At 69.9% G+C, this 56,231-nt stretch carries 61 protein-coding genes (2 of these 61 only partly in view); 2 read left to right on the forward strand and 59 right to left on the reverse strand.

The features are described from left to right. Window positions 1-869, reverse strand: the 5' portion of a protein-coding gene (locus QN206_04110) for a DnaB-like helicase C-terminal domain-containing protein (GenBank protein MDR7613987.1). It extends 670 nt beyond the left edge of the window; only the first 869 of its 1,539 coding nucleotides appear in the window; the start codon lies at window positions 867-869; its stop codon lies beyond the left edge, outside the window. A 193-nt stretch (window positions 870-1,062) separates the two neighbouring features. On the opposite strand from QN206_04110, the gene gspE reads away from it, so the two are divergent. Beyond that, entirely contained in the window at window positions 1,063-3,366 is a 2,304-nt protein-coding gene (gene gspE / locus QN206_04115; GenBank protein ID MDR7613988.1) for a type II secretion system ATPase GspE, read from the forward strand. Between the two features lie 4 nt (window positions 3,367-3,370). Here gspE and QN206_04120 read toward each other — a convergent pair whose 3' ends face one another. The 52 genes from QN206_04120 to tgt all read right to left on the reverse strand — a co-directional run bounded on the left by QN206_04120 (window position 3,371) and on the right by tgt (window position 48,698). After that, entirely contained in the window at window positions 3,371-3,727 is a 357-nt protein-coding gene (locus QN206_04120; GenBank protein MDR7613989.1) for a roadblock/LC7 domain-containing protein, read from the reverse strand. A 10-nt stretch (window positions 3,728-3,737) separates the two neighbouring features. After that, a complete protein-coding gene (locus QN206_04125; protein ID MDR7613990.1) occupies window positions 3,738-4,487 on the reverse strand; it encodes a sigma-70 family RNA polymerase sigma factor in 750 nt (249 codons plus the stop codon). Next, window positions 4,484-5,308 (reverse strand): hypothetical protein, encoded by an 825-nt coding sequence (locus QN206_04130; GenBank protein MDR7613991.1) that lies wholly within the window; start codon window positions 5,306-5,308, stop codon window positions 4,484-4,486. The genes QN206_04125 and QN206_04130 overlap by 4 nt, the downstream gene beginning before the upstream one ends. 3 nt (window positions 5,309-5,311) lie before the next feature. Beyond that, window positions 5,312-6,091, reverse strand: coding sequence for a hypothetical protein (locus QN206_04135; GenBank protein MDR7613992.1), 780 nt, complete (start codon window positions 6,089-6,091; stop codon window positions 5,312-5,314). A gap of 7 nt (window positions 6,092-6,098) precedes the next feature. Continuing rightward, the gene (locus QN206_04140) at window positions 6,099-6,842 is read right to left on the reverse strand and encodes a hypothetical protein (protein MDR7613993.1); all 744 of its coding nucleotides are present in this window, start codon (window positions 6,840-6,842) and stop codon (window positions 6,099-6,101) included. Between the two features lie 17 nt (window positions 6,843-6,859). After that, on the reverse strand, window positions 6,860-7,843 hold the full coding sequence (locus QN206_04145) for a TAXI family TRAP transporter solute-binding subunit (GenBank protein MDR7613994.1): 984 nt from the start codon (window positions 7,841-7,843) through the stop codon (window positions 6,860-6,862). A 70-nt stretch (window positions 7,844-7,913) separates the two neighbouring features. Beyond that, window positions 7,914-9,041, reverse strand: a complete 1,128-nt coding sequence (locus QN206_04150; protein MDR7613995.1) for an ABC transporter substrate-binding protein — start codon at window positions 9,039-9,041, stop codon at window positions 7,914-7,916. Next, on the reverse strand, window positions 9,041-9,898 hold the full coding sequence (locus QN206_04155) for a lytic transglycosylase domain-containing protein (GenBank protein ID MDR7613996.1): 858 nt from the start codon (window positions 9,896-9,898) through the stop codon (window positions 9,041-9,043). Before QN206_04155 ends, QN206_04150 begins: the two co-directional genes overlap by 1 nt. A gap of 29 nt (window positions 9,899-9,927) precedes the next feature. After that, a complete protein-coding gene (locus QN206_04160) occupies window positions 9,928-10,299 on the reverse strand; it encodes a hypothetical protein (protein MDR7613997.1) in 372 nt (123 codons plus the stop codon). Then, complete coding sequence (locus QN206_04165; GenBank protein MDR7613998.1) at window positions 10,290-10,853, reverse strand: YqeG family HAD IIIA-type phosphatase; 564 nt, start codon at window positions 10,851-10,853, stop codon at window positions 10,290-10,292. The genes QN206_04160 and QN206_04165 overlap by 10 nt, the downstream gene beginning before the upstream one ends. Continuing rightward, entirely contained in the window at window positions 10,850-11,842 is a 993-nt protein-coding gene (mltG, locus tag QN206_04170) for an endolytic transglycosylase MltG (protein MDR7613999.1), read from the reverse strand. Before mltG ends, QN206_04165 begins: the two co-directional genes overlap by 4 nt. Beyond that, complete coding sequence (locus QN206_04175) at window positions 11,839-12,198, reverse strand: DUF1292 domain-containing protein (protein ID MDR7614000.1); 360 nt, start codon at window positions 12,196-12,198, stop codon at window positions 11,839-11,841. The genes mltG and QN206_04175 overlap by 4 nt, the downstream gene beginning before the upstream one ends. 13 nt (window positions 12,199-12,211) lie before the next feature. Beyond that, the gene (gene ruvX, locus QN206_04180) at window positions 12,212-12,640 is read right to left on the reverse strand and encodes a Holliday junction resolvase RuvX (GenBank protein MDR7614001.1); all 429 of its coding nucleotides are present in this window, start codon (window positions 12,638-12,640) and stop codon (window positions 12,212-12,214) included. Continuing rightward, window positions 12,637-15,333 (reverse strand): alanine--tRNA ligase, encoded by a 2,697-nt coding sequence (gene alaS, locus QN206_04185; protein ID MDR7614002.1) that lies wholly within the window; start codon window positions 15,331-15,333, stop codon window positions 12,637-12,639. The genes ruvX and alaS overlap by 4 nt, the downstream gene beginning before the upstream one ends. Before the next feature lie 22 nt (window positions 15,334-15,355). Further along, window positions 15,356-17,026, reverse strand: a complete 1,671-nt coding sequence (locus QN206_04190) for an Rne/Rng family ribonuclease (protein ID MDR7614003.1) — start codon at window positions 17,024-17,026, stop codon at window positions 15,356-15,358. Beyond that, window positions 17,023-18,102, reverse strand: a complete 1,080-nt coding sequence (gene rodA, locus QN206_04195; GenBank protein ID MDR7614004.1) for a rod shape-determining protein RodA — start codon at window positions 18,100-18,102, stop codon at window positions 17,023-17,025. Before rodA ends, QN206_04190 begins: the two co-directional genes overlap by 4 nt. Before the next feature lie 41 nt (window positions 18,103-18,143). Next, on the reverse strand, window positions 18,144-19,916 hold the full coding sequence (gene mrdA / locus QN206_04200; protein MDR7614005.1) for a penicillin-binding protein 2: 1,773 nt from the start codon (window positions 19,914-19,916) through the stop codon (window positions 18,144-18,146). Continuing rightward, a complete protein-coding gene (mreD, locus tag QN206_04205) occupies window positions 19,900-20,403 on the reverse strand; it encodes a rod shape-determining protein MreD (GenBank protein MDR7614006.1) in 504 nt (167 codons plus the stop codon). Before mreD ends, mrdA begins: the two co-directional genes overlap by 17 nt. 1 nt (window position 20,404) lies before the next feature. Beyond that, window positions 20,405-21,229 (reverse strand): rod shape-determining protein MreC, encoded by an 825-nt coding sequence (gene mreC / locus QN206_04210; GenBank protein MDR7614007.1) that lies wholly within the window; start codon window positions 21,227-21,229, stop codon window positions 20,405-20,407. Window positions 21,230-21,269: 40 nt separating this feature from the next. After that, complete coding sequence (locus QN206_04215) at window positions 21,270-22,310, reverse strand: rod shape-determining protein (GenBank protein MDR7614008.1); 1,041 nt, start codon at window positions 22,308-22,310, stop codon at window positions 21,270-21,272. Window positions 22,311-22,398: 88 nt separating this feature from the next. Continuing rightward, complete coding sequence (gene radC / locus QN206_04220) at window positions 22,399-23,079, reverse strand: DNA repair protein RadC (GenBank protein MDR7614009.1); 681 nt, start codon at window positions 23,077-23,079, stop codon at window positions 22,399-22,401. Window positions 23,080-23,123: 44 nt separating this feature from the next. Then, the gene (locus QN206_04225; protein MDR7614010.1) at window positions 23,124-23,384 is read right to left on the reverse strand and encodes a DUF4321 domain-containing protein; all 261 of its coding nucleotides are present in this window, start codon (window positions 23,382-23,384) and stop codon (window positions 23,124-23,126) included. 9 nt (window positions 23,385-23,393) lie between these two features. Next, window positions 23,394-23,561, reverse strand: coding sequence for a twin-arginine translocase TatA/TatE family subunit (gene tatA / locus QN206_04230; GenBank protein MDR7614011.1), 168 nt, complete (start codon window positions 23,559-23,561; stop codon window positions 23,394-23,396). Window positions 23,562-23,777: 216 nt separating this feature from the next. Next, window positions 23,778-24,179, reverse strand: a complete 402-nt coding sequence (locus QN206_04235) for a phage holin family protein (protein MDR7614012.1) — start codon at window positions 24,177-24,179, stop codon at window positions 23,778-23,780. A gap of 1 nt (window position 24,180) precedes the next feature. After that, window positions 24,181-24,762, reverse strand: coding sequence for a response regulator (locus tag QN206_04240; protein MDR7614013.1), 582 nt, complete (start codon window positions 24,760-24,762; stop codon window positions 24,181-24,183). Continuing rightward, window positions 24,759-25,916: a sensor histidine kinase gene (locus tag QN206_04245; protein MDR7614014.1), complete on the reverse strand. Its 1,158-nt coding sequence runs from the start codon at window positions 25,914-25,916 to the stop codon at window positions 24,759-24,761. The genes QN206_04240 and QN206_04245 overlap by 4 nt, the downstream gene beginning before the upstream one ends. A gap of 38 nt (window positions 25,917-25,954) precedes the next feature. After that, window positions 25,955-26,923 carry a polyprenyl synthetase family protein gene (locus QN206_04250; protein ID MDR7614015.1) on the reverse strand — a complete coding sequence of 323 codons (969 nt, stop codon included), beginning with the start codon at window positions 26,921-26,923 and terminating at the stop codon, window positions 25,955-25,957. After that, a complete protein-coding gene (locus QN206_04255) occupies window positions 26,920-27,492 on the reverse strand; it encodes a cytochrome c (GenBank protein MDR7614016.1) in 573 nt (190 codons plus the stop codon). Before QN206_04255 ends, QN206_04250 begins: the two co-directional genes overlap by 4 nt. 8 nt (window positions 27,493-27,500) lie before the next feature. Then, a complete protein-coding gene (locus QN206_04260) occupies window positions 27,501-27,968 on the reverse strand; it encodes a cbb3-type cytochrome c oxidase subunit II (GenBank protein ID MDR7614017.1) in 468 nt (155 codons plus the stop codon). 10 nt (window positions 27,969-27,978) lie between these two features. Next, complete coding sequence (locus QN206_04265) at window positions 27,979-29,370, reverse strand: cbb3-type cytochrome c oxidase subunit I (GenBank protein MDR7614018.1); 1,392 nt, start codon at window positions 29,368-29,370, stop codon at window positions 27,979-27,981. A gap of 116 nt (window positions 29,371-29,486) precedes the next feature. Beyond that, entirely contained in the window at window positions 29,487-29,927 is a 441-nt protein-coding gene (locus QN206_04270; GenBank protein MDR7614019.1) for a hydrogenase iron-sulfur subunit, read from the reverse strand. Between the two features lie 13 nt (window positions 29,928-29,940). Then, entirely contained in the window at window positions 29,941-31,110 is a 1,170-nt protein-coding gene (locus tag QN206_04275) for a cytochrome b N-terminal domain-containing protein (GenBank protein MDR7614020.1), read from the reverse strand. Between the two features lie 4 nt (window positions 31,111-31,114). Beyond that, complete coding sequence (locus QN206_04280) at window positions 31,115-31,546, reverse strand: hypothetical protein (GenBank protein ID MDR7614021.1); 432 nt, start codon at window positions 31,544-31,546, stop codon at window positions 31,115-31,117. Between the two features lie 2 nt (window positions 31,547-31,548). Next, window positions 31,549-32,709 (reverse strand): cytochrome b N-terminal domain-containing protein, encoded by a 1,161-nt coding sequence (locus QN206_04285; GenBank protein MDR7614022.1) that lies wholly within the window; start codon window positions 32,707-32,709, stop codon window positions 31,549-31,551. Between the two features lie 2 nt (window positions 32,710-32,711). Then, window positions 32,712-33,383 carry a Rieske 2Fe-2S domain-containing protein gene (locus tag QN206_04290; protein ID MDR7614023.1) on the reverse strand — a complete coding sequence of 224 codons (672 nt, stop codon included), beginning with the start codon at window positions 33,381-33,383 and terminating at the stop codon, window positions 32,712-32,714. A gap of 13 nt (window positions 33,384-33,396) precedes the next feature. After that, on the reverse strand, window positions 33,397-34,263 hold the full coding sequence (locus QN206_04295; protein ID MDR7614024.1) for a c-type cytochrome: 867 nt from the start codon (window positions 34,261-34,263) through the stop codon (window positions 33,397-33,399). Window positions 34,264-34,375: 112 nt separating this feature from the next. Next, entirely contained in the window at window positions 34,376-34,762 is a 387-nt protein-coding gene (locus QN206_04300) for a cytochrome c maturation protein CcmE (protein ID MDR7614025.1), read from the reverse strand. Further along, on the reverse strand, window positions 34,759-34,929 hold the full coding sequence (locus tag QN206_04305; protein MDR7614026.1) for a CcmD family protein: 171 nt from the start codon (window positions 34,927-34,929) through the stop codon (window positions 34,759-34,761). Before QN206_04305 ends, QN206_04300 begins: the two co-directional genes overlap by 4 nt. 1 nt (window position 34,930) lies before the next feature. Beyond that, window positions 34,931-35,602, reverse strand: a complete 672-nt coding sequence (gene ccsA / locus QN206_04310; GenBank protein ID MDR7614027.1) for a cytochrome c biogenesis protein CcsA — start codon at window positions 35,600-35,602, stop codon at window positions 34,931-34,933. Next, window positions 35,599-36,975 carry a heme ABC exporter ATP-binding protein CcmA gene (gene ccmA, locus QN206_04315; protein MDR7614028.1) on the reverse strand — a complete coding sequence of 459 codons (1,377 nt, stop codon included), beginning with the start codon at window positions 36,973-36,975 and terminating at the stop codon, window positions 35,599-35,601. The genes ccsA and ccmA overlap by 4 nt, the downstream gene beginning before the upstream one ends. Before the next feature lie 5 nt (window positions 36,976-36,980). Next, a complete protein-coding gene (locus QN206_04320; protein MDR7614029.1) occupies window positions 36,981-38,555 on the reverse strand; it encodes a hypothetical protein in 1,575 nt (524 codons plus the stop codon). After that, a complete protein-coding gene (gene bshB1, locus QN206_04325) occupies window positions 38,552-39,235 on the reverse strand; it encodes a bacillithiol biosynthesis deacetylase BshB1 (protein MDR7614030.1) in 684 nt (227 codons plus the stop codon). Before bshB1 ends, QN206_04320 begins: the two co-directional genes overlap by 4 nt. Beyond that, window positions 39,232-39,975, reverse strand: coding sequence for a glycosyltransferase family 2 protein (locus QN206_04330; GenBank protein ID MDR7614031.1), 744 nt, complete (start codon window positions 39,973-39,975; stop codon window positions 39,232-39,234). The genes bshB1 and QN206_04330 overlap by 4 nt, the downstream gene beginning before the upstream one ends. Next, complete coding sequence (hemL, locus tag QN206_04335) at window positions 39,972-41,258, reverse strand: glutamate-1-semialdehyde 2,1-aminomutase (GenBank protein MDR7614032.1); 1,287 nt, start codon at window positions 41,256-41,258, stop codon at window positions 39,972-39,974. The genes QN206_04330 and hemL overlap by 4 nt, the downstream gene beginning before the upstream one ends. Continuing rightward, window positions 41,255-42,238 (reverse strand): porphobilinogen synthase, encoded by a 984-nt coding sequence (gene hemB / locus QN206_04340; GenBank protein MDR7614033.1) that lies wholly within the window; start codon window positions 42,236-42,238, stop codon window positions 41,255-41,257. The genes hemL and hemB overlap by 4 nt, the downstream gene beginning before the upstream one ends. A gap of 1 nt (window position 42,239) precedes the next feature. Beyond that, a complete protein-coding gene (locus QN206_04345) occupies window positions 42,240-43,010 on the reverse strand; it encodes a uroporphyrinogen-III synthase (GenBank protein ID MDR7614034.1) in 771 nt (256 codons plus the stop codon). Beyond that, window positions 42,980-43,885, reverse strand: coding sequence for a hydroxymethylbilane synthase (gene hemC, locus QN206_04350; protein ID MDR7614035.1), 906 nt, complete (start codon window positions 43,883-43,885; stop codon window positions 42,980-42,982). The genes QN206_04345 and hemC overlap by 31 nt, the downstream gene beginning before the upstream one ends. Next, on the reverse strand, window positions 43,882-45,153 hold the full coding sequence (locus tag QN206_04355; protein MDR7614036.1) for a glutamyl-tRNA reductase: 1,272 nt from the start codon (window positions 45,151-45,153) through the stop codon (window positions 43,882-43,884). The genes hemC and QN206_04355 overlap by 4 nt, the downstream gene beginning before the upstream one ends. A gap of 47 nt (window positions 45,154-45,200) precedes the next feature. Beyond that, window positions 45,201-45,917, reverse strand: coding sequence for an HD domain-containing protein (locus tag QN206_04360; GenBank protein ID MDR7614037.1), 717 nt, complete (start codon window positions 45,915-45,917; stop codon window positions 45,201-45,203). Then, the gene (locus QN206_04365) at window positions 45,910-47,181 is read right to left on the reverse strand and encodes a Glu/Leu/Phe/Val dehydrogenase (GenBank protein MDR7614038.1); all 1,272 of its coding nucleotides are present in this window, start codon (window positions 47,179-47,181) and stop codon (window positions 45,910-45,912) included. Before QN206_04365 ends, QN206_04360 begins: the two co-directional genes overlap by 8 nt. Before the next feature lie 3 nt (window positions 47,182-47,184). After that, window positions 47,185-47,523, reverse strand: coding sequence for a preprotein translocase subunit YajC (gene yajC, locus QN206_04370; protein MDR7614039.1), 339 nt, complete (start codon window positions 47,521-47,523; stop codon window positions 47,185-47,187). A 47-nt stretch (window positions 47,524-47,570) separates the two neighbouring features. Beyond that, window positions 47,571-48,698 carry a tRNA guanosine(34) transglycosylase Tgt gene (gene tgt, locus QN206_04375; protein MDR7614040.1) on the reverse strand — a complete coding sequence of 376 codons (1,128 nt, stop codon included), beginning with the start codon at window positions 48,696-48,698 and terminating at the stop codon, window positions 47,571-47,573. 60 nt (window positions 48,699-48,758) lie between these two features. On the opposite strand from tgt, the gene QN206_04380 reads away from it, so the two are divergent. Beyond that, complete coding sequence (locus tag QN206_04380) at window positions 48,759-49,331, forward strand: hypothetical protein (protein MDR7614041.1); 573 nt, start codon at window positions 48,759-48,761, stop codon at window positions 49,329-49,331. Here QN206_04380 and queA read toward each other — a convergent pair whose 3' ends face one another. The 6 genes from queA to QN206_04410 form a co-directional block, all read right to left on the reverse strand. Beyond that, window positions 49,332-50,354, reverse strand: a complete 1,023-nt coding sequence (gene queA, locus QN206_04385) for a tRNA preQ1(34) S-adenosylmethionine ribosyltransferase-isomerase QueA (protein ID MDR7614042.1) — start codon at window positions 50,352-50,354, stop codon at window positions 49,332-49,334. Between the two features lie 4 nt (window positions 50,355-50,358). After that, complete coding sequence (locus QN206_04390; GenBank protein ID MDR7614043.1) at window positions 50,359-51,471, reverse strand: SpoIID/LytB domain-containing protein; 1,113 nt, start codon at window positions 51,469-51,471, stop codon at window positions 50,359-50,361. A gap of 47 nt (window positions 51,472-51,518) precedes the next feature. Beyond that, window positions 51,519-51,737, reverse strand: coding sequence for a DUF2905 family protein (locus QN206_04395; GenBank protein MDR7614044.1), 219 nt, complete (start codon window positions 51,735-51,737; stop codon window positions 51,519-51,521). A 22-nt stretch (window positions 51,738-51,759) separates the two neighbouring features. Further along, a complete protein-coding gene (locus QN206_04400) occupies window positions 51,760-54,438 on the reverse strand; it encodes an EAL domain-containing protein (GenBank protein ID MDR7614045.1) in 2,679 nt (892 codons plus the stop codon). A gap of 12 nt (window positions 54,439-54,450) precedes the next feature. After that, window positions 54,451-55,599 (reverse strand): GGDEF domain-containing protein, encoded by a 1,149-nt coding sequence (locus QN206_04405; protein MDR7614046.1) that lies wholly within the window; start codon window positions 55,597-55,599, stop codon window positions 54,451-54,453. Between the two features lie 78 nt (window positions 55,600-55,677). Next, window positions 55,678-56,231, reverse strand: the 3' portion of a protein-coding gene (locus tag QN206_04410) for an ABC transporter ATP-binding protein (protein MDR7614047.1). It continues 142 nt past the right edge of the window; 554 of the gene's 696 nt are visible here — the last part of the coding sequence; its start codon lies beyond the right edge, outside the window; its stop codon occupies window positions 55,678-55,680.

Consider the following 56,231-nt stretch of genomic DNA (forward strand, 5'->3'; position numbering starts at 1 on the left):
ATGAGGTAGAAGTACGGGGCGTACTGGAAGACATTCTCCTCCGCCCGCCGCAGGGAAGCCAGGAGTGCGGGCGTACGGTCCAGGTTGCCGCTGAGAAGGTCCGCGGGATTCACGAGGAGCTCCTTCGCCAGCAGGCGGGCGGCCAGCACCTGGGCCGTCTGCTCCCAGCTGTAGTAGAGGACGGGAATCCGGTGGTTCCGGGCCACGTAGCTGGCCATCTGGAGCACCAGGTTCGTCTTGCCCCGCCGGGGTGCTCCTGCCAGCCCGTAGTAGAATCCCGGACGCAAGCCGGACAGCACCTGGTTAAGCCGATCGAAGGGGGAGATGGAGTATCCCAGGATCCCTGCCCGCTGGGGATCCCGCACGTGCTCCACGAGGTCCTGCAGGAGCTCGCTCACGGGCACCAGACGCTTTCGCAGCCTCCGCTTCTGGAGCTCGAAGAGCTCCGTGATCACCTCCCCCGTGAACTGCAGGATCTCGTGGGTTCCCGCTCCGGGACTGCGCTGGAGGAACTCCTGGATGCGCTGCTCCACCGCCTCCAACCGCCTCCGGCTCTCCCGGCCCTTCAGCAGTTCCAGATAGGCCACCAGCTGGGCCGCGGTGGGAGGACGGGTCACGGAGAGGGCCGCCACCGCCTTCTCCATCTCCGGGGTCAGGAGTCCCCGCTCCTGCAGGTGCGCGGTCAGGGTCACCGCATCCAACGCCATCCCCCGGGTCAGGCAGGCCTCCAGGAGGACCCGTCCCAACCGCTGCATGACGGGGTGGCTCAGCAGCTCCGGACTGAATCCCTCGTCCAGGGCCAGGGTCAGGAGGTGGCGGTCCGCCACCATCCCGCTCAGAACCATCAGCTCCGCCGCTTCGAAGTCCATTCTCCCCCCTCCCTCCGGGGCCACCGGAGGGTAATGCAAGTTCCGTTCCACTCTCACCGCCAGAGGGTTCTGCGTCCCCCTACCGGACCCCTCCTCGACTCCGCGGAGAGACCATCGGGGGCACGTCCCGGGAAGGCCGCGACCCTGGGATCCTGGCATGGATCTTGCTATAGTAGACAGCAAGGTAGCGGACATGGCCAAAGTGGAGGACGCGCTCACCCGAAGGGACGGATCGGACCCTCAAGGGAGCACCCTCATCCAGATGTACAAGAACCTCCTCAGGCTCCCACCGGGGAACCGGACGCTGGAGTGCGCCTTCCGGTACCACCAAGCCACGCGGCATCTCCGGAACGGCCGTCTTCTGGACGCCATCCGGGACTACAAGCACCTCCTGGAACTGGATCCCGAGGACCCCTCCGTCTACCTGGACCTCGCGGAGCTGTACCTGAAGAGCGGAACCGCGAAGGAGGCCGCGGGGGTTCTCCGGGCCCTGGGGGCGTTGTACCGGAGGGAGGGGATGGAACAGGCCGCCCAGGAGGTGGAGACCCGCGCCCGGGCCCTGGAGGGGAACGAAAATGGCGCAGCACCTCCCGCGAGCCCTAAGGCCCCGGCCGCGGAGGCAGAAGAGGGATCCGCCTCCGTCTCCACGGTGGAGGTCCGGGCGGAGGCGAGGATGGAGGACACCGCCCCGGACGCGGTGGACGAGGGGGGAGCGGGCTTGCCGGCGCGGGTATCCCAGACTCCTCCCCGGCCCACGCGCCCCACGGACCGCCCGCCCACGCGTCCTGGGGGACCCGCGCTGGGGAAGCGGGAACCCCTGGGGCGCATCCTCCTCCGCATGGGCCTCGTGACGGAGGAACAGCTGGAGCAGGCCCTCGCGATCCACGAGCGCACCCGGGAGAAGCTGGGGCGCATCCTGGTCTCCATGGGGGTCATCACCGAGCAGGACCTGGCAAAGGCCATCGGGATCCAGTGGAATTACCCCTATGTCGCTCTCTCCTCCGCGGGAGTCGATCCGGAGGTGGTGCGGATGGTACCGCACCACCTGTGCATCCGGCACAAGGTGCTGCCCTATGCCCGGAACGGCGATAAGCTGTTGGTGGCCCTGGTCGACCCCCTGAACCTCCTCGCCCTGGACGACGTGCGGCTCATCACCGGTCTCGACGTGGAGCCCCGGGTCACCACGGAGGAGGAGCTCCTCCAGGCCATCCACAAGCACCACCAATTGGGCTCCCTCCTGGAGCAGACCGCGCACGTGGAAGTGGGCCCCGAAGCCCCCGTCGAGGAGGAGATCAGCCTGGACCGGCTCCGCCAGATGGTGGACGAGGCGCCGGTGGTCAAGCTTGTGAACCTCATCCTCGACCAAGCCATCCGGGAGGGGGCTTCGGACATCCACATCGAGCCCTACCGGCACGGGATCCACGTGCGCTACCGGATCGACGGGGTCCTCCACGACGTCCTGAGCCCTCCCAAGAACCTCAAAGCCGCCCTGGTGTCCCGGATCAAGATCATGGCAAACCTGGACATCGCGGAACGACGCCGACCGCAGGACGGCCGCATCCACCTGCGGGTGGACGGTCGGGAGATCGACCTGCGGGTCTCCACCCTCCCCACCATGTTCGGGGAGAAGGTGGTGATGCGGATCCTGGACCAGTCCGGCGCGCTCATCCAGCTGGGGCAGCTGGGCATGGCCAGCGATGTCCAGGAGACCTGGGAGCGCTTGGCCACCAAGCCGTACGGCATGCTCCTCATCACGGGCCCCACGGGGAGCGGAAAGACCACCACCTTGTACGCCACCCTCACGAAGATCAACACCCTGGAGAAGAACATCATCACCATCGAGGATCCGGTGGAGTACCAGCTCCCTCGAATCAACCAGGTGCAGGTGAACCCGAAGGCGGGGCTTACCTTCGCCACCGCCCTCCGCTCCATCCTCCGTCAGGACCCAGACATCATCATGGTGGGGGAGATCCGGGACCGGGAGACCGCGGAGCTGGCGGTACAGGCGGCCCTCACGGGCCACCTGGTGTTCAGCACCCTCCACACCAACGACGCGGCAAGTGCCTTCACGCGCCTGCTGGACATGGGCATCGAGCCGTATCTCGTGGCCAGCTCCGTCATCGGGGTGATGGCGCAGCGGCTGGCCCGGAAGGTCTGCCCCCGGTGCAAGGAGCCCTATCGGGCTCCGGGAGAGGCCGTCCGCCGGCTGAGCGAGGACCTGGCGGAGGTGGAGGAAGAAGTGGTCCTGTACCGGGGAGCGGGCTGCGAGGCGTGTCGTCACACGGGGTACAAGGGGCGGGTGGGGGTGTTCGAACTCCTGGTGGTGAGCGACCGGATCCGATCCCTGGTCCTCGCCCGCGCCCCCTCCACGGAGATCCGGGGGGCGGCCCGCTCCGAAGGGATGCGCACCATGCGGGAGGACGGTCTCCAGAAGGTGCTGGAGGGGCTCAGCACCGTGGAGGAGGTCCTCCGGGTGGTGTACAGCACGGAGGCGTAGGGGGCTAAAGCGCCTCCACCACGGCCGCTCGGCGCTTCCGGAGCTCCAGTCGCACCCGCCCCAGGGTGGCCGAGCCGGTGGTGACGACCACCAGCATGGCCTCCTGCCCCGCGGGTGCCACCACCACCACCCCGTCCTCGTACTCCAGCATCACGCTCACCAGCTGCCCCCGCCGGAGGTCCGCGGACAGGATCTCCGAGGCCCCGAGCGCACTCGCGGTCACGGCGCCCACCGCCTCCAGATCCAGGTCTTCCTCCGCGCTCACCCCCCCGATCAGAAACCCATCCCTTCCCACCACCAGGGCGGCGGCCACTCCATCCACCCGGGCGAGCTCTGCCAGGATCGTACGCAGATCCGTCATCTTCCCCCTCCTAGGATTTGTCCTCGCGGGGCATCGCCGCTCGCACAAGCACGCTCAGACGGTCCAGGGCCCGGTGCAGGACCCGGGAGATCTGTCGCTGGGACATCCGGAGCCATCGGGCAGCTTCCGTCTCCGTCAGGTCCAGGTAAAACAGGGCGTAGATCACCTTCCGTTCCACCTCCCGCAGCCGCTCCAGGGCCGCCAGAACCGTGATGCGGTCCTCGATGGGAAGTTGAAAGCTCTCGTATCGCTGATGTCGCAGGGAAGCCCGCAACCGCCGGACCTCCTCCGGCTCCAGGACCAGGGGGGTTCGCATGGCCCGCAGCCGCAGGATCCGTTCCACACCCTCCGGCGCCACGTTCATGGCCCGCGCCAGCTCCTCCACGGTGGGGGGCCGGCCCCGGGTGGTCCAGAAGGCCTCCACGGCCCGGTCCATCTCCCTCAGCACCTTCCCCAGCCACCGGGGAAGCCGGATGAGGCGACCGTGGTCCCGCAGATGGTGTCGGATCTCCCCAGCCACCAGGGCCGCCGCGTAGCTCCGGAAAGGGACCCCTTTCCCCGGGTCATACCGGTTCAGGGCCTGCAGCAGCCCCACGTGCCCCACCTGAACCAGGTCCTCCAGGGGTTCCCCCCACCCGCGGAACTGGGACGCGATACGGCGCACCATCGGCTCGAACCAGGCACTCAACCGGGCCTGGACCATGGGATCCCGGGAACGGAGGTACTCCCGGAGCAGTGCCTCGACCTCCTCCTCCGTCACGCTCTCGTCCTCTGCCGCCGGATAAACCGGTAGATCCATTTCCGCCGCTGGAGTTGGAGCAAGATCCGTTCCAGTTCGTCCGGGGGATGGGCCAACTCCTGCCGCAATCGGTGGAGGTCCCGGGTCCCGTCCAGGAGCTCCAGGATCCGTCCGGCGAGCGGACCCAGGGCCTCCACGACCTCCTGGAGATGGAGGCCAGGAGCCGGGATAAACACCTCATCTCCCCGGAAGGAGGTCCAGGGCGCCTCCGGCTCCTCGGAGGCCCTCCAAATGTCTATCTCCGCGGGCAGAAGGGCGAGCTCGGAGACGAGCCCGGCCGGGTCCCGCTCGCTCGCCGCCTCCCGGTCGTAGTACAGGGCCTGGGAGGCGGGAAGGGACAAGAACGCCCACCATCCGGTCCCCCGGACCACCATCACCCCCTGGAATCCCTCCTGCAGGAGGCGATGGTGGAGAGAGGCCAGCCGGATGAACTCCGTGGAGAGATCCCGGTGCAGGAGTTGACCTCTCGTCATCCGCCGGAGGATGGAGACTACCGGCGGAGGAAGGGCCATCACCTCCGCCTCCGCGTTCCCCTCCTCAAGGAGCCGGAGGATCTGCCGGGTCGCCTCCGGGTCCTGGACCAGTATCCTGCCGGCTTCGAACAGGGCAGAGGGAGTCTCCTGTGCTTGCACCACGAGGGCTGCTTCCCAATCCGGTCCCCGGAGGCGCACCACTCCGTGGAAGGTCTGCCCGTGCAGGGCTGCGAGCAGCTCCTGCATCTCCGAGGCCGAGGGAAGGAGCCGCCGTTCCACCGTCCGGCCTACCGGGAGCCGCTCCAACATGGGTCAACCTTCCGTCCGCAAGATGGCCTCGTGCCACATGCCCCCGGCGGCCAGGAGGGCGAACCCCGCCATCTCCAGGATGTTGCCGGGATGCCCTTCGAACCAGGTTCCGTAGAACACCGCATTTACCAGCCACATGATGCCCACCGCGAGGCACAGCATCCCTGCCGAGAAGAGGGCCCAGGCGTAGCTCCACAGTCCCCCCAGGAAGGCGACCGCGGGCGCAAGGCCGAGGGGCACCAGGAGGACGGCGAGGAAGGCGAACAGGAGACCCACAAGATCCCGCGTCGTCAGCGGGCTTTGGCCCAGCACGGGCCGCAGGAAGAGGGCAGCTCCCAGGGCGAGCACCGCGAATCCCACCACGGCCAGAAAGGCGAGCTGAGGTCTCGTGAGCAGGCCCAGTCCCCGGATCCGTCTCACCTCTCCCCCCACCGCAGCCAGGACGACCAGGAAAAACGCCGCGGTGAACACATCGCCCTCGGGCGAGCGCCCTCCCATTCCCCTGTAGTGGTGGAGGGCGAAGGCCACGCGTCCCAGGGCCCAGAGAAGGAAGGCCACGGAGAGCCCCAACCATACCCGCCGCTCCCGGTCTTCGGGCCGGTAGGCCCGGGCGGTCCCGAAGGTCGAGAGGGCTGCGAGGAAGGGGAACAGCACGAGGGCCCCATGGACCCGGAGCGCCTGCCACTCTCTGGCCGCGATTCCCAGAGGACGTTCCAGCACCGCCCACGTGGCCAGCAGGAACAGGACCGCGATGACTCCCCCGAAGAAGTAGAACCGGCGCATCTCGTCCTCAGGATCCCGTGATCCGCCTAGACAGATCCGGGTCGGTCACTCCCATCTCCCGGAGCAGGCCCTGCACCGCGCGCGCCAGGAACGCCCGGCCGGCCACCTCCCGGATGACCTCCGCGCAGCGCGCGACCGCGGCCCTCAGGAAGGGGATCTCCACGGAACCCTGGAGCCGTCCTCCCACAAAGGACCCTCCGGTCCCGGAGAGGACCGCCTGGATCTCCGCCTCCAGCTGGCGGGCTGGCCCCGGGCCCGCGAGCTTCCGATACCGCTGAAACAGGCCTTCTAGCACCCCCACCCAGACCTCCACACCTTCTGTGCCCGGCGCTTCCCGTCCGCCTCCTGGGAGGACCTCCGATGCAGGTTCCGAGGGCACGGGCTGGGGCTCCGGGGGTTCGATCCATGCCTCGGGAAAGAGCTCTTCCGGCAGGGGATGGACGGAGACGACGCCCTCCGGCTGCTCGCCCTCCCGGACCAGGAGGGCCACGGCCGTCTCCGGTTCCGCCAGGGCTCCGGAGGGCGTCCGAGCATAGCGGACCCTGCCCCGGAACAAGAGGAGGTGATAGGCCCGCTGCGGCCACCGGACGGCGATCACCCCGCTGAAGGACCGGCGTCGCAGGAACGCCATCAGGCCCTCCAGGTCCGTGTAGGCGGTGGCGAGATCCTGGTAGAGGGGCGGAGCCTCAAGCCCCTCGTTCAGAAGATCCACCAGCCGCCCTCCCTCCTGCCCTACAGGATCGGAGATCATCGCCCTCTCCCAAGGGTCTACCGGATTCCCCGTTCCCGGTAGTACCGTAGGGCCCCCGCATGCATCGGGATGGGCATCCCCTGGCGGGCGGTCTCCGGCCGGATGTCCCGCCCCCGTGCGTGCGCCTGATGGAGGACCGCGACGTTCTCCCACAGGGCCTTGGTGAGCTCGTAGAGGAGAGCGTCGGGCAAGTCCGCCCGGGTGATGAGCATGGCCATCACCGCCGCGGTGGGGACCGCTTCCGGCTGTCCCCGATACGTGTTGGGCGGGATCGTCTGCGGCGTGTAGTACGGGTAGCGCTCCCGGAGGCGGGCCAGGACCCCGGCGGGAATGGGGAGGATCCGGATGTCGCGGACCGCGGCGATGTCCTGGATGGCCGCGGTGGGGATTCCCGCGGTGAGGAAGGCGGCGTCGATCACCCCGTCCTTCAGCTGATCCGCGGCCTCCGCGAAGCTGAGGAACTCCGCGATCACGGTTTTCGCGAGTCCGTGGATGTGCCGGGTCTGGGCGTACCCGATGTCGTAGGCCCGCAGGATCTGGCGGGCGTTCACCTCCGTCCCGCTCCCCGGAGCCCCCACGGCCACCCGCTTTCCCACCAGGTCCTCGATGGAGCGGATCCCCTTGCCCTGCAGGGTGACCACCTGGACGGTCTCGGGGTACAGCATGGCCATGCCCCGCAGACGCGTTTGGGGGTCCCGGCTGAACATCTCGACGCCATGGTAGGCGTAGTACACGATGTCGTTCTGGGCGAAGGCCACCTCCACGTCTCCCCGGCTGATGAGCCGGATGTTGGCGACGGAGGCGCCCGTCGCCTGCGCCGTGGCCTGGACGCCTGGAACCCGCTCCGTCCACATCCGGGCCAGGGCGGAGCCGAGGGGAAAGTACACCCCCGCGGTCCCGCCCGTGGCGATGTTGATGAAGCGGCGGGGCTGCGCCCCTGCTCCTCCGATGCCGATGGCCGTGCCCAAAGCCAGCACGATGAGGAACCGGACCCCACGCAAGCGTATCCCCCCTCAGGCCTATGGATTTTCCATCCCCCGCTCCCGAATCCCCTCCGGCCTTCCACGGGCCTCACGGCACCACCACGAACCGGGAACCCTGCACCCGGAGGACCATGGCCTCCCGGGCCGCGTTCCCCGATGGGTCGAAGCGGAGCGTTCCCGTGACTCCCGGATAGTCCTGTAGGCCAGCCAGGGCGTTGCGGACCCGGGTCCGATCTAGAGGACCCGTAGGCGGAATCCGGATCTGTTTTAAGGCGAAGGCGAGCACCTTGACCGCGTCGTATGCCTGCGCGGCGAAGGCGTCGGGAGTTATGCCGTACTTCCCCCGGTAGGCCCGGACGAAACCCCGGACCGCCGGGACGGTGCTCTCCGGGAAGAAGGTGGAGACGACCACAAGACCCTCCGCGGCTCCGCCCAGGGCCGTCACCACCTCGGGGTTCGCGAAGGCGTCCGGAGCGAGCACCGGGAGTTTCAGACCCGCCTCCACCGCCTGGGCGAGGAAGACCCGCCCCTCGTCCGGGTAGCCCGCGAAGAGCACCGCCTGCGCGTTCTCGGAACGGATGGCCTGGAGGAAGGGACGGAAATCCCGGGTACCGTCCTGGAACCTCCGCTGTCCCGTCACCGATCCCCCTCCCGGCCCCAGGAAGGCCCCCACGAAGGAATTGGCCACGGAGGCCCCGTACTCGGTGGTGTCGTGCAGCACGGCCACCCGTCGGAGGCCGGACCGCCGGGCGAAGGCGGCCAGGGCCTGTCCTTGGAGGCTCGCGGGGAGGGCGGTGCGGAAGAAGAAGTTCCCCGCAAAGGGGATCTCGCCCGTGGCCCCGGGACTGATCAGGGGGACCTGAGCGCGGAAGGCGGCGGGGGAGAGGGCGATGGCCACGGTGTCCGTGAACCCACCGATCACCGCGGCGACCCGGGGCGATGCCACAGCTTCCGCGAAGAGAGCCCCCGCCCGCTCGAGGGAGCCGCGATCGTCCGAGATGCGGAGGTCCATCCGGATCCGGCCCTCCGCGTTCACCTCTTCCACGGCCAGCTGAACTCCGCGCTGGGCGCTCAGGGCCGCCTCCGCCACTCCACTGGTGAGGGGAAGGAGGCAAGCGACCCCCACCTCCGCGGGACCCCGGGTGCCTTGACATCCGATCAGAAGTCCCAGAATGGGGACCCAGAGCAGGCGGAGGTTCCTCCGTCGGATGGCCATCAAGATCCTCCATCCAGCATGCGCCGGTACAGGGAGAGGACGTTATAGACGTACCACCGGGTCTCGCTGTAGGGGGGAATCCCCCGGTGGGCGGCCACCGCGCTCCGCCCCGCGTTGTAAGCGGCCAGAGCGAGCGGCAGGTTGTGGTACCCGTAGTGCTCCAGGTGGCCCCGCAGAACCCGCACCGTTCCGTACACGTTCTCCACCAGGTCGAACGGTCGCAAGACTCCCGCCGCCCGGGCGGTCCCCGGCATCAGCTGACCCAACCCCATGGCCCCGGCCCGGGAGACGGCCATCGGGTTGAAGCCCGACTCCACCGCGATCACCGCGGCCACCAGCCGGGGATCTACGTTGAAGCCGCGCGCGTATCCCACGATGGCCGTTCCGATGCGGAGGGCCTCCTCGGGCGTAAGGCGGGGATTGTAGCTCCGGGCCATCCAGGCGTACGTGCGGGGGTCTACCGCGGCCATCCGGGACGGGATCCGTGCCCAGGTCGCCCGTATCCCCCAGAGGGCGTACCGGGCGGCCTCGCTCTCCGGTGCCATGCGGATCACCTGGCGGAACAGCTCCTGAGCCCCTCGGCGGTCTCTGAGGGCCGCCCGGGCATAGCCGAGCCAGAGGAGAGCCCCGGGGTCCCAGGGCCGCAGTTGAACCGCCCGCTCCAGGGCCCATCGAGCCAGCCGTCTCCGCCCCGCCTGGTAGGCACTCGCCCCGAGCCACGTCCAGACGAGCCCGTCTCCGGGGTGCCGCCGGACCATCCCGAAGAAGACATCCGCCGCCTCCCCGTAGCGGCCCGCCCGATACAACGCAACTCCCTGGGCCCATCCGGGACTTGCGGCTTGCACGTGTGTTGCCATGGCACCCACCAGGAGGAGGGCTGCGCCCCTCATGGAACGCTGGAACGGAGGTGGGAAGCCACCCGGTCCAGGGACTTCTTCATCAGGAGGCGGGCCTTGCCGAGGTTCCCACCCTGCCGGAGGACGATCACGAGGGCGTAATCGATCTCCACCGCGCTGACCACCAGCACCGCCTTCTCCCCGGAAATCACACAGTACTCCAGGGGGCCTCCGTTCACCTTCCGCACCAGGTAGGCGCTCAGCTTGGTCAGCACGCCGAGATCCGGACCCGCCCGGCCCACCGACAGGGCTCCGTCCACGGAGTGGATGTCCACCACCTCCCCGTCCAGGCGGATGACCGCTGCGCAGGCCGCGCCCTCCACGTTGGCCACCATCTCCCGGAGGATCTCTCTCAGCGCCATGGTTTCCCCGAGAGGGTTTCTTTCCTTGTTCGTCCTCCGCGGAAGGATTCCTGCCCTCCCCGGGAGGCGAACCGGCCCCGTCCCGCCGCCCGCTCCAACCAGCGGAGTAGGCGGGTGGTGAGGAACTCCCGGGGGTGAAGGGGGTCCACGAGGATGGTGTAAAGGCCCAACAGGTTTGCGGGGAGGACATCCGTGAACAGCTGGTCCCCGATGGCCGCGGTCTCCGGAGGGGTCGTTCCCAGGACCCTCATGGCCCTCCACAGGCGGATCGGATTCGGCTTGGGGAACCCACCCACCGCGGAGCAACCGAGCTGTCCACAGACCCGTCGGATCCGGGAGGGAAGAGCGTTGGAAACCAGCACCGTTCGAAGCCCCACCCGGCGGAGGTCCTCTAGCCACGCCACCACCTCCGCAGGGGGTTCCTCCTCGGAGGGAGCAAGGAGCGTGTTGTCCAGGTCGAGGATGAGGCCCCGGATCCCCAGGGCGATCAGTTCGGACGGCGCGACCTCCGTGATCTGGTGGACCACCCGCCGCGGCACGATCCATCGGATCACCGCCCGTTCCTCGCGCGCCGGATGGCCTTAAGGTGCTCTTCGAAGGTCCGGCTGAAGAGGTGCGTCCCATCCCCCTGGGCCACGTAGTAATAGTACCCGTGCCGCTCCGGCTCCACCGCGGCCCGTAGGGCCGCCAAGCCCGGGTTCCCGATGGGACCTGGGGGCAGCCCCTTCGTCCGATACGTGTTGTAAGGGGAATCCAACCGGAGATCCTGGGCCCGGACCACGGGCCGGTGGACGCCCAGGGCATACAGCACGGAGGCGTCGATCTGCAGAGGCATCCCCGCCCGAAGCCGGTTGTAGATCACGCCCGCGATCCGCGCGCGTTCCCGGGGAACCCTGGCCTCGCGCTCCACCAGGGAGGCCACGGTGACCACCTCGTGGGGGGAGAGCCCGAGGGGGAGAGGACGGGAAAGGAGCGTCCGGGTGGCTTCCCCGAACCGCGCCACGAGGATCCGCACGAGCTCTTCCTCCGGAAGCCCGCGGGGAAGCAGGTAGGTATCCGGGAACAGATAGCCCTCCAGGGAACCCGCCCGATTCCCCTGCATCTGAGGGATCCAGAACCGCGCGGGCTGGCGGACGAGGGCCAGGAACCGGTCCGCCCGGCCCAGGCCGGCCTGTTCGATCCGGTCGGCCACTTCCCGGGCGGTGATCCCCTCCGGGAGGACGAGGCGGTGCCGCACGACATCCCCCATCCGGAGTCGCCGGAGGATCCGTTCCGTTCCCTCCTCGGGGGAGATGTCGTATTCACCCGCCTGTAGCCGGCCGTGGAACCCCAACACCCAACTGTAGAGGGAAAACACCACCGCGCTCCGGATCAGACCCCGCCGCTCGAGGATCCGGGCAATCTCCCCAGAGCTCGTTCCCGCGGGAATCTGTACCCGCTGCACGGGTCCCCTGCCCACCGGGCGGCCGCCCCACCACGCGGCCCAGCCCCCACCCGCCACCACCGCGGCGAGGAGCAGCGCGATGGCGCCCGCTCGGATCACTCCTCGTCCTCGTCCTCCTCCTCGAAGTCGAACGCCTCTTCCTCCTCTTCCTCCTCGTCGATGGGGAACTCCTCTTCCTCCTCCGACTCCTCCTCGTAATCCTCGAACTCGATCTCCATGTCTTCCTCGAGGTGCTCCACCACCCGGTTGAACTCGTCCTCGTCCTCCACGGGGACGAGGGTTTCGTCGTCCTCCACGCGGAGGATGCGGGCAGGGCTATGGTCCTCTTCCCCCGTGGGGGCCACCACCACGTACTCCTGCCCGTCCACCTCCACGTACTCCAGCACCGTGTACTCCTGCTCGTTCCCTTCCTCATCCGTGAGGGTGATGACCTCGTACTCCTCCCGCTTCGGCACGGAGATCCCCTCCTTACTTAGGTTGCAGTGCTTGGCTCGGACGACGGAGATAACCTTCCAGGATGAGGGCGGCAGCCACCCCGTCCCGCAGCGCCCGGCGGCGGGCGGGCGGACGATCACGGAGCACGTGCTCCGCGGCCCGGGTGGTAAGCCGCTCGTCCCAGAACTCCACCGGAACCCGGGTCCGATGGGCCAGGCTTGCCCCAAACCGGCGGGCGACCCGGGCCATCCTTCCCTCCGTCCCGTCCAGATTCCGGGGCAGTCCCACCACGATCCGGGAAACCCCTAGGCGCACCACCACGTCCGCGATGGCGTCCAGGACCTCCCGGGTGCTCCGACGCGGGAGGGTCTGGAAGGGCTGCGCGATGGTCCCCGTGGGGTCGCTCACCGCCAGCCCGACCCTCCGGGCACCCAGGTCCACGGCGAGCACCCGCCCGCTCACGGATCCCCCACATGCGCGGCCTCCCGAAGGAGGCCGCGGATGATCTCGGGCACGAGCCCGAGCGCCTCATCCAGCCGCGAGGGATCCCGACCCCCGGCCTGAGCGAGTTCCGGCCGGCCCCCCCCGGAACCGCCCACCCGCTCCGCCACGGGTCGGATCACCTCCGGAGCCTGCACCCGGTGCGTCAGGTCCTCGGTCACCATGGCCACCAGGACCACCCGATCCGCTTCTACCCCTCCGAGGACGATCACCCCGCTTTGGAGCCGTTCCCGCAGCCGGTCTCCCACCGCCCGCAGGGCCTCGTGCGGGACGCCGTCCAGGCGGGCCACGGCCACCCGAACCCCTTCCACCTCCTGGGCGGACTCCACGATTCGGTCCAGGTCCTCGGCGATCCGCCGCCGCTGCCACGCTTCCAGGGCCCGCTCCAGCTCCCGGACCCGCGCCTGCAGGCGTCCGAGCCGGGCAGGCAACTCTTCCGGGGAAGCGCGCAGCTGAACGGCCAGCTCTTCCAGGAGCTCCGCCCTACGCCGCTGCCAGGCGATGGCCGCGCGACCGCACACCGCCTCGATGCGCCGCACTCCTGCGGCCACCCCCACCTCCTGCGTGATCCAGAAGGATCCGATCTCCCCCGTGTTCCGCACGTGGGTTCCGCCGCACAGCTCCCGGCTGTAGTCCCCGATGGAGACCACGCGCACCACGTCCCCGTACTTCTCCCCGAAGAGCGCCACGGCCCCCCGACGGATCGCCTCCTCATACGGGAGGAAACGGGCACGGACGGGGATCGCCTTCAAGATGTGCTCGTTCACCCGGTCCTCCACGGCCCGCAACTGCTCCCGGCTAAGGGGCTGGAGGTGGAGGAAGTCGAACCGGAGGCGGTCCGGAGCCACCAGCGAGCCCGCCTGCCGGGCGTGCTCGCCCAGGATCTCCCGCAGCGCCTTGTGGAGGAGGTGCGTGGCGGTGTGGTGGCGCATGGTGTCCCTGCGTCGCCCCTCGTCCACCGCGGCCTCCACCCGCTGGCCCACCCGGAGCGTCCCCCGCACCACCACGCCTCGGTGTGCGATGATGCCCTCCGCGGGCCGCTGGGTGTCCCGGACCTCAAAGGATCCATCTCGCCAGCGCAGCTGCCCCGTATCCCCCACCTGACCTCCCGCCTCCGCGTAGAAGGGAGTCCGGTCGAGGACCACCTCCGCTTCCTCGCCCTCCCGCACCTCCCCCACGGGCTTCCCCTCCCGCACGAGGGCCACCACCCGGCCCCGGGCCCGCATCCGGCGGTAGCCCACAAACTCCGTGCGCACCCCGCTCCGGGAGAGTTCCGCAACCGGATGCTCCGCAACCCGGAAGGGGGCCTGGGCCCGGGCGCGCTCCCGCTGCTCCGCCATGGCCGCCTCGAAGCCCGCCCAATCGATCTCGAGTCCGTGCTCCCGTGCGATGTCCTGGGTCATCTCCCGGGGGAAGCCGTAGGTATCGTAGAGGCGGAAGACCTCCTGCCCCGAGAGAACCCGCCGGCCCTCGGCCTTGGCCCGGGCGAGGACCTCCTCCAGCCGGGCCATTCCCACGCCCAGGGTCTGGACGAATCGCTCTTCCTCGCGGGTGATCACCTCCCGGATGAACCTCCGGTGCGTCCGCAGCTCCGGGTACACGTCCCCCATCTCCCGCACCACCACTCCCGCCACCTCCGCCAGGAAGGGGCGGTCTAGGCCCAGGGTGCGGCCGAAGCGTGCCGCCCGCCGGAGGATCATCCGCAGCACGTAGTTGCGGCCCTCGTTGCCGGGGACCACGCCGTCCGCGATGAGAAAGGCCGCGGCGCGGGCATGGTCCGCGATGACCCGGTAGGCCACCAAGTGGGCCTCCCGCTCCGCGTCCGAATGCCCGGTGAGTTCCTGGGTCCTCCGGATGAGAGGGAGGAAGAGATCCGTGTCGTAGTTGTCCCGTCCCCCCTGCAGGACGCTCACGATGCGCTCCAGGCCCATGCCCGTATCCACGTGCTTGGAGGGCAAGGGCTCCAGGGTGGTGGGGCCCGTCCGGTTGTACTGGATGAACACCAGGTTCCACAGCTCCAGAAACCGCTCGCAGTCCCCGTTCACCCGGCAGATGTGGCCCGGCACGTCTCGCTTGTTGCAGAACGCAGGTCCTCGATCGATGTGGATCTCGCTGTCGGGGCCGCAGGGCCCCACCTCCGCCATCTCCCAGAAGTTCTCCTTCCGACCGAAGAAGAGGAGGTGGCTGGGATCGAAACCGGGCTGGCGCAGCCAGATCTCCGCGGCCTCATCGTCCCGGGGAATCTCCCCGAGCTCGTCCTCGAAGCAGGTGGCCCACAGCCGCTCCCGGGGGATCCCCCACACCTCCGTGAGCAGCTCCCAAGCCCATGCGATGGCCTCCGCCTTGTAGTAGTCCCCGAAGGACCAGTTTCCCAGCATTTCGAAGAAGGTGTGGTGGTACCCGTCGCGGCCCACGTCCTCCAGGTCGTTGTGCTTGCCGCTCACCCGCATGCACTTCTGTACGTCCACCGCCCTCCGGTAGGGGCGCGTGCCCGTGCCCAGGAACACGTCCTTGAACTGCACCATGCCCGAGTTCGTAAACAGCAGGGTGGGATCATCGGGGACCAGGGACATGCTGGGCACCCGCACGTGTCCCCGCTCCTCGAAAAACCGGAGGAAAGTCTCCCGGATCTCCTTCGCCGTCCAACGCACCACGCGCTCACCTCTCCCCCATATACTAGCGCTCCCCGCGGGTCGTGGATGGGGCCCTTCTCTGGGAGAGGAGTCTCTCCAGGTGGGTCCGCAGGCGGGCCCACCACCCGTTCCGGGCAGACGCCAAGGCCAAAGCCCGCTCCTGCTCTTCATCCCGCTCGTCCGCCACGTCCAGGACGGGCTCCTTCGCCTCCAGCCACCGCACCTCCCCCGGCCCCCCCACGGTCCCCTCGGCCTGGGCGGGAAGGACCTCCATCGCCTCCAGGTGGAGCCCCTCCCGGGCCAGGCAGCGCACCCGCCGGCCCGTGGCCTCTTCCAGGGCCACGAGCCACGCGTCCCCTTCCCGGAAGAGCTCCGCGTGGACGAGGGGGTGCACGTGGACCGCCACCACGGGAGCCTGGACGGTCCGGACCGTCCGGGAAAGCTCCCGGCGAATCTGGTTCGCCACCGTGCGGGGAGAGAGCACCCGACCCCGGCCCTCACAGTACGGACAGGGGACGCGGAGGACGTGCTCCAGATCCTGATACACCCGCTTGCGGGTGAGCTCCACGAGTCCCAGCTGCGTGAGGTCGATGAGGTGGGTCCGGGCCCGATCCGACCGGATGGCTTCCTCCAGGGTCCGGAGAACCTGCCGGCGGTGCTGCTCGTTCTCCATGTCGATGAAGTCCACGAGGATGATGCCCCCGATGTCCCGGAGCCGGATCTGGCGGACCACCTCCCGGGCCGCCTCCAGGTTCGTGTGGAGGATGGTGGTCTCCAGATCCGTCTTCCCCACGTACTTCCCCGTGTTCACGTCAACCACGGTGAAGGCCTCCGTCCGATCGATCACCAGATACCCCCCGGAGGGAAGCCACACCTTCCGCCGCAGGGCATTCTGGATCTCCCGCTCGATTCCGAAGTGCTCGAAGACGGGCTCCTCCCCCCGGTACAGCTCCAGCCGGGAGCGCAAGTGCGGTGCGTAGGACTTCACCAGATCCGCGATCTGCTCGTACTCCCGGGGGGAATCCACCACGAACCGGCTCACCTCCTCGGTGAACAGGTCCCGCACCACGCGCCGGATGAGGCGGAGGTCCTGGTACAGGAGGGCGGGCGCCCGGTTCTGCCGGGCCCGTTCCAGGACCCGGTTCCAGACGCTTAGGAGGTAACGGAGGTCGTTCTGCAAGTCCCGCTCCGATGCCCCCTGCGCCGCCGTCCGGACGATGAGGCCCATCTTCGCCGGTCGGATGCGTTCCGCGATCTCCCGCAACCGCTTGCGCTCCGCCTCGCTCTCGATCTTGCGGGACACCCCCACGTAGCTCACCGTGGGCATGAGGACCAGGTAGTACGCGGGCAGGGCCACGTATGTCGTTACCCGGGCGCCCTTGGTGCCCGTGGGTTCCTTGGTGACCTGCACGATGATCTCCTGTCCGGGCCGCAGCCGCTGCTGGATGGCGCCTCGGCCGATGGCGTCTTCCAGCTCCTCCCCCCCGATGCGATGTGCCCGCACATCGCTCACGTGCAGGAAGGCGTTGCGTGCGAGCCCGATGTCCACGAAAGCCGCATCCATCCCCCGCAGGACGTTGGCCACCCGGCCCTTGTAGATGTTGCCCACCACCGGCTCGTCCCGCTCGATGAAGAGGTTCACGAGCTCCCCGTCCTCCCGGACGGCCACCCGAACCTCGAACGGTTCCACGTTTGCGAAGATCTCCCGCTTCATGGTCCACTCCAGCTCCGACGTCTCCCCAGGTGGAGGAGGATCCCGGTGGCGGCCAGGTTCACCAGCAGCGCGCTTCCCCCATGGGAGAGGAAGGGCAGCGGGATCCCGGTCACCGGCATCACCCCCACCGTCATCCCCACGTTTACCAGGACGTGAAACCCGACCGTGGAAACGATCCCCACGCCCACCAGCCTTCCGAAGGCATCGGGGGCCCGCTGCGCGGCCTGCAACCCCCGGATCAGGTACACCCAGAAGAGCCCAAGGACCCCCAGGGTGCCCACAAACCCCAGCTCCTCCCCGATCACCGCGAAAACGAAGTCCGTGTGCTGCATGGGCAAAAACTGCAGGGCATTTTGGGTTCCCTGGAAGAGGCCCTTGCCCCACAGCTGCCCGCTTCCGATGGCGATCTTGGACTGGATGAGGTGGTAGCCCGCTCCCAGCGGATCCAGGCTGGGATCCAGGAACACCAGCAGGCGCTTCTGCTGGTACGGCTTCAACCACCGCCACACCATGGGCGCGGCCGCTAGACCGATCCCCGCGAGTCCTGCCAGGGTCCGGAGGGGGGTGCCTGCCGCGAACAGCATTCCCAGGACGACGGCGAGGAACACGAGGGTGGTGCCGAAGTCCGGCTGCAGGAACACCAGCACCAGGGCCGGAAGCACCCAGAGTCCACAGCCCGCCACTTCCCAGAGATTCCGGGGAGGGGTGGGCCGGCGAGCCAGCACGTCCGCCAGGAGGAGGATGACGCTGAGCTTTGCGAGCTCCGAGGGCTGAAAGCTCAAGGGGCCCAACTGCAGCCACCGCTGGGCACCGAGCCGCTCGTAGCCCGCCAGGTCCACGGCCAACAGGAGCGCCAGACTCACCCCGTACAGACCTCTCGCGGCCCGCCGGAAGGCCTGGAGGGGCAAGGCGGCGCACCCCCCGAGCAGCACGCTTCCCATCGCCAGGTGCGCGAGCCGAACGGACAGCAGCCCCCAGGGGGATTCTGGAGAACGCGTGGCGCTGAGGATGGCCAGCGTCCCGAGGGTGCACAGCCCGAGGACGCTGCTCAGGAGCAGCAGGTCCGTCTCCGCCACCCACCGACGGAAGGCCGGCAGGCGCCTCCCGCGCCTGCGTCCTAGGGACGGCCAGCCGCTGCTTCCGTTGGTGCGTACAGATGCTTCCACGCCTGGATCACCTGACGTGCGATGGGCGCAGCGGCGATCCCGCCTCGAGCCCCGTGCTCCACCAACACCACCACCACGAGGCGGGGATCTTCCGCGGGGGCATACCCCGCGAACCACGCGTGCGGCCTGCCGCGGGAGGTTTCCGCGCTCCCCGTTTTTCCGGCCACCCGAATCCCTTCCACCGCCGCGGCCCGTCCGGTCCCCTCCTCCACCACGGCCGCCAGACCCTCCCGGATGGCCGTCCAGACCTCGGGGGGGAGGGAGAGGCGACGGAGCACCACGGGCTTGGAGGTATACAGGACCCTGCCCTCCGGGGAGAGGACGGACCGGAGGAGGCGGGGCTGCAGCACCTCCCCGCCGTTGGCCACCGCGGCCATCATCCGGGCCACCTGGAGGGGCGTGACGAGGGTAAATCCCTGCCCGATGGCCATGTTCAGGGTGTCCCCGGGATACCACGGCTCCCCGAACACCTGCCGCTTGTACTCCGGGGTTGGCACGATCCCCTCCACCTCCCCGGGCAGGTCCACTCCCGTCCGTTCCCCGAATCCCAGGGATCGGGCCATCCGGGCGAGCTGGATGGGCCCTACCCGGAGACCCAGCTGCCAGAACATCACGTTACAGGACTGGGCGACCCCGGAGCGGAAGGTCACCCTTCCGTGGGCCCGCAGGTCTCGGAAAACGCGCCCTCCCAGGGTCAGGCTTCCGGGGCAGAGAAAGGTACTGCCCGCATCCGCGGCCCGGGTGCGCAGCGCAGCGAGTCCGGTAACCACCTTGAACACGGAGCCTGGCTCGTACGCGGTGGCGAGCGCGCGGTTCAGAAGGGGAGTCCTCCGGTCGCCCGCGATCCGCCGCCACGTCTCGGGAGGGATCCCCACCGCGAAGAGGTTGGGATCGTAGGAGGGCCAGCTGGCCATGGCCAGGATCTCGCCGGTCCGAGGATCCATGGCCACCACGGCCCCCGGACGCGCGCCCAGGGCCCGCTCCGCCGCCTCCTGCAGGCGGAGATCGAGGGTCAGCACCACGGTGTTCCCGGGCCTTCCCTCCTGCTGGCGGAGCACCCGCAGGGGACGTCCCGCGGCGTCTACCTCCACCACCTGCTCCCCGTCCTCGCCCCGCAGCAGCCGGTCGTATTGCCGCTCCACTCCCGCCTTCCCGATGAGGTCCCCCATCTCGTATCCCCACGGCCGGAGACGCTCCAGCTCCGGTCCGCTGATCTCGCCCAGGTAGCCGAGGACATGGGCCGCCAGGGTGCCGTGGGGATAGGATCGAAGGGGATCCGCGATCACCGCCACCCCCCGGAGATCCGTGCGCCACTCCTCCAGGGTGGTGAGGACGCGGATCCCCACGTCCCGCTGGATCCGCACGAGGGCAAAGGGAGGGGCTCCACGCAGCTTCTGCAGGATCTCCACCTCAGGCACTCCCAGGAGCCGACTCAGGGCTTCCAGCACCCGTCTTCGATCCCCGAGCGCCATGGGGAGGACGGCCACGGAGAAGGAGGGGCGATTGGTCACCAGCGGGATTCCCCGACGGTCCAGGATCAGCCCCCGGGGAGCTGGCAGGCGGTTGATCCGGAGCCGGTTTCCTTGGGCCAGCTGGTCGTAGTATGCGCCCTGGAGGACCTGCAACTGCCAGAGCCGCAGCCCCAGCAGCCCCAGGGCTCCCGTGAGCACCGCCGCGAGGACGGCGATGCGGCGGGCCGGCCGTTCCTCAACGGGAAGCCGCACGGCCGACCCTCCCGACGCCCGGCCCTCTCCGAACTGCCCAGTAGACGAGGGGCGCCATCGCCGCGTGGGAGCAAGCGAGGAGCAAGATCTCCCCGGGTCTTACCCATCCCACCGGCCACCCCACGAGGGCGCGCACTCCCCACGATGCGAGGATGTCTACCAGGAAGGCTCCCAGGGCCGCCAGGGCCGGGATCCCTGCGCCCCCAGGTTGAACCACGTCCCTCCACATACCGCAGAGGAACCCCACGAGGATCTTCGGACCCGCGAGTAGGCCGAGGGCGTGGCCGCTCAGAAGATCCTGGAGCAGCCCGCCCGCCAAGCCCACTCCCGCGCCCGCCTCCGGTCCGCGGAGAAGAGCCCACGTCACCACCACCAGGAGGACGAGATCCATCCGACCGGAGGGGAGCCGGCGGACCAGGACCGGTTCGATCACCGCGGCCCCGATCAACCAGATCCCGACCCAACCTGCCTGCCGCAGCTGGCCCATCTCAGGGCTCCTGCCCGGAACCCACCAGGAGCAGGACCTCCTCGATACGGCCCAGGTCCGCGGTGGGAACCACCTCCGCCTCCAGGAAGAGGCCACCCTTGAATACGGAACGGATGGTCCCCACCCGCAACCCCCGGGGAAAGACCCCGCCGAGCCCTGAGGTGACCAGCACGTCTCCCGGACGGGCCGCGGCATCCCGGGGAAGATAGCGCAGCCGCAGGGAAGGCCCTGCCTGGCCCTCCACGATGGCCGCATCCCGGGTCCTCTGCACGAGGACCCCCACCGCGCTTCGGGGGTCGGTTATGAGGAGGACCCGGGAGGCGGTGGGGTAGACCTCCAACACCCGTCCAACCAGCCCATCCGCGGTCACCACCACGTCGTGGCGCCGGACACCGTCCCGCCCCCCGCGGTTGATGAGCACGGTGGCAAACCACGTATCCGGGTCTCGGGCCACCACCCGGGCCGCGAGGGTAGCGGTGGGGAATTCCGCCCGAAGGGCCAGCAGCCGGCGCAACCGGGCCACCTCCGCGCGCGCCTCTTCGAGGTCCGCTAACCTGCGGCGCAGCTGCTCCACCTCCGCCCGCAGCCGTGCGTTCTCCGCCCGCAATTCCCGGATCTCCGCGAGGGCCCGCCACCATCGCTCCCCGGTCTCCGCGGCTTCGTCTAGAGCCACCTGCATGGGTGTAAGCACGGCCAGGACCGCATGGCCCAGCCGGCCCACCGCCCGGCGGTCCGGAGCCCGGAGCTGCCCGGTGAGGAGCACGAGGACGCCCACGAGCAGGAGGGCCAAAAGGCCCGTGCGGCGCCGGGGGGTGACCCAGATCATGCAGGCGCTCCGCGAAGCGGGGGGAAGGCTCGGGAACCCCTCATAGCCTCTTCGTGGTGATGAGCACCTTCTTCAGGTGGTCGATCTCCTCCAGGGCCCGGCCGGTGCCCAGGGCCACCGCGGACAGGGGATCGTCCGTGAGGGTCACGGGCATCCCTGTTTCCTGGGCCAGCAACCGATCCAGCCCCCGCAGCAGAGCCCCCCCTCCCACCAGGACGATGCCCCGTTCCACGATGTCCGCGGCCAGCTCGGGGGGAGTCCTCTCCAGGGTCTGCCGCACCGCCTCCACGATGGCGGTCACAGGCTCGTTCAGGGCCTCCCGGATCTCCGCGCTGGTCATGCGCACGGTGCGCGGAAGCCCCGTGAGCAGATCCCTGCCCCGGACGTCCACCGCCTGCTCTTCCCGCAGGGGGTATGCGCTTCCCACAGCGATCTTGATCTCCTCCGCGGTGCGCTCCCCGATGAGGAGGTTGTAGGCCTTGCGGGCGTACTGGATGATGGCCTCATCCATCTCGTCCCCGCCGATGCGGATGGACTTGCTCGTGACGATGCCGCCCAGGGCGATCACCGCCACCTCCGTGGTCCCGCCCCCCACATCCACGATCATGCTGCCCACGGGCTCGCTCACGGGCAGCCCAGCCCCGATGGCCGCGGCCATGGGCTCCTCGATGAGGTACGCCTCCCGGGCCCCCGCCTGCAGGGTGGCGTCGATCACCGCCCTCTTCTCCACCTCCGTCACCCCAGAGGGGATCCCCACGATCACCCGCGGCTTGAGGAAGGACCGTCCCCGAAGCCCCCGACGGATGAAGTACGCCAGCATGGCCGCGGTGGTGTCGAAGTCCGCGATCACGCCATCCCGGAGCGGCCGCACCGCCTGCACGTCCGCGGGAGTGCGGCCGATCATGCGCTTCGCCTCCTCCCCCACCGCGAGGACCTGGCCATCGTCCACCCGGCGGGCGATCACGGAGGGCTCCCGGACCACGATCCCCTCTCCCCGCACGTACACGAGGGTGTTCGCGGTCCCCAGGTCGATTCCCATGTCCCGGGAGAAGTACCGGGTGAAGAATCCGTCCCACCACATGCGCGACCTCCTGGGCCGTGCCGAAGCTCGGCGCGCGGGCCTGCCTGGGAGTCTCTCTCCTGAGTGTACGCGGTTTGAAGGAGGCGGACTAGAACCCCAGGCCCCGTTCCCGCAGGCTCGTAAACCGGCCGTCGCCGAGCACCAGGTGGTCGAGGACGGCGATGCCCAACAGGGCCCCCGCCTCCCGAAGACGCTCCGTGAGTCGGACATCTTCGGGGCTCGGCTCGGGGTTCCCGGAAGGATGGTTGTGGGCGAGGATCACCGCGTGGGCTCCCCGACGCACCGCCTCCCGGAACACCTCCCGCGCGCAGACGGACGCCGCGTTGAGTCCTCCCCGGGCGGCCTCCACCACTCCCACCACCTCATGTCTGGTGTTCAGGAGGAGCACGCAGAAGTGCTCCTGCTCCCGGCCCTCCAGCTTCGTGCGCACCACCCGGGCCGCGTCCTGGGCGCAACGGATCACGGGGCGCTCCGAAGGATCGACCAACCGAGCCCGCCGGCCCAGCTCCAGGGCCGCGACCAGTACCGCGGCCTTCGCGATCCCCATCCCCTCCACCGCCGTCAACTCCTCCACCCGGGCCTGTCCGAGCTCCCGAAGCCCCCCAAACCGCGCGAGGAGCCGATCCGCGAGCTGGAGTGCGGAGACCCCCCGGGTACCCGTGCGCAGCACCAGGGCGAGGAGCTCCCGCACGCTGATCCCCTCCGGCCCCTCGCTCTGAAGCCGCTCCCGGGGACGGGCCTCAGGGGGGAGAGCGCGCAATCCTGCCATGACCCTCCGTCCCAGTGAACGCCCTACCGGCCGGGATTCGCGGGCTAAACCAGGCGCCAAACCCAGAGGGCCAGGACCACCCCGATGAGGATGGCGAGGTTCAGCCGGAGGACCGTTCCGAAGGTCAGGGAGAGAAGGGAGAGGTCCAGACGGAGGGGAGGTTCAATCCCGACTTCCACGGTGCGGGCGAGGAAGGAAAGGCCCGGGAGGTTGCGCACCGACTCCGCCAGCACATGCCCCACGACCCCCCCCAGGAGGACCACCAGGAGCAGCGCCCCCCACGCACGCCGGCCCCGCCGTGCCATGGCGCGGCACTAGGCCTTGCCCTGGTCCCCCTCGTCGTCCTCCCGCATGGTCCGCCGGAAGTCCCGGATCGCCCGGCCCAGGGAGCTGCCGATCCCGGCCAGCCGCGAGGGTCCGAAGATCAACAGGGCGATGAGCAGGATGACGACGAGCTCCGTGGTCCCGATCCCGAAGGGCATCCCTCACCTCCGGGCCCATTATAACAGGGTACGGGGGAGGGAGGCGGGCTCAGCGGCCACGACCCCTCAGACGCCAGAGGACGACCCCGAGGAGGAGTCCCCCGAGCACATAGGGCCCCCTTCCCAGGAGGAGGGAGCGGAGGGACCTTCCCGTAACCGCCACGGCGTCTATGACCTCCCGGATCTCCCGCCGCATCCTGTCGAGCCGCTGGAGGATTACGGCTCGGAGGGCCCGGATTCTCTGGACGAGCGCAGCAGGTCCCGGATCCACTGGAGATCCTCCCGGAGCACGGAGCGGAGCTCCACGAACTTCGCCGCGCGGAGTCGGCGGATGCCTCCCCACGCCGCGCCCACCACCCCCAGCAGGGACAGAAGGAAGATCAAGAGGGCTGCAGCCCAGAGGGGAATCCACAGGGAGAGGACCAGGGTCACCACCACGGGGGCGAAGAGGAGCACGCCGGCCAACAGACCTCCGGCCACCACGAGGAGCGCAATCCCGCGCACCACCTGCCCCAGGGCGAGCCGCAACTCCGCGCGGGCCAAGGCCAAGTGCTCGTTCCCCAGCCGCGCGAGATCCCGCAACAGGGCCCGGACTTCCTCGTGGAAGCGGTACGTCACCTCACATCACCCCGTGCGCGGTGATGATGGCGCGGGCGATCTCCACCAGCTTCCGGTTCTCCTTCTGGCTTTGCACCTGCATCCGGCGGAAGGCCTCCTGCTCGCTGATGCCCAGCCGTTTCATGAGGATCCCCTTGGCCCGCTCGATGAGCTTCCGGGCCTCCAAGGCCTCCCGGAGATCCTGCACCTCCCCCTGCAGCACCCGGAATTCCTCGAACCGCTTGCGGGCCAGGAGGATGGCGGGCAGGAGGTCCTCCTCCGTCACCGGCTTCACCAGGTACGCGAAGACCCCCGCTTCCAGGGCCCGCTCCACCAGCTCCACCTCGCTGTAGGCGGTGAGGAGGATGATGGGGATGGGCCGGTGTTGGAGGATCCGTTGGGCTGCGGAGATGCCGTCCAGGCCTGGCATCTTGATGTCCAGGATGGCGACGTCCGGCTCCCGCTCCTGGGCCAGCCGCACCGCCTCCTCCCCGTCCGTGGCTTCCCCCACCACCTCGAACCCCAAGGACCGCAGCTGCGTTCGCAGGGTCATGAGGCGGATGGCCTCGTCGTCCGCGATGAGGATCCGCAACCGCTCGCTCATCGCCAAAACCGCACCTCCACCCTCGTCCCCTTTTGGCTCTCCATCCGAAACGTCCCCCGCAGGTCCCGGTGGACCAGGTCCCGGACGATCTGCAGTCCCAGGTGGGCGTCCCGGTCCGGGTCGAATCCCGGGGGGAGCCCCCGGCCGTCGTCCTCCACGGAGACCACCACCTCCGCGCCCCGCGTGTGCAGGGTGATGCACACGTGCCCTCCCTGGCCGTTGAAGGCGTGCTGCACCGCGTTGGTCACGAGCTCGCTCAGAACCAGGGCCAAGCTGGTGGCCTGCTTGCTGGGCAGGAGCAGGTGTTCCCCTCTCACCTCGACGGACACCCGACTTCCAGGGCCGGAGAGATCCTGCACGATGGTCTCCCCGATGCGCTCCGCGAGATGGTAGAGGTCCACTTCCTCGATGTGTTCCACGCTCAGCATCTGGTGGACGGCCGCGATGCTCTTCACCCGCCCCATGCTGTGGCGAAGGCTCCGGCGGGCCTCCTCGGGCGCGGAGAGGGCCTCCAGGTACAGGAGGTCTGCCAGGGTCTGCAGGTTGTTCTTGATGCGGTGGTGCATCTCTTGCAACAGGGTCCTCAGCTGCCGGTTGGTCTGCTCCAGCTCCTGCTCCCGTTGCCGGATGACCCGATCCCGGGCCTCCAGGTACGCCTGCCCCACGGCCAGCATCTGCACGTCCACGGCCCGGTGGATGCGCTCCATGGCGAAGAGCACATCCGGAGGGAACGCCACCCACAGCCGTTGGCTCAGCATGGCCTGCACCTGAGCGTCCACGCTGCCGCGCAGCAGGCTCATGGCCTGGAGGATTTCCTCCAGACTGAAACTGGACTGGAGTTGCTGGGCCGCCACCCGATGGGCGTGCTCGTGGACCTCCTCCCGGAGGACCCGCTTCTCCTCCTCTCCCTCCGCCCGCAGGACCCGGATCAGGAGCTGCAGGGTCTGGCCCCCCCACTCGTCCACGAGGGCGGGAACGCCCGCGTACCGGGGGACCCGGCGGTGGAGCTCCTGGGTCCACCGGCGCAGGATGTCGGGAACGGCCCCCTCCAGGTGGGCCGCGGTGGTGCGGACCGCAAACCGCACCATGGCCTCCCGCAGGCGTTGGAAGGGCTCGGCCACGTAACGAAGAACCCGGGCGAAGGACCGCACCATCCCCACGGATAGTGTACCAGCCGAGGGGCCGCCTCCCCTCAGCGGTCCCGGATCAGGACGAACTCCGTGAGGCCGATGAGGCTGTCGCGGGCAGGGGCCGCGGGGAGGGTCCGGAGCGCTTCCAGGGCCCACTCCGCGTGCCGACGGGCGGCTTCCCGGGCATAGGCGAAGGAGCCGTACCGCAGGAGCTCCTGGCGCAGGCCCTCCACGTCCCCCTCCTGGATGAGGCGCACCAGACGCGCGCGGTCTCCATCCCGGGCATGCCGGAGGGCGTGGATGAGGGGGAGGGTCATCTTCCCCGACCGGATGTCGCTGCCGATGGGTTTCCCGAGGGTCTCCGGATCACTCAGCAGATCCAGGGCGTCGTCCGTGATCTGGAAGGCGATCCCCCAGTGGAGCCCGAACCGGTCCAGGCGCTCCGCCACCGCCTCCTCCGCCCCCGCCAGGAGGGCTCCACAGGCGCACGCGGAGGCGATGAGCCGGGCGGTCTTCCCCTCCACGATGCGGAAGTAGATGCCCTCCTCCGTGTGCGGGGTGTTCCCGTACCGGATCTGCAGGATCTCCGCCTGGCTCATGGAGACCGTGGCGAGGGACATGCGGCTCGCCACGGTCTCCCGGCCGATGCGGGAGAGCAGGTGGAAAGACTTGGCGAACAGGTAATCCCCCAGCAGGACCGCCACCTGGTTTCCCCACCGGGCGTTCGCGGTGGGCTCGCCCCGCCGCAGGGGGGATTCGTCGATGACGTCGTCGTGGATCAGGCTCGCCACGTGGATGAGCTCCACCGCCGCGGCCAGGGCCCGGCTTTCCGCGGCAGGTTCTCCCACGGCCCGGGCGCTGAGGAAGGTGAGGGCGGGACGGAGGAGCTTGCCCCGGGTCCGGAGGACGTGGGTGACCAGCTCCTGGATGAAGGGATCGTCCGCCGCCAGCTCCTCCGAGAGCAACTGGAGGAGGGCTTCCAGGTCCTCCCGCACGGGCTGGTAGAGGGCTTCAAGGACACGCGGGGTCATCGGGCCTGCTGGGCTCCCAGCTGTCGGACGTATGCCACAAGCGCCCAGATCTGCTCGTCCCTCAGGGCCCCGAAGGCCGGCATCCCGCTGCGGCGGGGCGTATCCGCCAACCCGTGCTTGATGACCCAGAAGGTCGCCCCCGGAGGCATCCGTTCCTGGAACGCGCGGGCGTGGAAGTTCATGGGCTTTGGGTTCAAGGTCGCGCCCGCGGGACCGTCCCCCCGACCCTCCGGACCGTGGCAGACCGCGCACAGGGTCGCGTACTGCTGCCCCGCGGCCTGCAGGGCCGCGGGGCTCACGGGGGGCATGCGGGCGGCTCGGGCCTCCTGCGGGACCACCGCGAGGATTCCCTGGACCTGCTCGCTTCCGTCTTCCACCGGGCCCGCGGCGATGCCGCTCACGCCGGGGACCGTCCGGGCCACGGGCCGCACCTCCGGCGCCACGAGTCCGCCCACCACGAACAGGTACAGGACCGCCCAAGCGGGGAGGAGGGCGTAGAGCAGGAGCAGCGGCACCGGAAGCCGTTCCCGCCGCGTGGGATGCTCTGGCGTGGGAGCGTGCTCCGCCATCCCTTCCCTCACTTCAGGCTCATCAGGTAGGCCACCAGGGCCCGCAGCTCCGCGTCCGAGAGGTACGCGTAGGAGGGCATGCGTCCCGGAGGTGTACGACGACGGGGGTCCCGGAGCAGGCGCAAAAGCTCCTCGGCGTTCGTGATCCGGTTTCCCACCCGCGCGAGATCCGGGCCGATCCGCACCGTTCCCAGGGCCGTGGGATTCAGGTGTGCGTAGTCCCCCGGGCGGGAGGCCTCTCCGAGATCCCCGCTCCGGGCCACCACCCCGAACCGGGCCTCCGGGATCCGCACCTGCTGGGTGTGACACTGGGCGCACCCCTCCCGGAGGTACACCGCGTACCCCCGCTGCGGCTCCCCCACCAGCGTCCGGGTCGCCCGCGCGGGGGGGACCGCGGGGAGCAGCACCGTGACCACAAACCCGGCGAGGGCGGTGACCAAGCACATCAGGGGTAGCGAGGCAGCACGCGTCTGCATCCCGACCTCCCTACACCGCGAGCACCAGGTCCCGCTCCGCCGCGGGAACCTCGATCCCGGAATCCGCGGTGAGGAACACGTTCCAGCAGAACGCCACCTGCCCGAAGGCCACCAGACCGAGGGCGATGGCCCGGGCCGCCAGGTACGGGACCACCGCGTTCACCCCGTGGCCGAAGGGCACCGTACCCGTGGCCCACACCGCGCCCTGCACGAGGCCCGCCATCAGGAGGGCTCCCGCGGCCAAAAACCACCCTCCCGTCCACGCCCAGAAGTGCCACCAGGCGAGCCGGGGGCTGACCAACACCCGCCCGACGGCGGCAGGGATCATGACGTACGCGGCACCCAGAGCCACGGATCCCGCTCCGGCACCCAACAGGAGCGCCGTCCTCGCCTCCGTCCACAGGGTGAGACCGGCGATCCGGGCGGGGCCGAGTAGGGCTCCCAGTCCTGCCGCGAGGGCCCCGAAGAGGAACGCGGCGCTGCCCACCGGGAAGAAGGCCAGCCCGGGGGATTCCGACAGCCGGGCCCACTGTCCCTCCAGGGCCCGCCACACCCCCGCGGCGGTGCTTGCCGCGGGGATCAACAGGAGGAAGCCGGCGACCGCTCCCACCGTCTGTGTCCAGAAGGGCACCGGTCCCCAGATGAACTCGGAGCCGGTGCTGAAGGGAGCGAAGGCCGCGGTGGTGAGGAGCACCACCAGAGTCAGGGTGGAGTTCGCCTCCCCCGCGTTCGGTCGCCCACCGGCCAGACTCAGGGCCACCGCGGAGGCCGCGCCGAACAACCACAGCCACCCGAGCCCCTGGCGCAAGAACGCCTGCGCCAGGGCGTCCACGATCCCCCAGTAGGGGTTCCCACCCGGCGTGAACAGCCCCTTGCCGAGCACCAGGACCACCACGAGCCACGTCACGGAGCCCATCCCGAGCCAGGCAATGGGATCTTCACGTTTTCCCGCCCGCACGGTCCGCACAAGACTCCACAGCACCAAGAGCGCCGCGGCCAAGCGCAGGAGATCTGTACTCGGGGGTGCCTCCCCCCACAGCCGACCCCGGGAGATCCCCCGCAGGAGATCCCACCAGGCCAGGAGTCCCGCCAGGTTCCACAGCCAGAAGGCGAGGTTCGCCAGGCGTACGCCCCAGAGGGGCTCCCGGACCGTGGACGGGACGATGGCCAACAGAGCCGCGAGGAGGAGGTTGCTGCAGAACCCGAAGATCCAGAGGTCCCGGGCCGCCGCCATCAGCCGGCCGTAGGAAAGCCACGACACGTCCCCGAAGATCCCCGGGAAGACCAGGTGGAGGCTCGCGGCGAGCTCGTGGAGGGCCGCTAGGGCTCCCCAGGCAGTCCCCAGGTACAGGAAGCGACGGGAGGGGCTCCAGGGTTCGTCCGTGAACATCCAGCCCAGCATCTACGTCTCCGCCACCAGACCGAAGGATGCCACGAACAGCAGCAGCAGGAAGAAGGCAATCCAGAAGAGGGTGTACCACAAGTAGCTGCGCAGCGTCCGGGGGTTAAACCGCCCGATCATCGCTTCCCTCCTGTCGTGGTGAGACCCTGGACCTTCTCCACGAAATCCCGGACCGCGGCCACGAACGCCTCCTGGTCGTGGAGGCCGTAGGCGAAGAAGGCCACCCGCTCCGGGTCCACCCGCTGGCGCTGCAACCGCTTGCGCAGCTGGTCGATCCGGCCCTCCATGATCCAGTTCCCCTCCCGGTTCAGGCAGTCCCCCATGGGGCACCCGCACACGAAGACCCCCGCGGCACCGCTGCGCAGCGCCAATTCCAGCCAGGCGGGCCGCACGAATCCACTGCACGGCACCGCGATCACCGTGACCTCCGGGCACGCCTTCATGGTGCCGTCCGGGTTCAGCAACCCTTCCCCCGAGACGGCCCAGTCACATAGGAATCCCACCACCCGCCCAGGACGCTCCGGTTCCGTACGCTCCGTCACCTGCGGCTGCGCCATCGCTCCTCCCTCTTCATCCCGTGGGGACCGGGGCTCCCGTGGCCTGCCGGATCCGCTCGTGGATCTCCCGCTCCAGCATCCGCGGAAGCTCAAGGGCCTGGAAGGGGCACGCTCCGATGCAGATCCCGCACTCCACGCACCGGGAGTCCACCACCACCGCCAGCAGCTTCCGGTTGGCCGCGGCCCGGGTCTTCCCGGGATAGGGGCTGGGCACCATGTAGATGGCGTTGTACGGGCAGTCGTAGTAACAGAGCTCGCAGCCCGTGCAGTTGTCCTCCACCACCACGGCCACCCCGGGAGATCTGGGAACCCGGTCAGGATCGTCGGGCAGGGAGTACGGGATCCACAGGCCGTACACCACCAGGGCCATGACCAGCAGCAAGGCCCAGCCGGGGGCCATCCAGCGGGCCAGCACGTAGGGCCAGAGGTAAAACCAGTCCACCGCGAACCCCTCCGGCTGCGCGCCCGGGGCCGCGGGCCGGCCGCTCGTGGCGGGAAGAACCGCCGCGAGGAAGAACAGCAGCCCCACGCTGAAGAGGACCCACAGGGCCGGCGGCCACACCTTGGGGTGCCGGATGCGGACGTAGTGCCACCAGAGGAGGACGTAGAGGGTGACGGCCGGACCCACGTGCAGGAACAGGAACCGGGGAAGGGTGGCATCGCTCACCCCGGGACCGCCCACGAACAGCCGAACCAGGTGCTCCCCCACCAGGGGCACGTCCCGGAGGGCCTGGACGGTCAGGCTCGCCAGGAGCTGGCTGCGCTCGTCCCACACCAGCAGATACCCCGTGAACCCCGCAAGCCCGCTCACGACCAGGAGGAACATCCCCGAGATCCACGCGGAGTCCCTCGCCTTCCGGTAGCGCTCCGTGAACCAGTTCCGGAACAGGTGCAGCAAGATGGCCACCATGAAGGCGTCCGCCGCATACCGGTGGATCCCCCGGAAGATCACCCCGTAGGGCACCCGATCCGTGAGGAACTGCACGGAGGCATAGGCACCCTCCAGGCTTGGCTCGTAGTACAGGAAGATGAGGATGCCGGAGATCACGAGGACGGTGAGGAAGAGGTTTGCGAGACCCCCCGTGTAGTAGAGGGGGTTGAAGTCCTGCGGGTAGACCCGCTGGATCCACCGGTCCAGCCGCAGGGTCCAGTCCTGCAGCCTCAGGATCGCCTTCCGGTACACCCTCTCATTCCTCCCGCGCGGTAATTCCCGCCCTCCGAAACAGCAGCACCAGGAAGGAGTACAGCATGAGCAGGACCCCCATGGCCCCCGCGCTCACGAGCCGACGATCCGTGAGCTCCCCGTACACCACCCCCCCCACACAGGCGAGGGAGGCGAGGCTCAGGAGGACGATGCCCCGGGCGGATCCCCGCTCCCCCCGGGCCAGGATGCGCTCGTACACCCCGATCCGACGCCGGATCCGGCCGGCCCGCCGGTCCGCCGCGTACATCACGAGTCCTGCCCCGAGGAAGGCGGCCACGAGCAGCGCACTCCATCCCACGGCCCGGGCCCAGGTTCCGGGATTTCCCGTCTGCACCGCCGCCCTCCAGGCCGACCATGCCTCCGGCAGGGCCAGGACCGCGGCGGCGAAGGCGAGAAAGAAGGCGAGCCTCTGCACCGCTACGCTCCCGAACTCGGGGCAGGCCGCGCCGCGGGGACCGCCCTCGGGGCGGGCCTGGGGGCCGCGGCCTCCGCAGCCCGCACCTTCCGGCGGTACCGGATCTCCAGCAAAAACCCCAGGGTGAGGGTGAGGGCGGTGAGGACGAGCACGATGTGGGGATCCCGGCCGATCACCGCGATGTTGAACAGGATGAGGGCGGTGAAGACCAGGAAGTAGGTAAGGGCCATGATGCCTACCACGGTGAAGAAGGGGCGCTCGCTGGGCCGCCGTCCCTTGCTGCGGTCCAGGAAGGGCACCAGCATCCCGTAGGCGATGAGGAGCCCCGGTCCCAGCCCCGCCCACAGCGGTGGGGTGTACTTCACGTACTGGTACAGGGCCAGGAAGTACCAGTCGGAAAGGATCGGCAGCGGCGTCCGGTTCGGGTCCGCCCGCCGGCCCATCTCCGCGGGGAAGATCCAGCTGGCGGCCACCAGCATCAGCAGCAGGATCACCAGGGCGGTGGGGGAGAGGTTGAAGCGCTTCCGGCGGGTGAAGATGAAGTACAGCTCCACCAGGATCAAGAGCAGCACGGAGATCCCGAAGTGGATGGCGTAAAAGCGGGTGAGGGTTCCCTGGCCCTCCGCGGGGCCGCCGAGGAACGCGAAGGCGATGGCGCTGCCGAACCGGGTCTGGCCGATGAGGGGGAGCTGGTCCAGGTAGACGGCCACGGTGAGCACCACCTTGGCGGCCCAGAAGGCCCGCTGGTTCCAGATCAGGAGATACCCCGTGAGGCCGGAGATCATGGCCAGCACCAGGGACCCGAACAGGATCATCCAGCTGAGCTCGTTGGGTCGCTTGTACTCCCCCAGGAAGTACATGCGGTAGATCCGGAGGGTGATGGCGATGATGAGCATGTCCGCCCCGTACTTGTGCATCCCCCGGATGAGCCAACCGAAGGGGATCTCGTGCTGGATGCGGAGGATGGAGTTGTAGGCCCCGTGGGTGGTGGGCTCGTACCAGATCATGAGGAGGATGCCGCTCACGATGACCACGATCCAGGAGAAGTACACGATCTGGCCGAGAAGATAGAGGGGGTTCCCGTAGCGCTCCACGTTCGTCTCGTCAAAGAGATCCAGCTTCTGCTTGCGCTCACTGAACCACTCCCGCAGGCGCTCCCACATGGTCAGGCGATCCCTCCCGGCTCCACCGCGGTCACCACGATCACCCCGTTCCGGACCTCGTAGACGAAGTAGCGGGGAGGACGCGGCGCCGGGCCGGAGAGCACCCGGCCCGGGACCTCCCGGTCCGCGGGGTCGTAGATGGAGAGGTGGCAGGGGCAACCCAGGAGCCCGTGCCGGCGCTCCGGTGGGGGCACGTAGCCCCCGTACCCCGCCGTGATCTCCCGCCAGTCCGGCACGTAGTTGAAGATGCATCCCAGGTGCGGGCAGATCCGGGAGAAGACCACGATGTCCGTGGGTTCCTTGCCCTCCTTGTAGCCCGGGAAGCGCACCTTCCACGGGAGCCGGATGGCCACCCCGGGAACGGTGGCCGCCTTGGCCTGCTCGGGCGTGTACTGCGGGTACTTCTGGGTGAACACGAAGAACTTGCTGGACCAGGGCTCCGCGAGCTCCTCCAGCCGCGCGATGGGAAGAGGCTCCCCCTTCGGGAGGTCTCCCTCCGCCAGATCCGGCGGAACCTTGCCCTGCGGCACGCCGAGACCGGGCTCCAGGTTCGGCTTGAGGTAGCGCAAAAGAGGCGCCGCGAAGGCCGCGAGGGCCCCCACGGCGGGGATGGAGGCCACCAGTTGCAGGAAGGTCCGTCGGTTCACACCCTTTGCCTTCTGCTCCTCCGCCATGCTCCCCCACTCCTCACCGGAGATCCGCGGGCGGCTCGTACACGAAGGTCCACAGGTAATCTACCACGGCCCAGATCTCGTTGGGGCTGAGTTCATCCCGGAACGCAGGCATGAGCTTCAACCCCCGCCGCTCCACGCCCTCCGCGATGCGCTGGTAGAGCTCCGTGGGCTTCCGGTAGGCCATCCACTCCCGGTCCGTGAAGATCCCGGGGCCCACCCCCCGGGCCCAGGTCCACACCAGTTCCCGGAACTCCTCCGCCCGGGGTCCTCTCCCATCTCCGGCCGGTCCGTGACATTCCGCGCACCTCTGCTGGTAGATCCTCCGGCCCAGCTGCAGCCGCTCCCGGGTGGTGGTCCGGCTCCACTCCCAGAACACCACGTCCCAGATCTCCTGGTCCGTGAGCCGCGGGGTTCCGCCATCCGCGGCCCCGTACGCGGGGTGCTGGAACCCGGGCATGGCGGTGTGCGGGCGACCCCGGGCCACGGTCTCGAACATGGAAAAGGGGGTATTGAGCCGCATCTGGTCGAGGTTGTGGAAGTTGGCGGGCCGGGAGGGAAGGGGCTCTCCCCTCGGGCGGATCCGGAAAAAGCTCAGGAAGTCCGTGTAGAGGTTCTTCTCGGGTGCGGTGAGGGTCTTCGCCATGGGCCCGTCTCCCCGGCCCTCGGGTCCATGGCAGACCGCGCACCGGGCGTCGTAGGTCTTCTTCCCCGCATCCGCGCTGGGCTTGCGGGGCATGAAGCCCATGCGGACCACGTAGCGGGGAAGGGGCTCATAGGCAGGTCCCCGGGGCCCGGCCATCCGGATGTACGGTTGGCAGCCCCCGAGCAGCACCGCGGCGAGGCCGAGGAAAAAGACACGCACCGCGACGGGTCGGCTCATGCGATTTTCCCGATCTTGCCCGCGCTCTCCTTCCGGGAAGACACGAAAAGGCAGGACCGGCGCGGCCCCGCCCTCAAGGCCACCGGCATTGTCCAACCTTTCCCGGGATCCGTCAAGGCGCGTCCTCCCCTCCCTCGTACTTCGTGGGGCACTTGGTGAGCAGGACCCTCGCCCGGAACACCCCCTCCGGACCCCACGTCCCCTCCACCACCACGGGCGCCCCGTCCCGGAAGAGGTCCGTCACCACCCCCCGGTAGGTCACGGGCAGCCGGGCGTCTCCCTCCGCGAGCACGAAAAAGACCCGAGAACCTTCCCGACGGATGCTTCCGGGGACCACGTTCCCCGCCACCCGAACCGGGACGCCGTACGCAGCCTCCCCCCGGGCCTGAAGTTCCGAGACGGTGACGTAATAGACGGCCGCGGACCGCACCCCACCGTAGACGAGCACACCGAGACCCGCGAGGATGAGCCCCACGAGCAGGAATCTCCGCCTCTTCACTGGCGATCCTCCACGAACCCGTGCGGTTCTGTCCGCTTCCCCTCCCGCACCTGGGCCTCCAGCCTCGTGATCTCCTGATGAAGTTGGCTCGTCCGATGGTGCAGCCACATGAGGTACGCCACCAGGGCCACCCACACGAGCCAGTACGCCCAGAACAGGTAGACCATGCTACCCGCTTACCTCGATGCGCAGGCGTCGCACGGCCCCGTCCAGGAGCCCCACCCGCAGACGCAGGCGCACCAGAGCCGCGTACAGGAGGATGAAGGCGAAGAGCGTCATCACCAGGGCGTGCACCATGGCGGGCTCCAGTCCCGTGGGCCTGCCCGCGGGATCCTGCCCGAAGACCACGGGGTGCACGCCGCGCAGCAGGCGGACGCTCAGGAACACGAGCGGCAGGTTCAGAAAGGCCAGGATGCCCACCACCGCCGCAAAGCGGCGGGCTCGGTCTCCCTCCGAGACCGCGCGGAGAACGAGATATCCCAGGTACACCAGCTGCGTCAGGAGGGTGCTGGTGAGCTGCGGTTCCCACGTCCACCACACCCCCCAGGTGGGCTTGGCCCACACGGCTCCCGTGAGGAGCACGAGCCCGTTGAACAGCACCCCGATCTCCGCGGAGGCTCCTCCGAGTTCGTCCCAGTAGGCTTCCCGGGCGCGGAGGTACTGGATCCCCGCGCCAAAGGTCACGAGGAAGGCCAGCAGAGCCGCTCCCCACAGGCCCAGGTGCACGTAGAAGATCCGCTGCAGGTGGCCCATGATCCGCTCGGTGGGGGCGTAGAAGAAGCTTCCGTACCACGCCAGGGACAGCGCCACCACCAGCGCCCCGGCCTCCAGACGCTTCAAGATCCGTCCTCCACCACGGCTTCGAAGAGCAGCAGACTCGCGGCCCCCAGGATGATAGCAAAGGCAGCTACCAGCCGCAATTCAGGCCACGCCTCGCCCAGCGGCAGTCCCCGCAGGACCTTCGCCGTGGCTCCCACGCTGCCGATGAGGAGGGGGAGGGCCAGGGGCACGAGGAGGAGCGGGAGCATCAGCTGCCGCAGGCGGGTGTTCGCGGCCACCACGCTGAGCAGGGTTCCCGGGAGCCCCAGGCCTGCGCTGCCCAGCAACAGGACCGCGCCCAGGGAGGCCACCCGGCGGGGATCCAAGTCTACGTTCAGCAGCACGGCGAACACGCCGAGGCTCAGAGCCTCCACGAGCAGCATCCACAGGAAGGTGCTGGTGGCCTTCGCGCCCAGGATGGCGGCCCGATCCACGGGGCTCGCGAGTACGGCCCACCCCGCCCGCTGCTCCTGCTCCAGTTCATACGCGCGCCCAAGCCCCAGGAGGGCGGTGAAGGTGACGGTGGTCCAGAGGATCCCCGGCCCTGCGGAGGCCACCACCGCGGGGTCCAGCCCCACAGCCACGCTGAAGAGCACCAGGGCCACGAGGGCCATGGTCCCCATGGAAAGGAGGATCTCCCGGGCCCGCAACTCGATCCGGAGGTCCTTGCTGACCAGCGCCCGGTAGGCTGTCCAGAATCCGGGAACCCGGCCGCCTCCCGGCAAGGCCGCGGTGGCCGGAGGGCGGGAGGATCCCGCCTCCGGCACCAGCCGCCCGTCCCGCAGGCCCAGGATCCGGTGGCAGAGTCCCGCCACCTCCTGGGGTCGGTGGGTGGTGAGGACCAAAGCCCCCCCGGAGGCAAGGTAGCGGAGCAAGGTGGTGCGCAGCCAGTCCGATCCCTCCGCGTCCAGGCCCGTAAAGGGCTCGTCCAGGAGGAGGAGGGCGGGCTGGGGCAGGAGGGCCCGGACGAGGCTTACGCGCTGCTGCCACCCCCGGGAGAGGTTCCGCACGAGCTCCCCCCGCCGCGCTCCCAGCCCGCCCTCCTGGATCAACCCCTCCACCCGTTCGGGGGCTACCCCGTAGAGCACGGCGAACAGGCGCAGGTTCTCCTCCACGGTGAGGCCGCCGTACAGGAAGGTCTCGTGCCCGGTCATCCCCAACCGGATCCGGACGGCCTGGGGTTCGTGCCACGGATCCAGACCGAACAGCCGCAAGCTCCCCCTATCCGGCCGCAAGAGGGTGGCGAGGACGCGCAGGAGGGTGGTCTTTCCCGAGCCGTTGGGCCCCACGATGGCCACCGCCTCCCCGGGATACACCTCCAGGTCCACCTCCCGCAGCACCCGGTGCTCTCCCAGGGCTTTTCGGATCCCTCTCGCGGAGAGTACGGGGGACACGGACCTCAGGTCGAAGACGCCAGCAGACGGGCCTCGAGGGCTTGCCGGAGGACTTGCCCGTCGAAAAGGAAGAAGGGGTAGCCGCGGTAGGTGGCCGCCGCGTACGCAGCCTCCTGCTGCTCCAGCCGGGTCAGTGCCTCCCGGACCCGGCGGATCTCTTCCGCGAGGGGGGCGCTCAGCTCCTGGTTGATGGCCCGGATCCGATGGGTGAGCGCTCGGCGCTCCCGGCGGGTCAGGGACTCCTCCTGGAGTCGTCGGATGAGCGCCCACTTCTCTTCCACCAGGCTGCGGAGGCGGGGATCCTGGGGTTCTAGGATTCGGTCGGGGTTGTGGAGGAGCTCGTGCAGCCGCTGTTGGAGGCGTGCCCGCTGGATCCCCGGGTCATCCGGGGAGGGCAGCGGGAGGTGGAAGGTGGCGGTGACCACGGCGAAGGGGGGAGGGTCCAGGGCGAACAGGTTACGGATCAGCCGGTCCGTGGCACGGTCGTAGAGGGCGCCCCCGACCCCGTGCACGAAGAGATCCGCCACGCACACCCGCACGAACAGGGTGAGGGCCATGCCCCTCGGCCGCAACCCCAACCCCGCGAGGACCTCGGGGGGCGTGCGGGGACCCACCCGGGCAAGTTCTCCCTCCTCCGTGGAGAGGACCACCTCCTCCCCGGCCCGCTGGGCGAACACCGGCCGCCGCCTCCCCTCCCGCACGGCCCACAGGGGGAGCTCGTAACGGTCCGACCACCGCCGCAAGTTGGGGAACGGCTGGGCCGCAGATCGGATCCCCTCGGACTTGCGGTGGGCCTCCAGGGCCTCGTTGTACGCAGCCCAGAAGGACTCGCAGGTACTCGCCATCCAACGGGCGAACCGCAGGAACCCCCGGGTCCGGCACAGCCAGGAGATCGGGAGCTCGGGGTACGCGGCGGCCGGTTCGAAGGCACGTCGCAGGCGCGCCACGAACTCTCCCAGGCTCTCGCACGCCTCCCGCTCCCGCTCCCCGAGCACCCTCAACCGCTCCAGGCCCGAGAGGAGGGCGGGATCGCCCAGGGTCGCGAGATCCTGACGAACCGCCTCCACCCACTCCCGCCACCGTGTCCGTGCGGGCGGCGGGGCTGCCTCAAAGGGGACGTCGGGGGGGCACCGCACCAGGGCCCGGTGCACGGTCCGCAGCTCCCCGTCCCACCGCGGCACCGCCACATCCAGCACTTCCACCGCATCGCTGTCCACGATGAGGTTCAGGGGCCGGACTCCCGGACACAGGCCCAGCACCAGGGTCTTCGCCCAGATCCCGGGGTGATGGAAAACGGGCTGGTGGCCGGTGACCACGAGGGGCCCTGAGCCCTCCCCGGTTTGGAGGCCCCACCGGAGGCCGAAGCGGGCTGCGGCCGCGAGGACCTCCTCCCGAACCTCCCGGCGGAATGCCCCCAGGGCCTCGCCGTCCAGGCGGGCAGGGCTACGAGCCAGGCTCTCCGCGTTCGCCTCCGCCACGGCCGGCCAGCACGGCAGGGGAGGGAGGCACACCACCTCCCCGGAGCCCCTGGGAATGCTCGGTCGCGGGGTCTCCGCCGCCTGCGGGCGGTCCCTCCTCACAGCAGGGCATCCAGGGTTCGTAGGCCCACCTCCTCCCGCATCACGAAGGGCTCCGCGTACGCCACCCCCACCAGGGCCCCGAAGTAGGCGGCGGAGGTGCGGAGGAGATCCAGGATCCACAGGTTTCCCCGCTCGTCCTCGAACTGGCTGCGGTAGGCAGCCACGCTCTCCAGCTTGCGCTCGAAGGTCTCGCTCACGTCCACCAGGAAGGAGGGGCGCCGCACCATCCGGTAGTGGGTGGAGAAGTAGTGGATCACCCGCCGCGGGTAGTGGGGCTCTCCGGGGATGTCGGACTTGGTGAGTTTCGCGTAGAACCGGGCGGCCTCCCCGAGCTGCGCGGCCTGGACGTGGTCCGGATGGGCATCCTCCCAGTACGGCACGAACAGGAGCTCCGGCCGAACCTCCCGGATCACCCCTGCCACCTGTTTGCGGGCCTCCACGGTGTCCAGGAGGAACCGGTTGGGAAGATCCAGGGTGATGCGGCGCACGCCCAGGATGTCCGCGGCCGCGGCCGCCTCCCGGAGCCGGCGCTCGGGCGTCCCCCGAGGGGTGGGCTCGCCGTTGGTGAGGTCGCAGAGCACCACCGTCCAGCCCTGGCGGACCAGGAGGGCCACGGTCCCGCCCATCCCGATCTCCGCGTCGTCCGGATGCGGGCTCAGCACCAGGGCCCGCCGGCTCATCCCCTGGGCTCCTTTCCCGCGCAGACCGCGGACTCCGCCCCGCGCAGCCACCGCTGTACGGCACGGTGCAGGACCTCCCGGTAGTACCGCAACCGGACCTCCGGGTCATCGAGTCCCCCCCAGAACCGGCGCGCGGGATTCTTGTAGATGCGGCCGATGGGGATCTCCCGGACGCGCAGCTTCAAGGCCGCGGCCTGCACCCACACCTGCAGGGGCATCCCGTAGGAGGGCTCGTCCAGTTCCAGCCTCCGGAGGGCCTCCGCCCGGTACGCCTTGAACCCGCAGAAGGCATCCGTGATCCCCAATCCCGTGAGGGCGTTCACCTCCTCCGTGATCTCCCGGTTGATGCGGAGCCGGTCCGGCGGCGGATCCTGGCCCCGGGAGGAGCCCGGGAGATAGCGGCTCCCGGAGACGATGTCCACGCCCTCCAGGGCGCTCAGGAGGTCTGGGATGAGGTAGGGCTCGTGCTGCTCGTCGCAGTCCATGGTCACCACCACGTCGTACCCGTGTTCCAGGGCATACCGGAAGCCGCTCATCAGGGAGGCCCCGTACCCGCGGTTTTCCGGGTGGCGGATCACCCGGACCTCCGGAAACCGCTTCAGGATCTCCGGGGAGTGGTCCGTGCTGCCGTCGTCCACCACCAGGATGTCCGCCGCGGGCGCGTACCGCCGCACCGCCCGCAGCACCCCTTCCAGGGTCTGCTCCTCATTGTACAGGGGCATGACGATGAGGACCCTCATCGCAGCTCCCGGAGGGCCTCGTAGGCTGCCTCGACCGTGTGCTCGATCTCCTCCGGCCCGTGGGCCAGGGACACGAACATGGCCTCGAACTGGCTGGGCGGGAGGTAGACGCCCCGGCGCAGCATCTCCCAGAAGAACTGCGCATACCGGACCACATCCGACCTCCGGGCGCTTTCGTAGTCCCGCACGGGAACCTCGGAGAAGAACAGGGTGAGCATGCTCCCCACCCGGTTCAGCTGCACGGGCACGCCCGCGGTTCGGGCCGCGTCCAGAAGTCCCTCTCCCAGTTGGGCACTCGTCCGCTCCAGTTGCTCGTAGGTTCCGGACTGCCGCAACCGTTCCAGGGTCGCCAGCCCCGCCCGTACCGCCACGGGATTCCCCGAAAGCGTGCCCGCCTGGTACACGGGTCCCGCGGGCGCCACCAGGGACATCACGTCGCGCCGTCCACCGTAGGCCGCGAGGGGAAACCCACCGCCGATCACCTTCCCCAGAGAGGTGAGGTCCGGCCGGATGCCGAGGACCGCCTGGGCCCCGCCCCACCCGACCCGGAAGCCCGTAATGACCTCGTCGAAGACCAGCAAGGCGCCGTACGCCGCGGTCAGGTCCCGCAGGATCTCCAGAAACGCCCGCTCCGCGGGCACCACGCCCATGTTGCCCGCCACGGGTTCCACCACCACCGCGGCGATCTCCGGTCCGAACCGCGCGAAGGCCTCCTCCACGGCCTGGACGTCGTTGTACGGGAGGGAGAGGGTATGCTGGACCGCGGCCGCGGGAACGCCCGGGCTATCCGGGAGCTCCAGGGTGGCCACGCCGCTCCCCGCACGGACCAAAAGGGCGTCCGCGTGCCCGTGATAACCGCCGTCGAATTTCACGATGCGGTCCCGCCCCGTGGCGGCCCGGGCGACCCGGAGGGCACTCATCACCGCCTCGGTGCCGCTGCACACCAGCCGCACCATCTCCAGGGAGGGAACGGCCTCGCAGAGCACCTCCGCGAAGGCCACCTCATACGGGGTGCAGGCACCGAAGGAGCTTCCGCCTTCCACGGCCTCCACCGCGGCCCGCACCACCTCCGGGTCCGCGTGCCCGCAGATGAGGGCGCCCCAACTGCCCACGTAGTCCACGTACCGGTTCCCGTCCACGTCCTCCACGTATGCCCCCTCGCCCCGCACGATAAAGGGCGGAATCCCGCCCACCGCCCGAAAGGCCCGGACAGGGCTGTTCACGCCCCCCGGCATGAGGGCCTGGGCGCGGGCGTAGAGCCTGTGGGAACCGTCCTGCCTCATGCCCGGAGCTTCCGCGCGGCTTCCTTCGCGAAGTACGTGAGGATCACATCCGCCCCGGCCCGCCGGATGGCCAGGAGGGTCTCCCACATGGCCCGCTCCAGATCCACCCACCCCCGCTGGGCGGCGGCGTGGATCATGGCGTACTCCCCGCTCACCTGGTAGGCGGCGGTGGGCACCCCGAACCGTTCCTTCACCGCCCGCAGCACGTCCAGGTAGGGGAGCGCGGGCTTGACCATCACCAGGTCCGCACCCTCCTCCAAGTCCTGCGCCACCTCCCGCAGGGCTTCCCGTATGTTCGGGGGATCCATCTGGTAGCTTCGCCGATCCCCGAACCGCGGGGAGCTCTCCGCGGCCTCCCGGAACGGGCCGTAGAAGCAGCTGGCGTACTTCGCCGCATACGCCAGGATCCCCACGTGGGAGTAACCCGCCTGATCCAGGCTCCGGCGGATGGCCTGGACCTGCCCGTCCATCATGCCGGAGGGCGCCACGAGGTCCGCGCCGGCCTCCGCCTGGGCCACCGCCACGCGGCCGTAGATCTCCAGGGTGGCATCGTTGTCCACGGGCCCCTCGGGCCCTGCCAAGACCCCGCAGTGGCCGTGGTCCGTGTACTCGCACAGGCACAGGTCCGCGAGGAGCACCACCTGATCCCCGAACTCCCTCCGCAGCCTCCGCAGGGCTCGCTGGACGATCCCCTCAGGGCTGTAGGCCTCGCTCCCCACCGGATCCTTCCGCGTGGGGATCCCGAAGAGGATCACCGCCCGGACTCCCGCCTCCAGGAGTTCTCCCACCTCCCGCACCAAGCTGTGCAAGGTGTGCTGGTACTGACCCGGAAGGGAGGGAATCTCCACGGGCTGCGAGAGGCCCTCCTTCACGAAGAGGGGGGCGACCAGCTGCTCGGCCCGCAGGGCGTGCTCGGCCACCAGCCGCCGCAGGACCTCCGTGCGACGCAGCCGCCGTCCCCGGTGGACCGGAAATCCCATCCTACCGCCTCCTCTCGAGAACCGCGCGCACCGCCTGCACCACCCCCTCGGAAGTGTACACCTCAGCGACCCCGTCCACCCGCAACCCCAACTCCCTGGCCGCCTCTGCGGTCACGGGACCGATGCACACCAGCCGGGTGCCCTCCGGGAGCCGTCCCCCTCCCAGCAAGGATACCAGGGCCCTCGCCGCGGAAGGGCTCGCGAGGGTCACCACATCCACCCCTTCCCGGATCGCCTCCCTCAGCCGGGGAGCCTCCTCCCAGGCCACCTCCGTCCGGTAGGCGGCCACCACCTCCACCTCCGCACCCCGCGCCCGCAGTCCTTCGGGCAGCACGTCCCGGGCCTCCTCCGCCCGGGGGATCAGGATCCGCACGCCTCGCAGTTCCTGGGCTGCGAAGGCCTTCACCAAGCCCTCCGCCCGATACTCGGATGGCTGGAACACTGCAGGGATGCCCAGCTGTTCCAGCCTTCGGGCGGTGGCGGGTCCGATGGCAGCGATGCGCACGCCCCGCAGGACTTCCAGGGAGATGTCCAGGTGGCGGAGCCGGCACTCCACTGCCCGGACCCCGTTCTGGCTCGTGAACACCACCCACTGGTAGGTTTCCAGCTGGCGCAAGGCCCGGTCCAGATCCTCCCAGGACGGAGGAGGGAGGATCCGGAGGAGGGGGATGTGCACCACCTCCAGGCCCAGGGCCCTCAGCCGCGCTCCGAGCTCAGAGCCCTGAGACGCGGGACGCGTCACTAGGACGCGAGGGTGGGCAGTCCTCCGCACACGGCCTCCGCGGCTTGCCGCCCCATCTCCTCCGCGGCCGCGATGGACCCCACGCGCTCCACGCGCACCACCCAGCTCCCATCCGGAGCCGCCACGAGGCCCCTGAGCCGCAGGACGCTTCCGGCTCCCTCCCAGGTGGCAAGCGCCGCGGCCGGGATCGCGCACCCGCCTCCCAACCCCCGCAAGAAGGCCCGCTCCGCGCTTACCGCCGCCCGGGTCAGAGGGTCGTCCAGGGGCTCGACCAGTCCGCGCACCCGGTGGTCGTCCTCCCTGACCTGGAGGGCGATCGCCCCCTGCCCCGGGGCCGGGAGCATCACCTCCGGGTCCAGGCGCTCCGCGATCTCCTCTTCCCAACCGCCCCGCACCAGTCCCGCCACGGCCAGGACGGCGGCGTCCACCTCCCCGGTCCGCACCTTCCGGATGCGGGTGTCCACGTTGCCCCGAAGCGGCACCACCTCCAGGTCCTTCCGGTAGATCCGGAGTTGGGCCGCCCGCCGGGGACTGCTGGTGCCCACCCGGGCTCCGGGGGGGAGTTGCGCGAGGGAAGGGGCGTGGGCCACGAGGGCGTCCCGGGGGTCCTCCCGGGGCGGGATGGCGGCGATCGCGAGGCCCGGGGTCGGGTCCGTGGGAAGGTCCTTGAGGCTGTGCACCGCGAGATCGACGGCGCCTTCCCGTAGGGCCTGCTCCAGCTCCGCCACGAAGAGGCCCGGACCCGAGGGATGCGCCAGAGGGCCTGCCCACCGGTCCCCGCGGGTCTGGATCACCACCACCTCGAACCTGACCCCAGGGTGCAGCCCGCGCAGGGCCGCTAAGACCGCCTCCGTTTGCCGGCGGCTGAGCAAACTCCCCCGGGTTCCCACGCGGACAGTGCTCAAGAGGTCGCCGCGTCCTCCAGATCCAGCAGGGCCCGGGCCGCGTCCACCAGCGCGGGGTCCCGTTCCGCCGCCATCGCCTTCAGGCGCACGATGGGCCGGTGCAGCAACCGGTTGACGGCGGTGCGGAGGGCCTGGCGCACCGCCTCCTGGTGCTCCGCGGGGAGGTGCGCCAGCTGCGGGCGGAGTCGGGCCCACTCCTCCTCCAAAATGGCGTCTGCCCGGTGTCGGAGGGCACGGATGAGGGGCACCACGTCGAGGGAACGGTACCAGGTCTCGAACTTCTCCGTCTCCTCCGCCAGGATCGCTTCCGCCCGCTCCACGTCCCCCAGACGCTCCCGGAGCACCCTTTGGCCCGCGGCCTGCAGGTCGTCGATGTCCACGAGGTGCACGCCGGGGAGGGAGCGCACCGCGGGGTCCACGTCCCGGGGGACCGCGATGTCCAGGATCAGGAGGGGAGCCGTACGCCTCCGCATCGCCTCCGCCACCAGGGACGCCTCCACCACCACGTGTGGGGCGCCCGTGGAGGTCACGAGGATGTCGGCTTCCCGGAGGGCGGAACCCAGCTCGTCGAACCGCACGGTCCGGGCCCCAAAGGCTGCGGCCAAGGCTTCTGCGTGCTCCAGGGTGCGGTTGCAGACCACCACCGCGGTGCACCCCGCTTCCACCAGGTTCCGGACCAGCAGGCGCGCCATCTCCCCGCTTCCCAGGACGAGAACCCGCCGCCCCCGAAGCTCCCCGCATGCCTCCCGGGCCACGGTGAGCGCGGCACCGGGTACGGACACCGCACCCCGGCCGATCCCCGTCTCGCGCCGCACCCTCCGGCCTGCGGCGATGGCCTGCCGGAACAGACGGCTCAGCACGGGGCCGATCCCGCCTCCCTGCTGGGCCAGGCGGAAGGCCTCCCGCACCTGGCCCAGGATCTGCGCCTCCCCCACGATCATGGAGTCCAGCCCTCCCGCCACCCGGAAGAGGTGCCGGGCGGCCTCCGCCCCGCGGTGCAGGTACACGTAAGGCCCGAAGGTCTCCCTGGGCACCCCGTGGTAGGCGGACCAGAAGGACAACACGGCCTCCCGGCCCGCTTCCCCATCCACCGCGACCACGTAGGCCTCCGTCCGGTTACAGGTGGAGAGCAGGGCAGCCTCCGCGATGCCCTTCTGCTGCCGGAGGAGGGCCACCGCGGAGGGGAGCTTGCCGGGCAGGAACGCCACCCGCTCCCGTACCTCCACGGGGGCCGTGTGATGGCTCAGACCGAGCGCGAGGAGATCCATCGCTCCTGGTGCGAGCATAGCCGCCCCGCGGCCGGACCGTCAAACCGCTAGAGCAGCTTGACCCCGTTGATCTGCAGCTTGAACTGGCACCCCAGGAACTCCGCGGCCCGACGGCAAAGGATCATGCGGGACAGGAAGATCTCGAAGTACTCCATCACGGGGGCCGCCTCCGTGTTGATGACGAGCTCCAGGGTGATCTCCCGGTTCCTCTCATCCACCCGCAGAAAGGAGTGCTCCACCGCGTAGTTCACCCGGTCGTGGATGTCGAAGGTGGTGGGGTCCGGGTTGCGTACCCGGGTGCGGTGCACGTCGGACTTGTCCGCGAGGATCACCGCGGCTCCCACGTTGCTCACGGGCTGCCCGTGGGACTCCTCGTGGTTGCCGATGGCGCTCATCACCACTGCCCGTTCCTCCGGTCCCATCCCCAACCGCGCGAGGATGCGGTCCGCCAGCATGGCCCCGACCTGCTCGTGGTTCTGGCGGCTCACGAGGTTCCCGATGTCGTGGAGGTAGCCCGCGATGGCCGCCAGCTCCGCGTCCCGCTCCGGATGCCCCAGTCGTTTGAGGATGTTGTACGCGATGCGGGCGGTGAGGTTCGCGTGCCGGAAGCCGTGCTCGGTGTAGCCCAGAACCCCCAGGGCCTCGTTTGCCTTGCCCACATAGGCTTCCACCTCCGGGTCCGCCTTTACCGTCTCCAGGGTGACCCGGAAAGGGGGAGCCGCAGGGGAGTGCGGGTCCCGGGGGCTTCCCACGGGTTCACGCATACAGCCCGCGCAGCCGGCGGGCCTCCACGATGCGCTCCACCCCAAGACAGTACGCCGCGGTCCGCAGATCCACCCCGAACCGCTCCGCGGTGGCGAGCACCGCCTGGAAGGCGCGCACCATGAACAGCTCCAGCCGGGCCCGGACCTCCTCCTCCGGCCAGAAGTACCCGTACCGGTCCTGTACCCACTCGAAGTAGCTCACCACCACCCCGCCCCCGTTCGCCAGCAGATCCGGGACGACGAGGACTCCCCGCCGGCGGAGGATCTCGTCCGCCTCCGGGGTGGTGGGCTCGTTCGCGCCCTCCACGATCACGGAGGCCCGGATGCGCTCCGCGTTCTCTGCGGTGATCTGGTGCTCGATGGCCGCGGGGATCAAGAGGTCGCAGGGGATCTCCAGGAGCTCCCGGTTGGAGATGGTGCGGGCCCCCGGGTAGCCCACCACGCTTCCCGTGTTGCGGGCGTACTCCTTCACCTGCTGCGGGACGAGCCCCTCCGGATGGTAGATCCCTCCCCGCACGTCGCTCACCGCCACCACCCGGGCCCCCGCCTCCTCGTGCAGCAGCCGGGCCGCGTGGTAGCCTACGTTCCCGAACCCCTGGACCACCACCCGGGCTCCCTCCAGGCGCAGGCCCCGGTGGGCGAAGGCCTCCCGGGCCACCACGAGCACCCCCCGACCCGCGGCTTCCTCGCGGCCCCTGGAACCACCGAGCGGAATGGGCTTCCCGGTCACGGTTCCGGGTTCCAGATAGCCTCGCTTCATGCAGATGGTGTCCATTACCCAAGCCATGACCTGGGGATTGGTGCCCACATCCGGGGCCGGGATGTCCTTGTCCGGCCCGATGATGTCGAAGATCTCCGCGGTGTACCGGCGGGTGAGCCGTTCCAGCTCCCGGTGGCTCAGGCGCGTTGGGTCGCACGCCACCCCACCCTTCCCCCCACCGAAGGGCACATCCACCACCGCGCACTTCAAGGACATGAGGGCCGCGAGGGCCATCATCTCCTCCAGGGTGACGTTTGGGTGGTAGCGTAACCCTCCCTTGCACGGGCCCCGGGCGGTGTCGTACTGTACCCGGTAGCCCACGAACACCTCCACCCGCCCATCGTCCATCTCCACGGGGAGGGAGACGATGACGCACCGGCGCGGGTGTTTGAGGGGCTTGGTGGTGGACTCGTCGTAGCCCAGCAGGTGGGCAGCCCGGTCAATCCACCGACAGACGGCCTCGAAGGGATTCTCCGGTTTCTGGGCCTGGATCACGAGCCCCATCCCTCACCCCTTTCGCTCTCCCGCCCGCTCCCGCTCCTTCTCCGGAGCCTCCGCCTTGCGGCCGCGCACAGATCCCACCGCGGAGCGATCCGCCCGGACCCGCACGTTGGGCGCGAGCTCCAGGGTGATCTCGTCCCCGTGGACGTCCACGATGGTCCCGTGCAGGCCCCCGACGGTGACCACCCGATCCCCCTTCTTGAGCTTCGCCAGCATCTCCCGCCGGCGCCGCTGCTGTTGCTGCTGGGGCCGGATGAGGAGGAAGTAGAAGACCGCGAGGAGCAGCGCCCAGAGGATCAGGGTATAGAGGACATTCGGCTGGCCCTGCGGGGCCTGCAGGAACATGGTCCCTCCTTATTCGCCCGACCTTCCCTCCCCATGGTACCACCCTTCTACCACCGGGTGGCGTACCGGGCGAGAACCCGCTCCCGCCACGCGGCGAAGGTCCCTTGCAGGATGGCCCCCCGGGCCTCCTCGACCCATCGCAGGAGGAAGGCCACATTGTGGTAGGTGGCCAGGATCGGGCCCAGCAGCTCGCCTGATTTGAAGAGGTGGCGCACGTAGGCGCGGGTGTGCCGCTGGCACACCCGGCAGGCACATTCGGGATCGAGCGGCCGGAAATCCGTGCGGAAGGGGCTGTTGCGGAGGTTGAGGCGGCCCTCTCGGGTGAACACCACCCCCGTGCGACCCACCCGGGTGGGGAGCACGCAGTCGAAGAGGTCCACGCCCCGGGCGATGGCCTCCACGATGCCCGGCGGAGAACCCACCCCCATGAGGTAGCGGGGGCGATCCTCCGGCAGGTGTCGTACCGTGTGCTCCAGGAGCTCGTACGTGAGGGAGAGGGGCTCGCCCACGGAGAGCCCACCGATCGCGTATCCCGGTAGGTCGAGGCTCACCGCGTGGGCCGCGGCCTGGGCCCGCAGGGCGGGACTGAAGCCGCCCTGCAGGATCCCGAAGAGGGCTTGGTCCGGGCGACGCCGAGCCGCCAACGCGCGCTCCAGCCAGTGCATGGTCCGGCGCAGCGCCTCCCTCGCTTCCTCCTCGTCCAGGGGATACCCGCTGCAAACGTCCAAGGGTGTGATGATGTCCGAGCCCAGAGCTTCCTGGATCTCCACCACCCGCTCGGGCGTGAGCTCGTGCAGACTCCCGTCGATGGGCGAGCGGAACACCACCCCCCGGTCCGTCACCCGCCGCAGGTGCGCCAGGCTCAGGACCTGGAACCCGCCGCTGTCCGTTAGGAGGGGGCCGCTCCAGCCCATGAAGGCGTGGAGACCCCCCGCCTGCTGGATGAGCTCCGGCCCGGGCCGGAGGTACAGGTGGAAGGTGTTCGCCAGCAACAGATCCGCCCCGAGGGACCGTAAGTCCCATACGGCCACGCCCCGCACCGCGGCGTTCGTGGCCACGGGCGCAAAGCAGGGCGTGCGGATGGGACCATGAGGGGTGTACAGAATCCCCGCCCGCGCCGCGCCGTCCCGCGCGAGGATCTCGAACCGAAACGGTTGGGCTCGGACGACCTGCACACCGCGCAGGAGTATACCGCGTATAATGGCGGGCGGGGAGCGTAACCGAAGGAGGGTTCCATGGCGGAGGAGGAACGCAAGCCCCGGACTCCACCCCAGGACGACGAGGCCGCAGCCCGCCGCCGGCAGCTCATCGAGGAGGCGAAGGCCCGGTGGGCGGCCAAGAAGGCCGCCGCGGAGGGAGCTGCAGCCCCGGGCAAGCCCCAGACGGAGCCGGGCCGGGAGGAGCGCGCCCCGGCCAGGGCCCGGCCGGAGGCGGCTCGGGCTCCGCGGGCGCAGCCGGCCGCGGCTCCTGCGGTAGAGGTGTTCGTGGCGAGCCAGAACCCGGGGGCCTCCCCCCTCTCGCCGCCGCAGAACCCCGTGCTGCGGGCCTTCGGTACCGTCAACCAGGCCATCGAGATCGAGGCGGACCCCAGCGAGGAGCAGAACCTCCGGAAGCTCCTGGGAGGCCTCGGCGCCTACCAGAACCCGCTCCGGCAAAACCGTTTCCAGCTGGACTACCGGTACTGGAGGGAGGCGAAAAGGCGGCTCGAGGCCGCGGGCTACCGGATCGAGCAGCGGGACTTCATGGGCCGCCCCCTGGACGAGTGGGACCCCCTGACCCGCGGGTGGGTGCGGGCGCGCCTGGAGTAGCTACAGGATCAGCATGGCATCCCCGAAGCTCCCGAACCGGTATCCCTCCACCAGGGCCTTCCGGTAGGCCTCCAGCACCCGCTCCCGTCCCGCGAACGCGCTCACGAGCACGAGGGGCGTGCTCCGGGGAAGGTGAAAGTTCGTGATGAGGGCGTCCACCGCCCGGAACCGGTAACCGGGATAGATGTAGAGGTCCGTCCACCCGCCTCCGGCCCGAACCGTGCCGTCCGACTGCGCGGCGGTCTCCAGGGCCCGCACCACCGTGGTGCCCACCGCCACCACCCGGCTCCTCCGGGCCTTCGCCTCGCGGATGGCTTCCGCGGTCCCGGGCGGGATCTCGTAGGGCTCTGCCTCCATGCGGTGCCGGGTCGGGTCTTCCGCGGTGATGAGCCGGAAGGTTCCGGGACCCACGTGGAGGGTCAAGAACACGTGGGGGATCCCGCGGGCGGAGAGGCGTTCCAAGAGCTCCCGGGTGAAGTGCAGACCCGCGGTAGGCGCGGCGAGGGCCCCCGGGGACCGGGCATAGACCGTCTGGTACGCCTCCGGATCCCGGGGCTGCTCCCGGATGTAGGGGGGAAGCGGCACCTCCCCCCACCTCTGGATGGCCTCTACGGGGGAGACGTCTCCTTCCAGGGCAACCCGCCAGCTGCCTCCCTCCCCCCGCTCCAGGAGCTCCGCCCGAAGGTGTCCTTCCGCGAGGACCACCCGGGTTCCCCTCCGGACCCGGCGGGCCCGCACCAGGGCCTGCCATGTACCTTCCGTTTCTTGCCACACCAGAAGGATCTCCACCCGCCCGCCCGTGCCTTCCTTGTGGCCCCGCAGGCGGGCTGGGATCACCCGGGTGTCGTTGAGCACCAGGAGGTCCCCCGGGGCCAGGAGTTCCGGGAGGTCCCGGAAGATCCGGTGCGCGAGGGTCCCGGTGCGCCGGTCCAGCACCAGAAGGCGCGCCGCGTCCCGGGGCTCCGCGGGCTGCTGGGCGATCCGGTCGGGGGGGAGCTCGTACTCGAAGTCGCTCAGGTGCATCCCCTCAGCGCGGCAGGAGCTCCACGCCCCGGTAGTAGTACCGGAGGATGCGGTCGAAGGAGGCACCCGCCAGGGCCATCCCCCGGGCCCCCCACTGGGAGAGGCCAACCCCGTGTCCCCACCCGCTCCCCTCGAAGACGGCGTTCTGGCCTTCCACCCGCACCGCGAACCGGGTGCTGAGCAGGACGTTGGGACCCAGGAGGGACCGGAGGCGGGTTCCCGCCAGCTCGATGGACTCGGAGCCCGAGACGATCCGGAGCAGGAAGGCCCGGCCGGATTCCGTGACGCGCAGGATCTCGATCCCCGTGATCCCCTGCACCGGGACGCCGCCCGCCCGCAGCCGGTCCTCCAGGTACCCGAGGGGCACCACCACCGTCCACCGCTGGTAAGGACTTTGCGCCACGTACGGATCCTCCACGCTGCGCAGGTAAGGGTAGGCCACGCCCCAAACGTGCTCGCTCGCCTCCGTCTGCCCGCCGGAGTCCGCGTGGTAAACCGCGTGGATGGGTTTCCCTCCGTGGAAGAGGAGGACCCCCCGGGTGGCGTCCACCGCGGCGTTCGTACGGGGATCCTCGAAGGTGGCTCCGCCGTAGAGCTGCACCTCCGTGGTGTCCCGCACATCGTACCCTTCCCGCCGGAAGCGCCCCAGGCTCGCGAAGGCCAGGGTCCGGGCCGCCACCGCCTGGGCCTTCAGGGCCTCCGAAGGCCAAGCGGGGTCCACCTCCAGCCGGAGCACCCCGTAGAGATAGCTCTCCAGGTCGAGCTCGTTCACCACCACCAGCCCCCGATCCGTCCGGCGGAGCTCCACCACTCCCCGGTAGGCCCGCTGCCGTTCCACCAGCCGGACGGGGACTCCCGTCTGGGCCCTCACCCGGAGGACGTCCCCGTACGTGCGGCCCGCCCCCTCGATCCCTCCGGGCACCGCCCGGAAGGTCCAGGGGCCGGGCGCGAGGTAATCCACCCGGTCCATCTGCACGTCCAGCACCTCGAGCACCGCCTCCGCGGCCAGGGTTGCTTGTGCCTGCCCCAGGAGGATTCCCACCCGGATCAGGGTTTGGGATTGGACAGGGAGGGAGGGTGGCGCGGCCACCAGCAGGAGACCGCCGACGAGGATCATCAAACGCCCGGGAGGCATTCGCACAGGCCGTGCCAACAGGAGTCCCCTCAGCGACGGGCCCAGAAGAGGAGGTTCAGGAGGAGCGTCAGGATCAGGCTCACCAGGAGACTCGTGACGAGGGGGAAGTAAAACGTGAAGCCATCCCGCTGGATGAGGATGTCGCCCGGAAGGCGCGGGAGAACCAGCCGGGGCAGGAGCGTCAAAGCAAGTCCCACCGCCACCAGCACGAGACCGAAGACCACCAGCAGCCGGCCCAGCTCCGTCATCCCGGGGAGGATTATAGCGGATTCACGCGGGGGCCGGTGATCGCCGGCGAAAGGACCGAGCCCCGAGTCCCAAGGAGGGAGCAGGCGGGAAGGGGACGGGCCTTCCCAGGTGGTAGCCCTGCGCGCAGTCCACCCCGAGCGCCCGCACCACCCGAAGGGTCTCCTCGTCCTCCACGCACTCCGCCATCACTAGACACCTCAGCCCGTGCCCCATCTCCACCACGGCACGGACCAGGTAGCGATCCCGCGGGTCCGTCCGCAGGTTCCGGACGAAGCTCCCGTCCACCTTCAAGGCATCCACCTCTAAGGAGCGCAGGTGGGCGATGGAGGAATAGCCCACGCCGAAGTCGTCCAAGGCCACGCCGCACCCCTCCTGCTGGAGGGCCCGGATCCACCGCACGGCCTGGGCAAGGTCGGACACCACGGTGGTCTCCGTGATCTCCACCACGAGCCGCCTCGCCTGCCGCGGGTGCGCTCTTAGCAACCGGACCGCCTGCTGCAACGCCCCTTCCTCCGCCAGGGTTCGGGCGGAGAAGTTCACGTGGAGCCGGGCGGGGAACCGCTTCAACCACTCCACCGCCTGCCGCAGTACCCACAGATCCATCTCCGCCACCAGGCCCGTGCGCTCCGCCGCGGGCAGGAACTCCCCCGGCAGGATCACCTCCTGCGCCTCCACCAAGCGCAGGAGCAGTTCCCACCGGTCCACTCGGCCCGTCCGGAGGTCCCGGATGGGCTGGCCCACCAGGAGGAACCCACCGCGATCCAGGGCCCTGCGCAGGCGATCCTCCCAGCGGTCCACGGCTTTGAGATCGGCCGCGGGACGGGCGAGCCGGACCCCACCCCGGAGCTTGGACTCGTGCAAGGCGGCTTCCGCGGCAGCCAGGAGGGTCTCCCCCTCGGCCCTCCGGCCGGATACCGCCACCCCGCAGCTCACGGAGATCTGCACGCCACGGCCTTCCACCGGGAGGGGAGCGCCGCGCAACCTCCGCACCAGCCGCTCCGCCGCTTGCCGGGCCTGCCGGGCCCCCACGGGGAAGAGCAGGACCCCGAACTCGTCCCCACCCACCCGCGCGAGGAGGTCGCCCGCCCGCAGGGACTCGCGGAGGAGGCGGGCCACGGCCTGGAGCACCTGATCCGCAGCCCGTTGCCCGATCCGCTCGTTCACCTCCTGGAAGTGATCCAGGTCCAGGAGGATCACCGCACATCCCACCCGTGAACCCGCCTTGGCCAGCACCCGGTCCAGCTCCTCCCGGAATCGCCTCCGGTTCAGCAGTCCCGTCAGGGGATCGTGCCCCCACAGGAAGGCCAGCTGCTCCTCCAGGGCCTTGCGACGGGTGATGTCCACCACGCTGCCCTCGTAGTACGCGGGACGTCCCCCGGGGCCCAGCACGACCTGGGCTGAACCCAGAACCCAGATGCGTCCTCCGTCGGCCCGCACCCACTGGACCTCAAACCCTTCCACCCTGCCGTGCCGACGCAAAGCCTCCTGCCACCGCCGGTAATCCCGGGGGTTCGCGTAGGCGGTCCGGACGTCCCAGGCCGTGAGGGCCTCCGTTGAGGGATGGCCTAGGATCTCCGCAAACGCCCGGTTCGCCCGCAGCAGCCGACCCTCCTGGGTGGAACGGTACAGACCCACGGGCACCCGCTCGAAGAGATCCCGGAAGGCCTGGTACTCCAGGATCCGCTCCACAGCCACGGCCACCACCCGGCCCCACAACTCCGCGGCGCGGAGGTGGGAGGGCTTGAGTTCCCTTCGGGAACGGAAGTCCACCGCCAAGGTCCCGGTGACCTGCCCGCCCGCGGCCAAGGGGATCAGGAGCACGGAGCGGACCCCGGCTTCCCAGGCCTCCGGAGATCTCCGGAAGGGAAGGGCTGGATCGCCCAGATCCTCCACGAAGCACGGGGCGTCCTGGTGCGCGGCCCAGGCCACGCAGCTGTCCTCAGGGGGATCCAGGGAAACGCTGGTCCGGTACGGGCACGCCCCGTCCTCCCAGACCTCCGCCACGTGCTGGAGGAAGGTCCGGGAAGGATCCGCGACGAACAGGTGCATCCCGTCCGGATCCAGGAGGCGCTGGAAAGAGGGTCGAACCGCCTCCAGGAGCGCCTCCCAGGACTTCGCCTCCAGGAGCCTCCGGGCCATCCCCGCGGTCTCCTCCAGCTCCTCCTCCACCGCCTGCCGCTCCATGGCCACCCCCAGCAGACGGCTCGTGAGCATCAGGGCGGAGATCTCCTCCTGGCTCCACGTCCGGGGCCGGCGGCACTCGTCAAAGCCCAGAAATCCCCACCACCGGCCCTCCGCGAAGATGGGCACGGCCACGATGGAGACGATCTCCTGAGGCTCCAGGACCGCCCGCTCCGCGGGCGGGAAGTCCCGCACGAGGCCGAAAACCGGCTCGCCCCGGGACATCCGCTCCACCCACCTCGCAAATCCCCCCTCGATCCACGGGAAGTCCTGGAGATCCGGGTTCGCGATCTGCGGGGGGATACCGGGCGCCGCCCACTCGTATCGCTGGCTCGTGCGCAGCTCCCCACGCGGGCCCGGGTGGTTCTCGAACACGTAAACCCGGCTGACCCCCGTGGCCTCGCCGAGCACCGCCAGCACCTCGCCGACGGCCCGATTCCACGGCCGGTACAGGAGCAGCCGCTCCGCCACCCGCACCGCCGCGCGGAGGATCTCCTCCGCGCGGGCGCTCTGTCTCATCCCGAGCGGATGCTAGTAAGCAAACGCCATGCCATTCCCAGGGGTCGGCCCGCACGGATCCCCCGTGACGCCCGCGAACTCCACCCGGTTCCCGCCGCCACTCTTGGCCCGGTACAGGGCCTCATCCGCCCGGCTCAGGAGTTCCTGAGCCGTCCCCCCGTCCCCGGGAAACCGGGCGGCTCCCACGCTCAGGGTGATCCGCCTTGCGGACTCCCCGTCGGCCAGGCGGAGGGAAGCCACCGCGTTCCGGATCCGCTCCAGGACCTGGAGGGCATCCTGCGGGGCGATGTCCACGAGCACCACCGCGAACTCATCGCCCCCGTAGCGGGCCACGAGGTCGCCCCTGCGCACGCTTGCCCGCATGGCCGCGGCCGCCAGCCGGAGCACGTGGTCCCCGGCCAGGTGCCCGTGCGTGTCGTTGTACTGCTTGAAGCCGTCCAGGTCCATCATGGCCACCACCAGGGACTTCCCACTCCTCCGGGCGCGCTCCACCTCCAGGGTCAGCTGCTCCTCGAGGTACCGCCGGTTGAAGGCGTCCGTGAGGGGATCCCGGAGGGCCATCTCCGCCAGGCGCTGGTTCGCCTCCCGCAATTGCTCGGTGAGCCCCCGTACTTCCAGACGCCGGGCCCGCACCCGCTCGGAGACCATGGCAAGGATCCACGCGGAGACCCCCACGTTGAGCACCGGGAGGAGCTCCCGCACCCCCGTGGTTCCGGGCAGGTGGATCGCCCACGCCAGGTACATCCCGCCCATCGCCGCCGTGAGCCCCAACGCCGGGAGAAAGCGCACGTACCCCGAGGCCATGGCGAGGGCCGCCAGCCACCCGTGGATGAGGAGCCACCGGGCCGCGGGAGCGAGGAGCATCTGGAGGTTGAGGAGGACGATGGTGAAGGCGAGGGGGACGTACACCCAGTGCCGATCCCAGGGAAAGAGGACTCGGTGGAGGCCCGTGCGGGCCAGGCCGTAGAGGGCCGCAATCCCCCCACCTCCCAACCCCGCCACGCCCACCAAGGCGAGATCCGAGAAGGAGGCCAAACCTACGTGCCGGATCAGGAGGAGGATTACGAAGCCCGAGAGGTGCCCGATCCCCGAGAGGGCGATCTGCCGGGCCTGGATCGAGCGGCGCCGCCTCTCCTCATCCTGCTCCACCCGCGTTTCCATGGCATCGCTCTCTGGACCCAGCAAGCAAGGAATGTGCCACAGGATCCCGGATGGAAAAGGGTTGCTGGGAGAAGGGGCCTAGACCCCCAGATAGCGCTGCCGCACGTCCTGCGCCTCCCGGAGCTCCGCCGGGGTCCCCTGGAAGACGATGGTCCCCTTGCTCATGACGTACACGGCGTCCGCCACCCGGAGGGCGAGGGGGAGGTTCTGCTCCACGAGCAGGATGGACAGCCCCTCCGCCTTCAGAGCCTGCAGGGTATGCCCCAGTTCCTGCGCGAGCTTGGGGGCCAGACCTTCCGAGGGCTCGTCCAGGAGGAGGAGGAGGGGGTTGGTCATCAGGGCCCGGCCGATGGCCAGCATCTGCTGCTCGCCTCCACTGAGCCGGTTCCCCCGATGGAACCTCCGTTCCCACAGGGAGGGGAACAACCGGTAGATCCGTTCCAGGGTCCACCCGCTCCTCGTTCCCTCCCGCGCGGCCACCCGCAGGTTCTCCTCCACCGTGAGGGAAGGAAAGATCCGCCGCCCCTGGGGGACAAGCCCGATGCCCTTTTGGGCGATCTCGTGGGAGGGCTTGTGGGTGATGTCCTCTCCCCGGAACCGGATCCGTCCCCTCCGGGGAGGGTTGAACCCGA

It is taken from the genome of Armatimonadota bacterium (assembly GCA_031460175.1).
Classification (GTDB): Bacteria; Sysuimicrobiota; Sysuimicrobiia; order Sysuimicrobiales; family Sysuimicrobiaceae; genus Sysuimicrobium; species Sysuimicrobium tengchongense.

What these genes read in the sequence shown, in the direction of transcription:
- QN206_04135 (MDR7613992.1), bottom strand. Translation starts at nt 6,091, where the DNA reads ATGCGCCGGTTCTACTTCTTCGGGGGAGTCATCGCGGTCCTGTTCCTG.
- QN206_04355 (MDR7614036.1), bottom strand. Translation starts at nt 45,153, where the DNA reads ATGGATCTCCTCGCGCTCGGTCTGAGCCATCACACGGCCCCCGTGGAG.
- QN206_04260 (MDR7614017.1), bottom strand. Translation starts at nt 27,968, where the DNA reads ATGCAGACGCGTGCTGCCTCGCTACCCCTGATGTGCTTGGTCACCGCC.
- mreC (MDR7614007.1), bottom strand. Translation starts at nt 21,229, where the DNA reads ATGATCTGGGTCACCCCCCGGCGCCGCACGGGCCTTTTGGCCCTCCTG.
- QN206_04390 (MDR7614043.1), bottom strand. Translation starts at nt 51,471, where the DNA reads ATGATCCTCGTCGGCGGTCTCCTGCTGGTGGCCGCGCCACCCTCCCTC.
- yajC (MDR7614039.1), bottom strand. Translation starts at nt 47,523, where the DNA reads ATGTTCCTGCAGGCCCCGCAGGGCCAGCCGAATGTCCTCTATACCCTG.
- radC (MDR7614009.1), bottom strand. Translation starts at nt 23,079, where the DNA reads ATGGCAGGATTGCGCGCTCTCCCCCCTGAGGCCCGTCCCCGGGAGCGG.
- QN206_04305 (MDR7614026.1), bottom strand. Translation starts at nt 34,929, where the DNA reads ATGGTCTACCTGTTCTGGGCGTACTGGCTCGTGTGGGTGGCCCTGGTG.
- QN206_04360 (MDR7614037.1), bottom strand. Translation starts at nt 45,917, where the DNA reads ATGCGTGAACCCGTGGGAAGCCCCCGGGACCCGCACTCCCCTGCGGCT.
- QN206_04150 (MDR7613995.1), bottom strand. Translation starts at nt 9,041, where the DNA reads ATGGCCATCCGACGGAGGAACCTCCGCCTGCTCTGGGTCCCCATTCTG.
- QN206_04245 (MDR7614014.1), bottom strand. Translation starts at nt 25,916, where the DNA reads ATGGTGCGGTCCTTCGCCCGGGTTCTTCGTTACGTGGCCGAGCCCTTC.
- QN206_04255 (MDR7614016.1), bottom strand. Translation starts at nt 27,492, where the DNA reads ATGGCGGAGCACGCTCCCACGCCAGAGCATCCCACGCGGCGGGAACGG.
- QN206_04140 (MDR7613993.1), bottom strand. Translation starts at nt 6,842, where the DNA reads ATGATCTCCGATCCTGTAGGGCAGGAGGGAGGGCGGCTGGTGGATCTT.
- QN206_04270 (MDR7614019.1), bottom strand. Translation starts at nt 29,927, where the DNA reads ATGGCGCAGCCGCAGGTGACGGAGCGTACGGAACCGGAGCGTCCTGGG.
- hemL (MDR7614032.1), bottom strand. Translation starts at nt 41,258, where the DNA reads ATGAGGCAGGACGGTTCCCACAGGCTCTACGCCCGCGCCCAGGCCCTC.
- QN206_04155 (MDR7613996.1), bottom strand. Translation starts at nt 9,898, where the DNA reads ATGGCAACACACGTGCAAGCCGCAAGTCCCGGATGGGCCCAGGGAGTT.
- QN206_04190 (MDR7614003.1), bottom strand. Translation starts at nt 17,026, where the DNA reads ATGAAGCGGGAGATCTTCGCAAACGTGGAACCGTTCGAGGTTCGGGTG.
- QN206_04405 (MDR7614046.1), bottom strand. Translation starts at nt 55,599, where the DNA reads ATGGAAACGCGGGTGGAGCAGGATGAGGAGAGGCGGCGCCGCTCGATC.
- QN206_04160 (MDR7613997.1), bottom strand. Translation starts at nt 10,299, where the DNA reads ATGGCGCTGAGAGAGATCCTCCGGGAGATGGTGGCCAACGTGGAGGGC.
- QN206_04395 (MDR7614044.1), bottom strand. Translation starts at nt 51,737, where the DNA reads ATGACGGAGCTGGGCCGGCTGCTGGTGGTCTTCGGTCTCGTGCTGGTG.
- QN206_04365 (MDR7614038.1), bottom strand. Translation starts at nt 47,181, where the DNA reads ATGGGGCTCGTGATCCAGGCCCAGAAACCGGAGAATCCCTTCGAGGCC.
- QN206_04265 (MDR7614018.1), bottom strand. Translation starts at nt 29,370, where the DNA reads ATGCTGGGCTGGATGTTCACGGACGAACCCTGGAGCCCCTCCCGTCGC.
- QN206_04295 (MDR7614024.1), bottom strand. Translation starts at nt 34,263, where the DNA reads ATGAGCCGACCCGTCGCGGTGCGTGTCTTTTTCCTCGGCCTCGCCGCG.
- QN206_04240 (MDR7614013.1), bottom strand. Translation starts at nt 24,762, where the DNA reads ATGAGCGAGCGGTTGCGGATCCTCATCGCGGACGACGAGGCCATCCGC.
- QN206_04400 (MDR7614045.1), bottom strand. Translation starts at nt 54,438, where the DNA reads ATGAGACAGAGCGCCCGCGCGGAGGAGATCCTCCGCGCGGCGGTGCGG.
- QN206_04330 (MDR7614031.1), bottom strand. Translation starts at nt 39,975, where the DNA reads ATGAGGGTCCTCATCGTCATGCCCCTGTACAATGAGGAGCAGACCCTG.
- gspE (MDR7613988.1), top strand. Translation starts at nt 1,063, where the DNA reads ATGGCCAAAGTGGAGGACGCGCTCACCCGAAGGGACGGATCGGACCCT.
- mreD (MDR7614006.1), bottom strand. Translation starts at nt 20,403, where the DNA reads ATGGGCCAGCTGCGGCAGGCAGGTTGGGTCGGGATCTGGTTGATCGGG.
- QN206_04130 (MDR7613991.1), bottom strand. Translation starts at nt 5,308, where the DNA reads ATGTTGGAGCGGCTCCCGGTAGGCCGGACGGTGGAACGGCGGCTCCTT.
- QN206_04215 (MDR7614008.1), bottom strand. Translation starts at nt 22,310, where the DNA reads ATGTGGTGGGACGGATTCTTCACCCGGTACTTCTCCCGGGACATGGGA.
- QN206_04225 (MDR7614010.1), bottom strand. Translation starts at nt 23,384, where the DNA reads ATGGCACGGCGGGGCCGGCGTGCGTGGGGGGCGCTGCTCCTGGTGGTC.
- QN206_04290 (MDR7614023.1), bottom strand. Translation starts at nt 33,383, where the DNA reads ATGGCGGAGGAGCAGAAGGCAAAGGGTGTGAACCGACGGACCTTCCTG.
- QN206_04380 (MDR7614041.1), top strand. Translation starts at nt 48,759, where the DNA reads ATGGCGGAGGAGGAACGCAAGCCCCGGACTCCACCCCAGGACGACGAG.
- tatA (MDR7614011.1), bottom strand. Translation starts at nt 23,561, where the DNA reads ATGCCCTTCGGGATCGGGACCACGGAGCTCGTCGTCATCCTGCTCATC.
- QN206_04285 (MDR7614022.1), bottom strand. Translation starts at nt 32,709, where the DNA reads ATGTGGGAGCGCCTGCGGGAGTGGTTCAGTGAGCGCAAGCAGAAGCTG.
- queA (MDR7614042.1), bottom strand. Translation starts at nt 50,354, where the DNA reads ATGCACCTGAGCGACTTCGAGTACGAGCTCCCCCCCGACCGGATCGCC.
- bshB1 (MDR7614030.1), bottom strand. Translation starts at nt 39,235, where the DNA reads ATGAGCCGGCGGGCCCTGGTGCTGAGCCCGCATCCGGACGACGCGGAG.
- QN206_04250 (MDR7614015.1), bottom strand. Translation starts at nt 26,923, where the DNA reads ATGACCCCGCGTGTCCTTGAAGCCCTCTACCAGCCCGTGCGGGAGGAC.
- QN206_04120 (MDR7613989.1), bottom strand. Translation starts at nt 3,727, where the DNA reads ATGACGGATCTGCGTACGATCCTGGCAGAGCTCGCCCGGGTGGATGGA.
- hemB (MDR7614033.1), bottom strand. Translation starts at nt 42,238, where the DNA reads ATGGGATTTCCGGTCCACCGGGGACGGCGGCTGCGTCGCACGGAGGTC.